General features: G+C 64.5%; 51 protein-coding genes (1 of these 51 running past the window's edge). 26 read left to right on the top strand and 25 right to left on the bottom strand.

The window, feature by feature from the left end:
- A protein-coding gene (locus tag C1H69_RS20485; RefSeq protein WP_102655244.1) for a fumarylacetoacetate hydrolase family protein crosses the window boundary here: on the top strand, positions 1–379 show its 3' end. The gene continues 473 nt to the left of window position 1, outside the view; only the last 379 of its 852 coding nucleotides appear in the window; its start codon lies beyond the left edge, outside the window; its stop codon occupies positions 377–379.
- A gap of 15 nt (positions 380–394) precedes the next feature.
- A complete protein-coding gene (locus C1H69_RS20480; RefSeq protein WP_102655243.1) occupies positions 395–2,035 on the top strand; it encodes a UxaA family hydrolase in 1,641 nt (546 codons plus the stop codon).
- A gap of 30 nt (positions 2,036–2,065) precedes the next feature.
- Here the strand turns inward: C1H69_RS20480 and nanR are convergent, their stop codons facing one another.
- From nanR to C1H69_RS20450, 6 genes are all read right to left on the bottom strand, one after another.
- The gene (nanR, locus tag C1H69_RS20475) at positions 2,066–2,791 is read right to left on the bottom strand and encodes a transcriptional regulator NanR (protein WP_102655242.1); all 726 of its coding nucleotides are present in this window, start codon (positions 2,789–2,791) and stop codon (positions 2,066–2,068) included.
- Between the two features lie 63 nt (positions 2,792–2,854).
- Positions 2,855–3,931 (bottom strand): Ldh family oxidoreductase, encoded by a 1,077-nt coding sequence (locus C1H69_RS20470; RefSeq protein ID WP_102655241.1) that lies wholly within the window; start codon positions 3,929–3,931, stop codon positions 2,855–2,857.
- A 67-nt stretch (positions 3,932–3,998) separates the two neighbouring features.
- Positions 3,999–5,378, bottom strand: a complete 1,380-nt coding sequence (locus tag C1H69_RS20465; RefSeq protein WP_102655240.1) for a TRAP transporter large permease — start codon at positions 5,376–5,378, stop codon at positions 3,999–4,001.
- Between the two features lie 11 nt (positions 5,379–5,389).
- Positions 5,390–5,932 carry a TRAP transporter small permease gene (locus C1H69_RS20460; RefSeq protein WP_102655239.1) on the bottom strand — a complete coding sequence of 181 codons (543 nt, stop codon included), beginning with the start codon at positions 5,930–5,932 and terminating at the stop codon, positions 5,390–5,392.
- 63 nt (positions 5,933–5,995) lie between these two features.
- Complete coding sequence (locus C1H69_RS20455) at positions 5,996–6,997, bottom strand: sialic acid TRAP transporter substrate-binding protein SiaP (RefSeq protein WP_102655238.1); 1,002 nt, start codon at positions 6,995–6,997, stop codon at positions 5,996–5,998.
- A gap of 304 nt (positions 6,998–7,301) precedes the next feature.
- Positions 7,302–8,066 carry an SDR family NAD(P)-dependent oxidoreductase gene (locus C1H69_RS20450; RefSeq protein WP_102655237.1) on the bottom strand — a complete coding sequence of 255 codons (765 nt, stop codon included), beginning with the start codon at positions 8,064–8,066 and terminating at the stop codon, positions 7,302–7,304.
- Between the two features lie 142 nt (positions 8,067–8,208).
- Between C1H69_RS20450 and C1H69_RS20445 the strand changes: the two genes are divergently transcribed.
- Entirely contained in the window at positions 8,209–9,369 is a 1,161-nt protein-coding gene (locus tag C1H69_RS20445; protein WP_102655236.1) for a fumarylacetoacetate hydrolase family protein, read from the top strand.
- Between the two features lie 36 nt (positions 9,370–9,405).
- Here the strand turns inward: C1H69_RS20445 and hpaI are convergent, their stop codons facing one another.
- The 5 genes from hpaI to C1H69_RS20420 are packed head-to-tail and all read right to left on the bottom strand — an operon-like array spanning position 9,406 to position 17,827.
- Positions 9,406–10,176, bottom strand: a complete 771-nt coding sequence (hpaI, locus tag C1H69_RS20440) for a 4-hydroxy-2-oxoheptanedioate aldolase (protein ID WP_102655235.1) — start codon at positions 10,174–10,176, stop codon at positions 9,406–9,408.
- A gap of 15 nt (positions 10,177–10,191) precedes the next feature.
- Positions 10,192–10,500, bottom strand: coding sequence for an MTH1187 family thiamine-binding protein (locus C1H69_RS20435; RefSeq protein WP_102655234.1), 309 nt, complete (start codon positions 10,498–10,500; stop codon positions 10,192–10,194).
- A 57-nt stretch (positions 10,501–10,557) separates the two neighbouring features.
- A complete protein-coding gene (locus C1H69_RS20430; protein ID WP_102655233.1) occupies positions 10,558–15,435 on the bottom strand; it encodes a coiled-coil domain-containing protein in 4,878 nt (1,625 codons plus the stop codon).
- Positions 15,432–16,295: a hypothetical protein gene (locus tag C1H69_RS20425; protein WP_240610031.1), complete on the bottom strand. Its 864-nt coding sequence runs from the start codon at positions 16,293–16,295 to the stop codon at positions 15,432–15,434. The genes C1H69_RS20430 and C1H69_RS20425 overlap by 4 nt, the downstream gene beginning before the upstream one ends.
- On the bottom strand, positions 16,292–17,827 hold the full coding sequence (locus tag C1H69_RS20420) for a hypothetical protein (protein ID WP_102655232.1): 1,536 nt from the start codon (positions 17,825–17,827) through the stop codon (positions 16,292–16,294). The genes C1H69_RS20425 and C1H69_RS20420 overlap by 4 nt, the downstream gene beginning before the upstream one ends.
- 223 nt (positions 17,828–18,050) lie before the next feature.
- On the opposite strand from C1H69_RS20420, the gene C1H69_RS20415 reads away from it, so the two are divergent.
- Positions 18,051–20,048, top strand: a complete 1,998-nt coding sequence (locus C1H69_RS20415; protein WP_102655231.1) for a RecQ family ATP-dependent DNA helicase — start codon at positions 18,051–18,053, stop codon at positions 20,046–20,048.
- Here C1H69_RS20415 and C1H69_RS20410 read toward each other — a convergent pair.
- On the bottom strand, positions 20,045–21,601 hold the full coding sequence (locus C1H69_RS20410) for a sigma-54-dependent transcriptional regulator (RefSeq protein WP_102655230.1): 1,557 nt from the start codon (positions 21,599–21,601) through the stop codon (positions 20,045–20,047). The two genes, C1H69_RS20415 and C1H69_RS20410, sit on opposite strands and share 4 nt — an antisense overlap.
- Before the next feature lie 305 nt (positions 21,602–21,906).
- Here C1H69_RS20410 and phhA point away from each other — a divergent pair, with 305 nt between their 5' ends.
- From phhA to C1H69_RS20395, 3 genes are all read left to right on the top strand, one after another.
- Positions 21,907–22,740, top strand: a complete 834-nt coding sequence (phhA, locus tag C1H69_RS20405; RefSeq protein ID WP_102655229.1) for a phenylalanine 4-monooxygenase — start codon at positions 21,907–21,909, stop codon at positions 22,738–22,740.
- Positions 22,741–22,804: 64 nt separating this feature from the next.
- On the top strand, positions 22,805–23,152 hold the full coding sequence (locus C1H69_RS20400) for a 4a-hydroxytetrahydrobiopterin dehydratase (protein WP_102655228.1): 348 nt from the start codon (positions 22,805–22,807) through the stop codon (positions 23,150–23,152).
- A gap of 252 nt (positions 23,153–23,404) precedes the next feature.
- Positions 23,405–23,683: a ComEA family DNA-binding protein gene (locus tag C1H69_RS20395; protein WP_102655227.1), complete on the top strand. Its 279-nt coding sequence runs from the start codon at positions 23,405–23,407 to the stop codon at positions 23,681–23,683.
- A 127-nt stretch (positions 23,684–23,810) separates the two neighbouring features.
- Here the strand turns inward: C1H69_RS20395 and C1H69_RS20390 are convergent, their stop codons facing one another.
- The gene (locus tag C1H69_RS20390; protein WP_102655226.1) at positions 23,811–24,572 is read right to left on the bottom strand and encodes an SDR family oxidoreductase; all 762 of its coding nucleotides are present in this window, start codon (positions 24,570–24,572) and stop codon (positions 23,811–23,813) included.
- Between the two features lie 243 nt (positions 24,573–24,815).
- Here C1H69_RS20390 and C1H69_RS20385 point away from each other — a divergent pair, with 243 nt between their 5' ends.
- The 4 genes from C1H69_RS20385 (at position 24,816) to C1H69_RS20370 (ending at position 28,405) form a co-directional block, all read left to right on the top strand.
- A complete protein-coding gene (locus C1H69_RS20385; RefSeq protein ID WP_102655225.1) occupies positions 24,816–25,331 on the top strand; it encodes an FxsA family protein in 516 nt (171 codons plus the stop codon).
- A gap of 229 nt (positions 25,332–25,560) precedes the next feature.
- Complete coding sequence (locus C1H69_RS20380) at positions 25,561–25,854, top strand: co-chaperone GroES (protein ID WP_102655224.1); 294 nt, start codon at positions 25,561–25,563, stop codon at positions 25,852–25,854.
- A 63-nt stretch (positions 25,855–25,917) separates the two neighbouring features.
- Entirely contained in the window at positions 25,918–27,561 is a 1,644-nt protein-coding gene (gene groL / locus C1H69_RS20375) for a chaperonin GroEL (RefSeq protein ID WP_102655223.1), read from the top strand.
- A 109-nt stretch (positions 27,562–27,670) separates the two neighbouring features.
- A complete protein-coding gene (locus C1H69_RS20370; protein WP_102655222.1) occupies positions 27,671–28,405 on the top strand; it encodes an RNA methyltransferase in 735 nt (244 codons plus the stop codon).
- Between the two features lie 223 nt (positions 28,406–28,628).
- On the opposite strand, the gene C1H69_RS20365 is transcribed toward C1H69_RS20370, so the two are convergent.
- From C1H69_RS20365 to C1H69_RS20335, 7 genes are all read right to left on the bottom strand, one after another.
- Complete coding sequence (locus C1H69_RS20365; RefSeq protein ID WP_102655221.1) at positions 28,629–29,657, bottom strand: Lnb N-terminal periplasmic domain-containing protein; 1,029 nt, start codon at positions 29,655–29,657, stop codon at positions 28,629–28,631.
- Between the two features lie 87 nt (positions 29,658–29,744).
- Complete coding sequence (locus C1H69_RS20360) at positions 29,745–30,713, bottom strand: branched-chain amino acid transaminase (protein WP_102655220.1); 969 nt, start codon at positions 30,711–30,713, stop codon at positions 29,745–29,747.
- An 18-nt stretch (positions 30,714–30,731) separates the two neighbouring features.
- Positions 30,732–31,850 (bottom strand): class II histone deacetylase, encoded by a 1,119-nt coding sequence (locus C1H69_RS20355; protein WP_102655219.1) that lies wholly within the window; start codon positions 31,848–31,850, stop codon positions 30,732–30,734.
- Complete coding sequence (lhpI, locus tag C1H69_RS20350; protein ID WP_102655218.1) at positions 31,847–32,788, bottom strand: bifunctional Delta(1)-pyrroline-2-carboxylate/Delta(1)-piperideine-2-carboxylate reductase; 942 nt, start codon at positions 32,786–32,788, stop codon at positions 31,847–31,849. The genes C1H69_RS20355 and lhpI overlap by 4 nt, the downstream gene beginning before the upstream one ends.
- Position 32,789: 1 nt before the next feature.
- The gene (locus C1H69_RS20345; RefSeq protein WP_102655217.1) at positions 32,790–33,146 is read right to left on the bottom strand and encodes a RidA family protein; all 357 of its coding nucleotides are present in this window, start codon (positions 33,144–33,146) and stop codon (positions 32,790–32,792) included.
- Positions 33,147–33,227: 81 nt separating this feature from the next.
- A complete protein-coding gene (locus C1H69_RS20340; RefSeq protein ID WP_102655216.1) occupies positions 33,228–34,262 on the bottom strand; it encodes a histone deacetylase family protein in 1,035 nt (344 codons plus the stop codon).
- Between the two features lie 135 nt (positions 34,263–34,397).
- Positions 34,398–35,210, bottom strand: a complete 813-nt coding sequence (locus C1H69_RS20335) for an AraC family transcriptional regulator (RefSeq protein WP_102655215.1) — start codon at positions 35,208–35,210, stop codon at positions 34,398–34,400.
- Positions 35,211–35,413: 203 nt separating this feature from the next.
- Between C1H69_RS20335 and C1H69_RS20330 the strand changes: the two genes are divergently transcribed.
- Genes C1H69_RS20330 through C1H69_RS20325 form a run of 3 tightly spaced genes read left to right on the top strand, consistent with a single transcriptional unit; the run spans position 35,414 to position 39,178 of the window.
- Complete coding sequence (locus C1H69_RS20330) at positions 35,414–36,622, top strand: MFS transporter (RefSeq protein ID WP_102655214.1); 1,209 nt, start codon at positions 35,414–35,416, stop codon at positions 36,620–36,622.
- The gene (locus C1H69_RS24485; RefSeq protein ID WP_276308784.1) at positions 36,619–36,750 is read left to right on the top strand and encodes a hypothetical protein; all 132 of its coding nucleotides are present in this window, start codon (positions 36,619–36,621) and stop codon (positions 36,748–36,750) included. The genes C1H69_RS20330 and C1H69_RS24485 overlap by 4 nt, the downstream gene beginning before the upstream one ends.
- 49 nt (positions 36,751–36,799) lie before the next feature.
- The gene (locus C1H69_RS20325) at positions 36,800–39,178 is read left to right on the top strand and encodes a DNA polymerase II (protein ID WP_102655213.1); all 2,379 of its coding nucleotides are present in this window, start codon (positions 36,800–36,802) and stop codon (positions 39,176–39,178) included.
- A 75-nt stretch (positions 39,179–39,253) separates the two neighbouring features.
- Here C1H69_RS20325 and C1H69_RS20320 read toward each other — a convergent pair whose 3' ends face one another.
- Positions 39,254–39,469, bottom strand: coding sequence for a hypothetical protein (locus C1H69_RS20320; protein ID WP_102655212.1), 216 nt, complete (start codon positions 39,467–39,469; stop codon positions 39,254–39,256).
- A gap of 128 nt (positions 39,470–39,597) precedes the next feature.
- On the opposite strand from C1H69_RS20320, the gene C1H69_RS20315 reads away from it, so the two are divergent.
- The 4 genes from C1H69_RS20315 (at position 39,598) to C1H69_RS20300 (ending at position 44,689) form a co-directional block, all read left to right on the top strand.
- The gene (locus tag C1H69_RS20315) at positions 39,598–41,565 is read left to right on the top strand and encodes a PAS domain-containing protein (protein WP_102655211.1); all 1,968 of its coding nucleotides are present in this window, start codon (positions 39,598–39,600) and stop codon (positions 41,563–41,565) included.
- 57 nt (positions 41,566–41,622) lie between these two features.
- Positions 41,623–42,009, top strand: coding sequence for a response regulator (locus C1H69_RS20310; protein WP_102655299.1), 387 nt, complete (start codon positions 41,623–41,625; stop codon positions 42,007–42,009).
- A gap of 149 nt (positions 42,010–42,158) precedes the next feature.
- The gene (locus C1H69_RS20305) at positions 42,159–43,244 is read left to right on the top strand and encodes a patatin-like phospholipase family protein (RefSeq protein WP_102655210.1); all 1,086 of its coding nucleotides are present in this window, start codon (positions 42,159–42,161) and stop codon (positions 43,242–43,244) included.
- Positions 43,244–44,689 (top strand): GntP family permease, encoded by a 1,446-nt coding sequence (locus C1H69_RS20300; RefSeq protein ID WP_205738570.1) that lies wholly within the window; start codon positions 43,244–43,246, stop codon positions 44,687–44,689. Before C1H69_RS20305 ends, C1H69_RS20300 begins: the two co-directional genes overlap by 1 nt.
- A 41-nt stretch (positions 44,690–44,730) precedes the next feature.
- Here C1H69_RS20300 and C1H69_RS20295 read toward each other — a convergent pair whose 3' ends face one another.
- Positions 44,731–45,510, bottom strand: a complete 780-nt coding sequence (locus tag C1H69_RS20295) for a Crp/Fnr family transcriptional regulator (protein WP_102655208.1) — start codon at positions 45,508–45,510, stop codon at positions 44,731–44,733.
- Positions 45,511–45,702: 192 nt separating this feature from the next.
- Positions 45,703–46,788: a magnesium/cobalt transporter CorA gene (corA, locus tag C1H69_RS20290; protein WP_102655207.1), complete on the bottom strand. Its 1,086-nt coding sequence runs from the start codon at positions 46,786–46,788 to the stop codon at positions 45,703–45,705.
- A 151-nt stretch (positions 46,789–46,939) separates the two neighbouring features.
- Between corA and C1H69_RS20285 the strand changes: the two genes are divergently transcribed.
- The 8 genes from C1H69_RS20285 to C1H69_RS20250 all read left to right on the top strand — a co-directional run bounded on the left by C1H69_RS20285 (position 46,940) and on the right by C1H69_RS20250 (position 56,816).
- Positions 46,940–47,644 carry an ABC transporter permease gene (locus C1H69_RS20285; protein ID WP_102655206.1) on the top strand — a complete coding sequence of 235 codons (705 nt, stop codon included), beginning with the start codon at positions 46,940–46,942 and terminating at the stop codon, positions 47,642–47,644.
- A complete protein-coding gene (locus C1H69_RS20280; RefSeq protein WP_102655205.1) occupies positions 47,641–48,402 on the top strand; it encodes an ATP-binding cassette domain-containing protein in 762 nt (253 codons plus the stop codon). Before C1H69_RS20285 ends, C1H69_RS20280 begins: the two co-directional genes overlap by 4 nt.
- Positions 48,403–48,446: 44 nt before the next feature.
- A complete protein-coding gene (locus C1H69_RS20275; protein ID WP_102655204.1) occupies positions 48,447–49,256 on the top strand; it encodes an ABC transporter substrate-binding protein in 810 nt (269 codons plus the stop codon).
- Between the two features lie 232 nt (positions 49,257–49,488).
- A complete protein-coding gene (locus C1H69_RS20270; RefSeq protein ID WP_102655203.1) occupies positions 49,489–50,658 on the top strand; it encodes an isovaleryl-CoA dehydrogenase in 1,170 nt (389 codons plus the stop codon).
- A 392-nt stretch (positions 50,659–51,050) separates the two neighbouring features.
- Entirely contained in the window at positions 51,051–52,658 is a 1,608-nt protein-coding gene (locus tag C1H69_RS20265) for a carboxyl transferase domain-containing protein (protein WP_102655202.1), read from the top strand.
- A gap of 197 nt (positions 52,659–52,855) precedes the next feature.
- Entirely contained in the window at positions 52,856–53,698 is an 843-nt protein-coding gene (locus C1H69_RS20260) for an enoyl-CoA hydratase-related protein (RefSeq protein WP_102655201.1), read from the top strand.
- The gene (locus C1H69_RS20255; protein WP_102655200.1) at positions 53,695–55,734 is read left to right on the top strand and encodes an acetyl/propionyl/methylcrotonyl-CoA carboxylase subunit alpha; all 2,040 of its coding nucleotides are present in this window, start codon (positions 53,695–53,697) and stop codon (positions 55,732–55,734) included. The genes C1H69_RS20260 and C1H69_RS20255 overlap by 4 nt, the downstream gene beginning before the upstream one ends.
- A gap of 182 nt (positions 55,735–55,916) precedes the next feature.
- The gene (locus C1H69_RS20250) at positions 55,917–56,816 is read left to right on the top strand and encodes a hydroxymethylglutaryl-CoA lyase (protein WP_102655199.1); all 900 of its coding nucleotides are present in this window, start codon (positions 55,917–55,919) and stop codon (positions 56,814–56,816) included.
- Positions 56,817–56,994: 178 nt separating this feature from the next.
- On the opposite strand, the gene C1H69_RS20245 is transcribed toward C1H69_RS20250, so the two are convergent.
- Positions 56,995–57,210, bottom strand: coding sequence for a hypothetical protein (locus C1H69_RS20245; protein ID WP_205738569.1), 216 nt, complete (start codon positions 57,208–57,210; stop codon positions 56,995–56,997).
- Complete coding sequence (locus C1H69_RS20240; RefSeq protein ID WP_205738568.1) at positions 57,207–57,626, bottom strand: hypothetical protein; 420 nt, start codon at positions 57,624–57,626, stop codon at positions 57,207–57,209. The genes C1H69_RS20245 and C1H69_RS20240 overlap by 4 nt, the downstream gene beginning before the upstream one ends.
- Positions 57,627–57,671 lie beyond the last annotated feature (45 nt).

Raw genomic sequence — 57,671 nt, 5'->3', positions numbered from 1 at the left:
ACGCGAGTTCCAGCTCGAACGCAGCGGCACCTGGGACAAGGGCAAGGGCTGCGACACCTTCGGCCCCATGGGGCCCTGGCTGGTCACCCCGGACGAGGTGCCCGATCCCCACCGGCTCGACATGTGGCTGGAAGTGGACGGTCACCGCTACCAGGACGGCAACACTCGCACCATGGTCTACCGGGTCCCCTTCCTGATCAGCTACCTGAGCCGTTTCATGAGCCTGCAGCCTGGCGACGTGATCTCCACCGGTACCCCGCCGGGGGTCGGCATGGGGCAGCAACCGCCGGTCTACCTCAAGCCCGGCCAGCGCATGCGCCTGGGTATCGAAGGTCTCGGGGAGCAGCACCAGACCGTTATCACCGACCCGCCGCACTGAATCGGAGCCCAAGCCATGAGCCAGAACATTGCCAGTGACACTGGCCACCTGGAGAGCCTTCGCGTCCATGCCGCCGACAACGTGCGCGTGGCCCTGAAGGACCTGCCCGCCGGCAGCGAGATCGACGACAATGGCCAACGCTTCATGCTTGCCGAGGCCATCCATCACAAGCACAAGTTCACCCTCGAGGCCCTTCAACCCGGCGACACCGTGATCATGTACGGCGTCACCGTGGGCCGCGCCACCCGGCCGATTGCCCGGGGAGCGGCCATCACCACCGGGAATACCGAGCACAGCACCGCCACCACCGCTCCCCAGGCCCGGCGCGGCAACTGGCAGGCACCGGATGTCTCGTGGTTTCGGAACGCCACCTTCGATGGCTACCACCGCCCGGACGGCCGGGTGGGCACCGCCAACGTGTGGCTGGTGGTGCCGCTGGTATTCTGTGAGAACCGTAATATCGAGGTGCTTCGCCAGAGCGTGGCCGATGCCCTTGGGGAAGACCCGTATCGCGACTACAAACGCATGGCCCGCGAACTACTGAACGGCGCCTCGGCAACGGAAGATCCCATACCGACCCGCGAAAGGCTGTTCCCCAATGTCGACGGCGTGCGCTTTCTCACCCATACCCTGGGCTGCGGCGGCACCGATGACGACGCCCAGGCGCTCTGCCGACTGCTCGCGGGCTATATCTGCCACCCCAACGTGGCCGGCGCCACGGTGCTGAGCCTGGGCTGCCAGAAGGCGCAGATCGAAATGCTCCGCCGTGCGGTGGCCAAGCGGGACCCTCGTGGCCTGCGCCCGGTGCACTACCTGGAACAGCAGGCCAGCACCAGCGAGGAGGCGCTGATTCGCGAGGCGTTGATCACCATCTTCGACGGCCTGGCCGAGGCCAACCGGGTAGAGCGCACGCCGGCCCCGCTCTCGGCGCTCACGATCGGCGTGGAGTGTGGTGGCTCCGACGGCTTTTCCGGCCTCTCCGCCAACCCGCTGGTCGGGGCGGTGATCGACCGACTGGTGGCGCTGGGCGGCAGCGGAATCCTCAGCGAATTCCCGGAACTGTGTGGCGTGGAGCACGAACTGATCGCCCGCTGCACCGACGATGCGGTGGCCGAGCGGTTCCGGACACTGATGACGGCCTACCAGAATCACGCCGCCAGGGTCGGAGCCGACTTCTCGATGAATCCCTCGCCGGGAAACATCCGCGACGGACTGATCACCGACGCCATGAAGTCCGCCGGCGCGGCCAAGAAAGGGGGAGACAGCCCAATCGTCGACGTGCTCGATTATACCGAGCCTCACGTCCGCAAGGGTTTGAACCTCCTCTGCACCCCGGGCAACGACGTGGAATCGACCACCGCCCTGGCAGGCTCCGGTGCCAATCTGATCCTGTTCACCACAGGGCTCGGCACACCCACCGGCAACCCGGTCGCCCCGGTACTGAAGATCGCCAGCAACAGCGAGCTGGCACAGCGTATGAGCGATGTCATCGACTTCGACGCCGGTCCGATCATTCGCGGCGAGGCATGGATCGACGAGATGGCCGACCGACTCCTGGAAATGTGCATCGACACGGCGTCGGGGCGCCATCCACCCCGTGCGGTCAGCCTGGCCCAGTACGACTTCATACCCTGGAAACGCGGTGTCTCGCTGTGAATCGCCGATGCCACGCTGTCCGGTCGACGATCACTTCGCCACGGGAGCCAGGCGTTTCTTGAGCCGCATGTAGGTGCCGTAGTGGCGGTCCAGGTGACGCCGCATGGCCGCCTCGGCGGCATCGGGATCCCGGGACTCGATGGCTTCGACGATTTCGATATGGGCCGCCAGAGCCGCCTTGTCCTCATCCTTCTGCTGAAGAACCTGCGCACGTCGGTCATCGAGCCATTCAGAGAGCGCCACATGGATGGCATCGAAGATCGGGTTGCGGCCGATGCTCGCTAGTACGCCATGGAAATCGTTGTCGGAGCGCTTGAAACGCGCCTCATCGCCGACCGCAGCGCGGTTGTCCCGAAGCGCGTCGCGCAAGTGCTGGAGGTCCTCTTCACTGGCATGGCGAGCGGCGTAGCGTGCCAGCGAGATCTCGAACATCGCGCGGGCTTCCTGGAAGTACTGCTGGCCATCGGGCTTGGAGAGCAGTTGCCGGGTCACCCCGGAGAGCCTGGCCATCACCGCCTCGGCGGTGGGGCGAATGACCCGGGCGCGGGTACCGCTGTTGATGGCGATCAGCCCGAGCTGCTGCAGATAAAACAGTGCCTCGCGCACCGCCGGCCGCCCTACGCCGAACTGTTCCATCAGTTCCCGCTCGGAAGGTAGCTGATCGTTCTCGCCGAGCCGCCCTTCGAGGATCTCCGCCTCGAGCTGTTCGGCAACCTGTTCGGATAGCGTCTTGCGCTCGACCCGGTATCTGCTCATGGCCACTTTCTCCTGGTAACCTCGAATTCGCCGCCATTTTACTGCATTTCTCGAGACTTTCGTTCAAGCGAGTGGCGATAGCCGCGCCACCCCGTAGTGCCTGGCAAGTTCGTCATAGGCGGACTGGTTCGCCGAATCGAGCGGAATGCCCTCGACGTCGCGTCTCGCCTGGCAGCGCCACTCGCGATCCCCGGGGGCGAGCACCCGGGCATTGGCAGTGGCAGGCCGGGCACGCAAGTCGGCCAGATAATCGGCGAGACAACGCGCAAACGTCCCTTCCTCGACGAAGGCGTCGGGCTTCATCGCGAGGAAGAAGTGACCGACCCCGCGCGGTGTCGACATGTCCGGCCCGCCCATAGGCAACAGCCGGAAGCCGTGCCGCATTCCCGAGAGGGTGGAACTCAAGATCTCCACCATGCCGCCTAGCCCGGCACCCTTGAAGCCGAAGTCGCTGCCACCCAGTGGAAGCAACGCCGCGACCTCGGCGGGCGTCCGCGTGACCCGCCCCGCCGCGTCGGCGGCCACCTGGTCGGGCAACTCGCGGCCAATGGCACCGAACTGCTGCACACGGTTCCACGGAATCGAACTCGTCGCCATGTCGAGCAGGTAGGGAGAACCGTCCGTCACCGGCGCCGCGAAGGCGATCGGGTTGGTGCCATGAAAAGGCGTTGCCCCCTGGTGCAGCAGCACGAAAGGGTCGGAATTGCAGAAGGCCATGCCGATGTAGCCACGCTCGGCGGCAGCCAGGGCGTAGCAGCCCGCGGCTCCGAAGTGCGAGGAGTTGCCCACCGCAACGGCTCCCAGGCCAATCTCCTCGGCCATGGTCGTGGCATGCTCCATGGCGGTGTAACCGGCAAGATGGCCGAGGCCGCCATCGGCGTCCAGAAAGCCGGTGGCGGCCAGGCGCCGGTGGAAGACCATTTGCGGAGCCCCCTTGATTCGCCCACCCTCGAGCGCCTTGAGATAATGCGGCAGCAGCCTCAGGCCATGGCTGTCGGTGCCCATGCGGGAGGCGGTGATCAGCGCCCGGATCACGGCGACCGCCGATGCCTGGTCGGCGCCGGCAGCGGTGAGCGCCTCACGCATGAAGCGGCCGAGGTCCTCGGCGGCGACGCGAAAATCCTGCTGTGTATCATGCATGGAGTGCTCTCTCCAGGGCTCGAAATCGTGCTGGCGAACGAATGGAACGCCAGCCATCGCCGCCTTGCTAGCGGTAGACCAGGGTCGGCAGCCACAATGACAGCGACGGTATGAAGGTCACCAGCATCAGACAGAGGAACAGCGGGATCAGGAACGGAATGGTCCCGCGCATGCATTGCTCGAAGCTGACGTTGGCGACCCGCGTCAGCACGTAGAGCACCATGCCCACCGGCGGTGTCAGCAGGCCGATCATCAGGTTGAGTACCATGATCACCCCGAAGTGCACCGGATCGACCCCCACGGCGATGGCCATCGGCAGCAGCACCGGTACCAGAATGGTGATGGCGGCGATGGTCTCCATGAAGCAGCCGACGATGAGCAGCACCAGATTACTGAACATCAGCACGGCCAGCTTGCTGTCGGCGAAGGGCCCCAATAGCGCCACGAGGTTCTGGGTGACCTGGTTGCTCGTCAGGATCCAGGCGAAGATCGATGCCGCCGCCACGATGAACATGATCACCGCGGTGGTCTCGATGGTCTCCATGCTGACCTTGAGCAGCTGGCGCCAGCGAAGCGTACGATAGAACACCACCCCCAGGAACAACGCATAGACCACCGCCGCCACCGCCGATTCGGTGGGCGTGAAGGCACCGGTGATGATGCCACCGATGATGATCATCGGCGTCATCAACGACAGGATGGCGCGCTTGAAGGTGTATCCCAGCACCCGCCACGAGAAGATGGCATCGGCGGTATAGCCTCGCCTGCGGGAAATGATGAAGATCATCAGCATCAGTATGAGCGCCATCAACAGCCCGGGAACCAGCCCCGCGGCGAATAGCTGCCCCACCGAGGCCGAGGCCATCACGCCATAGATCACCATCGGCAGGCTGGGGGGGATGATCGGCCCGATGGTCGACGACGCCGCGGTGATCCCCAGCGCGAACTCATCGTCATAGCCGGCATCCCTCATCGCCTTGATCTCGACGGTACCCAGGCCACCGGCATCGGCCACGGCGGCCCCGGACATGCCGGCGAATACCACGCTGGCGCCGACATTGACGTGGCCGAGACCGCCACGCATCCACCCCATCACCGCCTTGGCGAAATCGAAGATCCGCCCGGTGATACCGGCGTTGTTCATCAGGCTGCCGGCGAAGATGAAGAAGGGAATCGCCAGCAGTGGGAAGCTGTCGAGGCCATTGATCATGCGGTGGGCCACGACGATGTCGGGCACCTGGCCACTGATCAGCACGAACATGAGGCACGAGCCGGCCAGGCTGATGGCGATGGGCACCCCCAGCACCAGCATGGTGAACAGCGAGAAGAACAGAAACGAAAGGTGGTATCCGGTAAGGGCCAGGACCACACAACCGAGCAAGGCCAGTGCCGACAGCAGCGGCGTGACGACCGGGGCCCGCCAGCGCAACATCGAGAGTCGAGACATTCAAGCGCACCTCATGATTCTTGTCGTGCCAGGCGGGCGCGGATCACGATCCGCTGGATACCACGCAGCGCCATCATCACGAAGGCGGCGCAAACGATGTAGTAGACGAGACTCTTGGGCAGATCGACCGAGACCATCATGCTGGCCGTGCGGCCGGCCAGCTTATAGGTCACCCAAGCCATGGCCAGATAGAACCCCACACTGACCAGGTCCGCCAGACCGGCGAACAGCCGAGCCAGCCAATCCGGCATGTAGCGATAGAAGAACTCCACCACGATGTGAGTCCCCTTGCGCACCGCCATCGCACTGCCGACGAAGCCAATCACGATCAGCAGGTAACGGGCGACTTCCTCGGTCCAGGTGGTCGAGTCGCCAAGGACATAGCGGGTGAAGAACTGTAGGGAAACGACCAGGATCAGGGCCCAGAACACCACCAGTACCGCGTAGTCCTCGACCGCATAGTCGCCGAAGCAAAACGCCTCGCTATCGAAGGCCGCTTCGAAGTCGGCCATCGGATCGACGGCAGCGTCGAGCTTGTCGGGCTTGCGAGACATGGCAATCCTCCCGGCCTGCGCCACCCGGCGTGGAGCAGCACAGGCCTACGTGGTGCGATCTCGTCACTGACCGATGGCCTGCAGACGCTCGTAGGTTTCTTCGTCCCAGTTGGCATCGTCGCCGAGGTGGTAGGGCACGGTGATCTCACGGAATGGTTCACGGTCCACTTCATTGACGGTGTTGCCCTGCTCCTCGAACCACGCCACCAGCTCCTCTTCGGCCTGAACGATATCAGCGGTATTGTTCTCCGCGGCCTCCTGGAACACCTCACGGAATATCTCACGGTCCTCTTCGGAGAGTTGATCCCAGAGCGACCCGCTGACGATAGTGATCAGCGAGTCGGTGACGTGGCCGGTGAGGTTGATGTATTCCTGCACTTCATGGAATGCCATGGCGCGAATTGCCGGCAGCGGGTTCTCCTGGGCATCCACCACGCCCTGCTGCAGCGCCAGGTAGGTCTCATCGAAGGCAATCGGCGTCGGATTGGCCCCGGCCGCCCTCGGGAACATCATGTACAGTGGCGCCCCCGGCACGCGGATGCGCAGCCTCTCCATGTCCTCGGGCACGTTGATCGGTTCATTGGCAGTGACGTGCCGCTCCCCATAATAGTTGAGGGCGATGGGTACATTGCCGGTGGCCTCCTCGAAGCCGGCGGCGATCTCCTCGAACAGGTCGCTCTCGGCATATGCCTGCCAGTGGTCGAAGTCACGGAACATATAGGGCGCACCGGCGATGCCTATCGGCCCGTAGGCGTGGCCGGCAAACTGTGCGCCGGTGTAAATGATATCCACGGTGCCCAGCGTCAGGCCCTCGTTGATGGCCTCCTCGTTGCCCAGCGACGAGGCCGGGTGCACGTTGATCGAGTAGCGGCCGTCGGTGCGCTCGTTGATCTCCTCGGCGGCCCATAGCGCCCATTGGTGGAACGGCTCGGAGGTCTCGTAGACGTGGGCGAAACGCAGGTTCTGGGAAGCCTGCACGGTACCGGCAAAGCCGATCCCAGTGGCGATAAGGACGGCAGTCACCATGTGGCTCGGCTTGAGATGGCGTTGGCTCTTGTAACTCATCTTGTTTTCCTCACGACCTGTTGGGTGTTGTTCTTCGTGTGGGTAGGGATGGTGGTGAGATGGATATCTTGTCTTGTCGCTGACCTGCTGTGCTGTCTTGTTGTATACGTATCATACCACCTGGCTAAAACCTAGCTGCTGATCGTCTGCCATGCAACGTCGGCCAGTCTTTTTCACACAATGGCGGCCCGATCGTCCCCGCGCCGGTGTTTCGACCCATTCGGCCGTAGACAGGCGTGCAGCCTCGCCAGCGTATCGGCCGTACCAAAGCCGCCCGCCCTGTTGATGACGATGTATTACCGGTTCATGGCATCAACTGCCCGCCGTTGACCTCGATCACCTGTCCGGTCACATAGCCGCTGAGCGCATCCGTGGCCAGGAACAGGTAGGCGCCGACACACTCCTCGGCGGTGCCCAGCCTGCCCATGGGGATCGATACCCGGGCCGCCGCCAGGTGAGCTTCATTGGAATGGCGCCCATGGAAATCGGTGGCAATCGTTCCCGGCGCCACCGCATTGACGCGGATGCGCTCTCCCGCCAGTTCCTTGGCCATGTTGCGGGTCAGAGTGCTGACGAACCCCTTGGCCGCCCCGTAGAGCCCGCCTCCCAAGCCACCACCGTTGCGGGCGGCAATCGATGTGGTGTGAATGATATTGCCGGCGCCGGCCTGGCGAAAATGAGGCAACGCCGCACGACTGGCCATCACCACCGAACGGGCATTGAGGTCCATTACCCTGTCGTACTGGTCATCATGCATATCGGCCAGACTCACCCGGCCCAGCATGTCACCCGCGTTGTTGATCAACAGATCCAGCCCGCCCAGCTGCTCGGCGGACCGGTCGACGATGTCGGCCGCCTCCTTCGAGCGGCTGACGTCTCCCTTGATCGGGAAGGCGTCGCCGCCAGCCTCCCGGATCGTCCGGCATACCGCTTCCGCAGCCGATTCACTGGCGTGATAGTGGACCGCCACGCGGCAACCCAGGGTGCCGAGCCTGCCGGCCACTGCGGCACCGATGCCGCGACTCGCACCGGTCACCAGTACCCGCTTGCCTTTCAATTCATCGAACATGCCCTTTCCCCCTGGCTATCACTAGGTCGCCAACCTTAGGCTATAGTGACGATGGCATACCTGTCATACAACACGATTTCAATAGCAGGATAGGTGATTGCTGGCCGGGCGCCAGCCGCCGTTTCCGTCGCCTGGAGGCACCATGATTCCCCTTTCGCCGATCGACCTTCTCCCCGTGGACCTTCCGGATGCACTGCTGGTGGGCCGTGCCTGGCTCGACTCGCCCCGACCAGGGCCGGCTCTGGTCGGGGTACGTGACGGCGAGGTCTTCGACCTGACCCGGGCCGGCCCCACCATGGCGGACCTGCTCGAACGAGATGACCTCGCCGAGCTGATCCGCGCAGGGGGTCCCACCCTGGGCCCGGTCGAGACGCTACTGGCCAACTCGCTCGCCAGCCCGCCGACGACGCCTTACCTGCTGGCCCCCTGCGACGTTCAGGCGATCAAGGCCTGTGGCGTCACTTTCGCGGTCAGCCTGCTGGAACGGGTGATCGAGGAGCAGGCCGGTGGCGACCCCCAGCGTGCCGGTCAGTTGCGTGACGAACTGCAGGCACTGATCGGCCGGGACCTGTCGCGGATCAAACCCGGTTCCGATGATGCCGTGGCGCTGAAGGAGGCACTCCAGGCCCGCGGTGCCTGGTCCCAATACATGGAGGTGGGCATCGGCCCGGACGCGGAAGTCTTCACCAAGGCGCAGCCGCTGTCATCGGTGGGCTTCGGTGCCGATGTGGGCCTGCATCCGGCATCGCGATGGAACAACCCCGAGCCGGAGATCGTGCTGGCGGTGGACAGCCGGGGGAACGTCAAGGGCGCCACCCTCGGCAACGATGTCAACCTGCGTGACGTGGAGGGCCGGAGCGCCCTGTTGCTGGGCAAGGCCAAGGACAATAACGCCTCCTGCTCCATTGGCCCTTTCATTCGCCTGTTCGACGAGCGGTTCACACTGGACAGCGTACGGCAGTGCCAGGTATCGCTGCGTATCGAGGGAGCCGATGACGATTTCCGCCTGGAAGATGCCAGCGACATGCGCGAGATCAGCCGTGACCCGCTGGACCTGGTGGGACAAACCATCGGCGACCATCACCAGTACCCCGACGGATTCATGCTGTTTCTCGGCACCATGTTCTCGCCGATCAAGGACCGCGACGCTCGAGGCCAGGGTTTCACCCATCACCCGGGCGACCGCGTGACGATCGCCACGCCCAGCCTGGGCGCCCTGGTCAACGGTGTCGGGCGCAGCGACCGCCTGCCGCCCTGGACCTTCGGCATCCGTCAACTGATGCAGCATCTTGCCCGGTGTTGACCCCCTTCATCTACAGCCTCGACGAACACAGGGAAATCAGACCGTACGAAACCGTGTCGCCAGCCCCTGCATCGCCCGCATCAGCAGCAGGCTGTCAATGCCGACACCAACGAAGTGGCAGCCGGTCTCGAGGTATTCCCCGGCCTCCTCCTCATCCACGGTGACGATGCCGGCAGCCTTGCCGGCGGCATTGATCCGTCCGATGGCATCGCCGATGGCCGTGCGCACAGCGGGATGGCCCGGGTCGCCCAGGTGCCCCATGGCGGCGGAAAGGTCCGCCGGGCCGATGAAGACGCCGTCGACGCCCTCGGTGGCTGCGATCGCATCGAGATTGTCGAGCCCGGCCCGGGTCTCGACCTGCACCAGCAGACACATCTCCTCATCCGCTCGAGCCAGGTAGTCCTCCACCTGCCCCCAGCGGGCCGCACGGGCCAGCACATGGCCGACCCCGCGGATGCCTCGCGGCGGGTAGCGCGTCGCAGCCACCAGCTCGGCGGCCTGGGCCGCGCTCTCGACCATGGGGATCAGCAGGGTCTGCACGCCGATATCCAGATACTGCTTGATCAGCACCGGGTCGCCGGTCGGCGGCCTGACAATGGGATGGGATGCATAAGGCGCAACGGCCCGCAGCTGGGCCAACAGGCTATTCAGGTCGTTGGGTGAGTGTTCGCCATCCAGCAGCAGCCAGTCGAAGCCCGCGGTGGCGGCCATCTCGGCGGTATAGGCATTGGCCAGGCCGAGCCATAGCCCGGTCTGGCGCTCTCCGGCCAACAGCCGGCGCTTGAAACGATTGTGTGGCATCTGCATCGTGTCACCTCGTGTTCAAGGCGAGTCACGCAGCCGCGACTCGACGCTTTCCACCTTGTCGCTCATGGACTGTTCGCGATCGGTTCGGGTACCCAGCTTGATGGTGGTCGTGATGCGCGGCGCCCCCATCTCGTGCACCACCTCATGGCAGCGCTTGACCACCGCCATCACCTCGTCCCAGGAGCCCTCGATGTTGGTGCCGTAGGCGTGCATGTGATGCTCGAGACCCGACGCCTGGATCACCCGCTGGCAGGCCGCGATCTGCGGCGAGACCGACACCCCCACGCCCAGTGGCACCACACAAAGATCGATGATGACGTGCATGGATAATGCTCCTCTGCTAGTGGAATGATGCTCGATCACGTCACCACCGGTGCATGGTCAAGCCACCGGCTCCGTCACATGAATTCCGAACAGGCTCGCCTCGCCCTGGCTGCGCCCCATCGCCTCGGGCGGGGTTGCCCGCCCGTCGCGTACCATCACGTGGCCGCCCTGTCCCTGGGCTCCGCCGATGACGCTGCCCACCAGGTAGGTGGGAAATATCTCGGGGTCGTTCTCGTAGTTGGGGTTGTGGATCAGCCCGATCATCTGGAAACGCCCGCGGGTGTTGCGCAGCGACTCGAGTGAATCCTGGATCAGCCGGCGATGCGACAGCTTGGAGAATAGCCCGTCGAGCAGGATCACGCTCTCGCGGCTGCTTCGCGCGCGGCGCTTGTGATGGCCCGGCAGTTCGCGCAGCTCGCGCTCGATGGCGAATTCCGAGAGTTTGACCAGCCACATCAGCGATACCGCCTCGCGCTGCCCTTCCGACATTTCCTCGTTGAGCGAGAAGAGCCGGCCATGGGGGCGGATGGCGTCGTGCTTGAGACGGATCGAGACGTCGTGGAAGAGACCGCGATAGATGCGCCTCCGGATCTGGCGCAGCAGGTCCTCGTCGCGGCGCCGCGACTCGCCGTCGACCACGCCACCGTCACGCTCGGCGCGCCGGCGCATGGCGGCCTGATGCTCGTCGATATCGGCCAGCAGGGTGGTGATCAGCTCACGCAGCTGGTCGGGGCCGATCAACACCGCCTTGACCTCGAAGAAGGCGCCGCCCTCGCCGCTGCTCCTGGCCACCCGCTTGAGAATGTCCAGGTTACCGGCGGCGTCGCTGATGATCGAACTGAGCCGCTCCACCAGGGTGCCCTCGATCTGTTCGCGGGATGCGTGCAGCCGGTCGACCCGCTGGCGATGATCGTCCAACTGGCCACCGAGCTGCTCATGCAACGCGACCAGATCGTTCAGCGCCGCACCACTGGCGCCCTTGAGCATCGCCAGCCGGGCACGTTCGGTGTCGCTGAAGAGCCGGCTGTGGGCCGCTTCCTCGAGGGACTCCGCCAGCCGCCGTTCGCTCGCCTCCACCAGTTTGGCCTGACGCTCCCGGTTGCGTGCCCGCTCCCCCAGGTTGAGCTCGCCAAGCGCATCCAGCAGGGTCTGCTGGCAGGCTTCCAGGACAACGGCATCGAGCTCGGCCGATCCCCCCGCCATGGCACGCCAGGTCTCAAGCGCCGCATTGCGTGCCTCGTGTTCGGCATCCTCCAGCTGCCATTGACCGGCACGCTGTGGATCCTGCAGCGCCACCAGCCGACGCGCCCAGCCCTCCGGCAGTTCACGCAGCGCACGCAGCCAGTCGACGGCAAGCTGATCGACCCACTCCAGAGCACGGCGCTGTTCGCCCAGCCGCGCCTCCACCTCATCGCGCTCGACGGTCTTGGCCTTGCGCGCCTCGCGGGTCCCGCCGAGCTCACGCTTGACCCGGGCTATCTCGCGTTCGAGCTTCTGGCTGCCGCCGCCGGCGTCGCGCACCTCGAGATAGGCGCGAATCCTGGTGAAGTCGAAGTCGGCACGCCGGCTGGCGCGAGCCAAGGCCATCTCGAGTTCGGCTTGTACGTCGGTGGCAGTGGCCATGAAGGCCACGCCCCCCGCCTCCTCGAAGGCATTCAATGCGCGCAGGCGCTCGCGCTCCCCGTCGCCAAACACGCCACGCAACTGCGCCTCCACGTCGCCGTGGCGACGGGTCAGTTCCTCTTTCCGCTCGCCGGCTGTTTCCAGTCGTTCGGCGGTTTCCTCCAGGCGTTGCTCCAGCTCGGCCAGCCGTGCATCGAGGATCTGCAGCCGCTCGACACCGCCCGCATCGGCGAACTGTTCGGCAGCCAGCCAGGTGGAACCGTGGGCCTCGATCTCCCGGGCGGCCCGTTCACGCTCGGGGGTCAGCCCGGCCAGTGCCGCCTCCGCCTCGAGCCTGGCTTCGGCGGCCTCCTCCAGCGCGAGGTCACCGCCCTCCTGCAGGTAACGCTGATAGTCGTCTATCGAGGTCAGCGCGGCGTCGGTCAGTCGCGGCGCCAGTTCGGCCTGGCGCGCGCGCAACTCAACGCGAGCCGTATCGAGCGTTTCCAGGGCGGCTTCGACACCCGCCTCATCGGCAACATGGGCCTGCAACGCGAGCGCAAAGACCTCGCCGTGTGGATCGAGCCGGGCACACTCGGCCGCCAGGGCCTGCTGCCGTTCGCGGTCGGCGGCAAGACGCTTCTCGGTGGCTTCACGCAAGGCGTCCAGATAGCTCGGGTCCAGGGCGGCCTTGACCGCCAGGGTTTCGATGCCCTGCACCGCGCCCAGCGGCGGCTCACCGCTGGCCAGCAGCGAGGCGAGCCGTTCGGCTCCGAAGACCGGCACCGCCAGCCCGGCTTCGATGAGCACGGCGGCTGCATCCTGTGCCGCTTCGCCACCGGCCACCACCGGGGCGAACAGCAGCCCGGCCGCCTGGGCCAGCCATTCACGGCGGCTCTCCAGCGGTGAATCGACCCGGTTGAGTACGTCGTGCAGCGGCTGCCAGTCGATGCCGGCATCGTCGAGCCGACGGTGTGCCTCCGCCTCGGCCGCGCGCCGTTCCAGGGGATCGCCGGCCAGGCTCACCAGGTAGCGCTCCAGAGCCTCGATATCGGCTTCCAGCGTTTCCGCCTCCCGCAGCAGGCGCGGGTAGCGACGCCGGGCATCGCCCAGCCACTTGTCAGGCGCGCCATCGTATCGTTCGCCAAACGCAAGTCGCGCACGGTGCAGCTCGCGCAGACGGGTTTCCTCGGCATCCAGGCGATGCTGCTCGTCGGCCAGGGCGCGCTCACGGTCACACAGGCGCTGGCGCAAGTGCACCGGGTCATCGTCACCATGCAATTCCCGATAGCGCCGTGATGCCTGGGCCAAAGGAGCGAGCCGCGCCAGGGTTCGCTCGGCATCCTGTCGACGCTGTCCGGCCTCGCGGCAGCGGGTGTCGAGCTCGGCCAGGGCGGTCTTGCGGCGGGCCCAGAAACCGCCGACCGCCTCGTCGGGCCAGCCGTCGACGAAGGCACGCCAGGGCGCTCGTCCCCGGGCCAACAGGCCCTGCTCACCGGCCAGACGCTCGCGTTCGCCATTCAGGCGCTCGCGTTCACCGCGCGCCTGCTCGAAGGCCGCCGTGCTGTCGTCTCGCTGGTGGGTCAGGGTTTCCAGCGCCTCGGCCAGTTCGGACTCCCGCTCCTGCTTCTCCTGCAAGAGCTCACCAGGTGCGCGCCCCGGTTGCCGCTGCCGGAAGTCCTGGTGCCAGGCGGCCACCTGCTTGAGTTCACCGACACGCCCCAGGTGCGCATTCAGCGCCTGGCGGCCCGCATTGGCCTCTGCCTTGGCGGTTTCCGCAGTCGCCTCGGGCGTCTCCAGCTCCGCCTCGCTGTACAGACCTTCGGCCAGCGCCTGCGTATAGAAGCTCTGGTTGTCGACGAAATCCCGCTGCTGGGATTCAAGCCGCTCGCGCTCCTGCTCCAGGCCGTCGCGGCGCTCGTCCAGGGCCACCAGATCGCGGCCAAGCTCTTCGTGATAGAGGTCGTCGGCAATGACCTCCTCGCGGAAACGGTTGCCATCCAGGGATTCGAACGCCTCGGCCCCTTCGTCCAGCGCCGTCAGCGCCCGGTGGCGGGCACTGTCATCGCTGAAGGCGAGGCTTTCGGCGAGCCATTCCCGGGCGGCTTGAAAGGCGACATGCCCCACCTCGCGCCCCGCCGGCCACTCGGCCTCGGGGAGGTGAACCAGCCGTCGATGGGCATCGACCCGCGCGCCCCGCTCCGAGAGCGCCTGCTTCACGGCCCGCTCGGTGAGGCCCGAAAGCCGCGCCAACAGCCAGGTGGAGACCCGCGGGCGGCCGGTATCTCCCACCGCCCAGGCAAAACCGTGTTCGTTCATGTCCCCAGCGGTGACATCCGATCGGCACGGTAGACCCGGCAGTCCGGTCAGGGCCTGGCCACCCAGCAGCGCTTCGCTGGCAGCCAGTCCCTGGTCCAGTTCGGCCAGTTGATCGCGGGCGTCGCGCAGCCCCTCGCCCTGCCCCTTGAGCACACCCAGCCGCGTCACCTTGTCGCTGGTCCGGCGCTGGTCATTTTCGGCCTCCTCGAGGCGATGGCGCAGCTCGGTGATATTGGTGCCGGAATTGAGGATGACCTCCTCGATCAGTTCCTCGCTCTCGTCGGTTTCGCCGCGGGTCGCCCCGGAAAGGATCTCCGGCGCCAACACCTCGAAGAAGAACGCCTGGTCGGCCTTCTCGCCCGGCCGGGGCTTGATGGCGTTGAAGATCTGGCTCTTGTCGGCGCCGCCCTCCTTCTGGAAGGCGGCGAGTTGGGCGAGCTCGCGCCGCGAGACGTGGGCACCCACCGCCTCCAGCCACTCCTCGCGATTATGGGTCAGGCGAACGCCACGCTGGCTCATGGCCGACTTGATGTCGCTGTTGGCGTACAGGGCGAGCTTGCCATCCCGGGTCAGGTGATGCACCGGGATGTCCTCGAGCCGGCCGGCATAGTGATAGAAGGAGAGGCCGCTGCCGTCACTGTAACCATAGAAGCCGAACACGAAGGTTTCGCCGGCGACTTCCTCGCCGGCCGCGGCCAGCATGTCGTCCTGGCGGGCACCGCCGCTGCGCGAACGGAACTCCACCCGCAGGTGGCTCCAGCTGCGCCCTTCGCCCGACACCGCCGCGGGAGAGCACTTGCGCCGGGTACGGGCCAGCAGGCTGCGGTCACGGGAGAGCAGGCCGATCAATGCTTCGGCCAGGGTGGTCTTGCCGAAGCCGTTCTCCATGCTGATGGCGCTTGACTGGCCGCGCAGATCGAGCAGCAGATGGCGCATCTTGGCGTCCCAGGGCGAGGCGACGTCACCGTGCTTGTTGAGCAGGTTGGCGATCTCGATACGGTTGATCACGCTCATGCCGTTGTCTCCTCGCCGTGACTCTCGCTCTCGATTCCATTCTCTTGCCCGGCACTCTCCCCGCCGTCACCCTGCTCTCCCGCCAGCCCCCTGGCCAGGGCCTGCAGATGGCCCAGTTGATGGATACCGATCTGCTCGCTTTCCAGCGCTCCGAGCAGGGTCTGCTGCCAGACGTCGCCGACGCTTTCGACATCGGGGTCCACGGCCCGCGAATCGCCCGTGTCACGCGGGGTTTCGAGCAGGCCGGCCTGGGCATGGAGTTCGATGAAGGCCCGCACCCGGCGGGTGATGTCCTCGCCGCGCTCCTCGAGCAGCCCGCGGCTCGCCTCCGGGGCCGCTTCACCAAGGGCACGCAGCGACTCGAGTTGCTCACGCATCAGCTCGACCAGTTCGGCACCGCTGAAGGTCGCCTCCTGGTAACGGCTGACGTCGGAGAGCGCCCTGTTGTATCGGGTGTAGAGCAGGGTATGCATCAGCAGCCACAGCTGCAGGTACCACTGGGCCAGTTCGGCGCGGCTCTCCTGGCGCAGCTTGAGCGCCTCGAATACCGGCTCGCGGGTATAGAGCGGTGGCTGTTCCAGCTCCGGGTCAGGCAGCAGGGCGTAATAGCGCGAACCCGGGGCGATGCCAGGGTAGTCACCGGTCTCGAAGACCTTGAGCCGCAGCCCCTGGCCGGCGAGGAAGTCGCGCAACCCTTCGCGTTCGAGGTCGCTGGCATCGTCGATCAGTGCACAGACGTCGCGCTCGGAGAGCTGCCCCTCGCGGGCGGCACGACGCTTGCGGCCGCCACCGGGCAGTCGCTCGGCGCTACGGTAGCGAAGCAGGTAGGCGACCACCTCGCCCATTTCGGTCATGTTCATACGGGCTCGTCCTGATCGATTCGAGTGGTAGCGCTGTGTTCATCGCCGGGCGCATTGGGGGGCAACGTCGGCGCGGCTTCGGGCGCCATGGAGAGCGGTGTGCCTAGCGCGGCTTCGGGCGCCATGGAGAGCGGCGCCTGGAAATAGCCAAGCGAGGGGGTCACGGCACCGTCGATACGCCGGCCATCGGCCAGCAGCAGCTCGAAGGGCCTCCCCTCGATGCCCACCGTGAGACGGCGATCGAGCAATTCGGTGTCGACGAAGGTATTGAGCAGCTGGGCCAGGCAATCGCCCTCCTCGAAGCGGTGCCAGCCCTCTTCCAGCGCCTCGGGCAACGACAGCGGTGCCGCCTGGATACGCTCGCGCAGCGCCGGCCCCCGGGCCTCGAGAAAGCGCGCCAGCAGCGGATCCTCCGGGGCGGCGTCCTGCTGCTCATCGAACACCAGGGCGACATGGCTGGTCTCGGCACGGCGGCTTTCCAATAGCGGCACCAGCGGGGCCGGCCGCGGGAAGACGGCCTGGGTGTGCAGCGGCATCATCCGCTTCACCATGGCACCCTGCAGGCGTGGCGCCGAAGGTGCCGTCAGCAACTCGCGGGCCAGGTCCTGGAAGTCGATCACCCCCATGGACTGGATGCGCCCCTCGGCGATGTCGGCAAGCAGTTCCGAGAGGCGCCGCGACAGGTTCTCGATGGCGGTGAGCACCCGGCCGATGGCGCTGGAGAGCACGCGCAGGTCCCACTCCTCCGCATGCTTCTCGCACCAGCCATCGAAGCGCTCCATGAGCTTGGGGGTCGTCAGTTGGGTACGTGCATCGAGCAGGGTCTGCTGGATGCTGGAAAGCGCATTGTGATAGTGGCGTTCATTGTCGAGCAGCGCGCTGAGCTTGCCCTCCCGGGTGGGGTTCTCGCGCACCCGGCGCAGTTCCTGGGTCAGGGCGCGAATCGCCAGCAGGATCTGGTTGGTGATGTCGGGAATCCGCGCGAAGTCGCCGCGGGCCAGCGCCGCCAGCACCTTGGCGGCATCGTACTCGGAATAGAGCAGGTCCTCGACCTGGCTCGCCAGCGTCACCGCCTGTCGGCCACTGGGGGTCAGACGCACCTGGCCTGTCTGGCCCTGTTTCTCGATCAGCGCGGTACGCTTGGTACTGCGCCGGGAGCGCAACCCGCCATCGCCGCCCGGCGCAAGCGCCTCTCCCGCACCCGGGTCCGGGAACGGCTGCCTGACGTGAAGCTCGCTGGGGGTCGAGAGCAAGTTGATGACGAACGTCAGGTCATCGTGGGGCATCCCGGGGTAGGTATCGCGCAGGTGGTCGAGGCAGCGCGTCTGGGAGACGAAGGCGCTGTTGGTGGCGAAATCCACGTCGAGCAGATAGTCGAGCAGCAGGCAGCCGAGGTCTAGCCAGTAGCCGTCACGCAGGCCGCGACGCTGTTCCTGGCTGACCTGAACGAAGGGCGATCCTGGCTCGTGGGCGCTGTCATGCAGGTCGATCAGCCGCGTAGTCGCGACAAGCAGCTTGCTCCAGGCGGTCATGTGTCTTTCCTGCGGGCAAAAGGGGCATTATGCCAAGCCAGGCCGGCCGGGTCATGACATGCCTCGTCACATCTCGTTTCACGCGGTGGTTTCGACGCACATGCCGTGCGCGAAGGGACAGCCGTCGACGCCGACGATATGCGAGAATGTCCGGGGTCGCCTGGCCATCATCGTCAGCGCATCCGACACAAGCCACCGCCGTTACCGGGAAGGAGTGCCGTGCATGATCGAGAAGACGTTACAGCAGGTCTTCGGCTATGACGACTTTCGACCCGGCCAGCGTCCGGTGATCGAGGCGGTGACGGCTGGCCGTTCGGCGGCGGCGATCTTCCCTACCGGCTCCGGCAAGTCGCTCTGTTATCAGTTGCCCGCCCTGCACCTGCCCCATCTGACGCTGGTGATCTCGCCCCTGCTGGCACTGATGCAGGACCAACTGGCGTTCCTCGAGCGCCATGGGATCGCCGCCGCCAGCATCGACTCGGGCCAGAGCCGCGAAGAAACGGCAGCCGTCATGGAGGGGGTCAAGCGCGGCGAGATCCGTATCCTGATGATCTCGGTGGAGCGACTCAAGAACGAGCGCTTCCGCGCCTTCATTCGCCGGGTGCCGATCTCGCTGATGGTGGTGGACGAGGCCCACTGTATCTCCGAGTGGGGCCACAATTTCCGGCCCGACTATCTCAAGCTGCCCAGCTATCGCCATGAGTTCGGCATCCCCCAGGCACTGCTCCTGACCGCCACGGCAACGCCCCGGGTGATCGCCGACATGCGCTCGCGCTTCGACATCGCCGAAGGTGACGTGACCGCTACCGGCTTCTACCGCCCCAATCTGCATCTGGAGGTGGCCCCGGTGCCGGACCAGGACCGCCCCCGCCGCCTGGTCGAGTGGCTGCGGTCGCGGCATCCGACCCAACCTTCGGCGCCCACCATCGTCTACGTCACGCTGCAACAGACCGCCGAACGCCTGGCCGCCTACCTGAGCAAGGCGGGGATCGTTGCCACCGCCTATCATGCCGGGCTGGAGGGCGAGGTGCGTGAGCGCATCCAGCGCGACTTCATGGCCGGGCAGACGCCCTGCATCGTCGCCACCATTGCCTTCGGCATGGGCATCGACAAGGCCGATATCCGCAACGTGGTGCACTTCGATCTGCCCAAGTCCATCGAGAACTACAGCCAGGAGATCGGCCGGGCCGGCCGCGACGGACATCCTTCCGACTGCCTGATGCTGGCCGGGCGCGACCACCTCAACGTGCTCGAGAATTTCGTCTATGGCGATACGCCGGAACACTACGGCATCCGCCTGGTGATCGATGAAGCGCTCGGGGCCGCCATGGGGAGTGGCGTCGGCCAGTGGGAGTTGATGCTCAACGTCCTCTCGCAGCACAGCAACATCCGCCCCCTGCCGCTCAAGACCCTGCTGGTTCAACTGGAACTGCGCGGCATCATCGCACCACGCTACAGCTACTTCGCCGAGTACCGCTTCCGCCTGCACGACGGGCCGGAAGTGCTGGCGGCACGTTTCGAGGGTGAGCGGCGCGCCTTCGTGCAGGCCATCCTGGATGCCTCACGGCGCGCCCGCACCTGGCACACCCTGGACTTCGAGACGCTCGCCCGCCTGGGTGCCGAGCGTGGCCTGAACACCGACCGCACCCGGGTCATCACCGCCCTGGACTACTTCGTCGCCCAGGGCTGGATGATCCTCGAGAGCAAGCAGATGACCGAAGTCTATGACGTGCTGCGCCAGGACATCGACCCGGCGGACCTGACCGACGAGCTACACGGCTACTTTCGCGACAAGGAGCAGGCCGAGATCGAGCGGCTACACGCCATGCTGGCGTTGTTCGAGAGCGGGAGCTGCCTGAGCCGGCGCCTCGCCGACTGGTTCGGTGACGACCGGGCTCCCGCCCGCTGCGGCCACTGCTCGGCCTGTCATGGGAGACCGGCCCGGCTGCCGGCGCCCGAGCCCCCGAAGCCGCTGGAGCTTCACGTCATCGAGCGGTTGGGCGGTGAACTGGTCCAGCGGCTGGACGCCAGCGGCAACGGCCACCCCGTCACGCCCGATGTGATCACGCGTTTCCTGTGCGGCCTCACCGGCCCCCTGCTCACCCGATCAAAGGCGCGACGGCTGGCTGGCTTCGCCGCTCTGGAGGCCCACCGCTACGCCGACGTGCGCGAGCGGGTTGCCCGTTCAGGGCTCGCCGACGCCCCTGCAACCCGGCGCTAGCCATTGCCGATGCCGTGTCGCCTCAGCTTGTTGGCGATGGTGGTGTGGGATACCCCAAGGCGCTTGGCCAACTGACGACTGGAGGGATGGTGGGGGTAGAGTGTCGCCAGCACCCGGCGCTCCACTTCACCAAGGATATCGGCCAGGGTGCCGTCCACATCGACTCCGGTAAACCCCGGCGCTTCGCCCACGTCCGGCAGGCGCAGGTGCGAGGGCTCGACGCTGTCGCCCTCGCACAACGACACCGCCTGGAACAGCACGTTTTCCAGTTGGCGAACGTTTCCCGGCCAGTGGTAGGCGGAAAGCCGTGCCAGAGCCGCCGGCGACAGAGACGGCACGTGACAGCCGATCTGCCGGGCGGCCCGGTCAATGAAATGTTCGGCCATCGCCTCGATGCCGTCCAGGCAGTCGCGTAACGGTGGCACCGCCAGGGAGAGTACGTTGAGCCGGTGATACAGATCCTGGCGGAAGTGGCCATCGGCGCAGAGCCGCGGCAGGTCCTGCTGGGTGGCGCAGACCACCCGCACGTTCAGGTAGGTCTCCTCGTCGCTACCCACCCGGCGAAAACCGCCATCCTGCAGGAAGCGCAACAGCTTGACCTGCAGCCGCGGGCTCATCTCACCCACTTCATCGAGAAAGATGGTCCCTCCGGCCGTCAGTTCCAGCAATCCCAGCTTGCCTTCGGGTCGCGCACCCTCGAAGGCGCCGGGGGCGTAACCGAACAGCTCGGTCTCGGCCATGGATTCGGGCAGGCCGGCACAGTTGAGCGCCATGAAGGGAGACTGCCCGCGGGAACTGGCCAGATGACAGGCACGAGCCAGCAGTTCCTTGCCGGTGCCGGTCTCGCCCTGGATCAGCAGTGGCGCCTCCAATGGAGCCATGCGCCGGGCCTCGCGAATCAGCGACGCCAGTCGGGGGCTGGCCTGGAACAGCGCATCGAAACCACGCAGCTCCTGACGCTGCACCTGGTAGATGCGCTCGCCGATACGGTCGGCGCTGTGCAGGGTCACCACCGCCCCGGCCAGCGAGGCGACGTCGTCGAGGTGCTCACGGTGCAACGGTGCGATATCGGCCAGGAAAGTGGCATCGCGCAGCTTGATGCGCAGGCCGTTGACTCGTGCATTGTTGCGCCGGACGAGCGCCGGCAGGTCGAGATCGGGTAGATAGCGATTCAGCGACAGGCCGGGCACCTCGTCGATACGAACCCCGAGCAGTTGCCCGGCGGCGCGGTTGGCCGCCACGATGTGTCCCTCCATGTCGATGGACATCACCGGATCGGAGAGCGACGACAACAACGCATCGAGTTCCAGATGACGGCGCTCGCTGGGCATCAGGCTGACCCGGCGTACCCCGAAGACGCCGGGAACCGCTTCCAGCGCCGGCTTGAGCGTGGTCAGCTGGGCATGGAGCAGATTGGGCACATGCAGGTAGATGGCGTTGCCGTGTTCGCCGCCCACCTCGCCCCGCGCCACGTTGAGACCGTAATCGACGAAGTGAGAGACGATATCGCGCAGGATGCCGATGCGATTCTGGCAGTGGAACCTCAATCTCATCAGGGGTACTCGGTCGGGTAATCGATCAAGGAGGCCGAAAAGGACGCGTCGGTAAAAAATCACGTCACGCCGTCGTGACTGTGGTGTCAAGATAACGTGACACTCGGGCAGCGACAATGCGGTCAGCCGCTGGATTTCCTTTTACGGCCCTGGCCGAACCACGAGTCGTAACGTTTGGTTTACGCCCCATTGGCTCCCCCACCCCTTCTGCCGGCTGCGAAGCGGCCCCTTCCCACCCATGGGAGTCCTAGACTCGGGACAACTCCAAGGTTCACCTCACAACCACAACCGACCCGGGAGACCCCATGACATCCAACGCCCATCTCAGTGATGTCGCCAGCAAGACCGGCTACCGCGCCCGCCTGCCCGACGACTGCGGCTGCATCACCTGGTCGGATCAGGACAATGCCACCTGGCAGACCTTGATGCAGCGCCAGCTCGGCATGATGGAAGGACGCGTCTGCCAGGAGTACCTGGATGGCCTCGAACGGCTGGCTCTGCCGGAGGACAGGGTTCCTCAACTCGCCGATATCGATCGGGTGCTGAAGGCCACCACCGGCTGGCAGACCGCCCAGGTTCCGGCGCTGATCCCCTTCGATACCTTCTTTGCCCTGCTGGCCAGCCGGCGCTTTCCGGTCGCTACCTTCATCCGCACGCCGGAAGAACTGGATTACCTGAAAGAGCCGGACATCTTTCACGAGATCTTCGGCCATTGCCCCATGCTCACCAACCCCGCCTTCGCCGAGTTCACCGCCACCTATGGACGGCTCGGCCTGGCGGCCTCACCCAGGGAGCGGGTCTACCTGGCACGGCTCTACTGGATGACCGTCGAGTTCGGGCTGGTGGATACGCCCGAGGGGCGTCGCATCTACGGTGGGGGCATCATTTCCTCGCCCAGGGAAACCCTGCACGCCCTGTCCGACACGCCGATACACGTGCCATTCGACCCGGTCGAGGCGCTGCGCACGCCCTATCGGATCGACATCCTGCAGCCGCTCTACTACGTGCTTGACGATCTCTCGAGCCTGCACGACCTTTCCCGGCAGGACATCATGGGCATGATGCGGCAGGCCGCGGAAAGGGGGCTTCGCGACCCGCTTTTCGAACCGGTACCCGGGAGCGCCAGGGCGAAGGCCTGACCGACGCCTGTCGCGCCGGAACACAACCCCTGTCACAAGACCCCAAGACAACGAGGAGAATTCCATGAGCCGACTTTCCGAACAGCAGTGCGAAGCCTGTCGCTGGGATGCCCCCCATGTGACCGAGCAGGAACTCACCACCTTCCATCGGGATATCCCGGAATGGAAGATCGCCGAGCGCGATGGCATCAGGCAGCTCGAGCGGGTCTTCACGTTCCGTAATTTTCGCCAGGCGCTGGCATTCACCAACCGCGTTGGCGAAATCGCCGAAGAGGCGGGGCATCACCCCGCCCTGTTGACCGAGTGGGGCAAGGTCACCGTGACCTGGTGGTCCCATGAAATGAAGGGATTGCACAAGAACGACTTCATACTGGCCGCACGCACCGATGACGTAGCCACTATCCCACTCTAGCCCGCACGCCCACTCTAGCCCGCACGCTCAGTGCCGGCACCTCCCCTGCCGCCCGATCATGGCACCGCCACCTGGCCGGCGTCATGGCGGGCAGCTCTCGTCTCACACCTCGATGAGGAAATATCTCCCTCTATAATCGGTTTTTTCTTACGTAGAAAAAAGGCATATGACTATCCCGGAGACCTCTCGAGGCCATTAGCTTTGTACGGGTCACCAGTTGGGTGTCAACGAGAACAGCGAGGAGCAAATCGCATGAAGGGAAATATTCAAGGGGCTGCGGTGGGTCTGATTCTGTGCATCCTGCTGGCCATGTCCTCGGCGGCCATGGCCCAGGAACTGGCTCCGATCAACGTCAACAGCGCCGATGCGGAACTGCTGGCGGAGCTGCCGGGCATCGGGCCCAGCCGTGCACAGGCGATCATCGAAGAGCGTGAAGCCAACGGTCATTTCGAAAACCTCGATGACCTCACCCGGGTCAGCGGCATCGGGCCGGCTACCGTCGAGGCCTTCCGCGACCAGGTGGAATTCTGAATGGTCGATGGCTTGAGCGACTGGCAAGCATCGATTGCCATCGATTGCCGAGGACCACGAAACGTAGAAGCCGGCGGCACCGCCGGCTTTATCCACTGCAACCTGATGCCCGGCCGGGGCGCTTGCCCTACAGGCGCAGGCCACCGTCACACTCGATAACGCGGCCGGTGAAGTAGTTGTTCTCGAAGATGAACGACACGCTCTGGGCAATGTGGTCCGGGTCACCCAATCGCTTCAGCGGGACGCCCGCCGTCAGCTTGTCGAGCATATCCTGGCGCATGGAGGCGGTCATGTCCGTCTCGATGAACCCCGGTGCCACGGCACCGACCCGGATGTCGTAGCGCGCCAGCTCCTTCGCCCAGGTAGTGGTCAACGATACCACCGCTGCCTTGGCCGCCGCATAGTTGCTTTGTCCCATGTTACCGGCCCGGGAAATGCTCGAAATATTGACGATCACACCCCCATGACCCGCCTCGACCATTTGCGCCGCCGCCTCACGACCGCACAGGAACACCCCGGTCAGGTTCACATCGATGACCTGCTGCCAGCTCTCCAGCGACATGGTTTTCTCGACCTTGCCGTCCCTGGCCTTGACCAGGAGAGCGTCACGCAGGATGCCGGCATTGTTGACGAGGCCGCTGACCGGCCCCTGCGAGGCAGCGATATCGCCGAAGGCCTGCTTCACCGAGTTCTCGTCGGCCACATTCACCACGAAGGCGCCAGCCTTGACGCCATCCGTGTACAGGGCCGAAACCGCCTGATCCAGCGTGTCGGCGTCCCTGTCCATCAAAGCCAGGGTCGCGCCCTGCTTGCCCAGACGGCGCGCCATGGCGAAGCCAAGGCCGCGGGCCCCACCGGTAATGGCAATAACGGTCTTGTCCAGTTTCATTGGCTTTCCCCAGAAAACAGTCGTTGCAACGGCCACTGCACCGTCATCGATCACATCTCTCACTGATGTTGTCGGCAGAAACAGCGGATATCTTGAGTTCAGCTTCCCTGACCAGTCTACCCGCATTGTGCGATGCAGCATAGAAGGGGTTGCCCCCGCGTTGCCAAACCGACTCTCCCAGTGGCTTGAATTCCGTCATTTCCGCCCCCATCACTGACGGCACTCGATACGCCCGGAGCCCCCATGCCCTTTCTGCTCTTCCTGATTCTCTTTATCCTGCTCGACGCCATCACCCTCTTTTCCGTCGGCAGTCGCATCGGGCTGCTGCCCAGCCTGGTACTGGTCCTGGCCACGGGGTTCGTCGGGCTTTATCTCATCCGACGGGAGGGCACGGCCGCCCTGGCCCGCGCACGACGGCGCATGGAGCAAGGCGAGATGCCCTCCAATGAACTGTTGACCGGGGCAGCCATGATCTTCGGCGGCATACTGTTGCTCGCGCCTGGCTTTCTTTCCGATGTACTGGGCGTCATGTGTGTGATTCCCGGAGCACGACGCGTGCTGGCCAGACTCATGGCCTTGGCCAATCTACGCATTCAGGGCATGGCGTATCGTGCCGGCACCACCCGGCACACCCGTGACGACTGGCAGCAGGCTAGTGGAGAACACCCTGGCGAGGGCGGCGCAAGCCAGCAGGGGCGACGCGGCGAGGATCGCCCGCTGGAGGGAGACTTCATCAGTCGCGATGAGCCGAGACGCTAACCTGCTGAGTTGGCATGGCTCGTTCACGCAAAAAATTTTCGCGCTGCCCCTTGAAAGGGATTTGCCCGGCCCCATTTCACGTCCAGCATCAGGTTTCGGTGTCGAGCGACGCTCGGCACCTTCGACAAGGAAGGCGTCCCTCGCCTCCGCCTTCCAGGATTCTGGAAGGATGAAGATGAACCGCCATGGCCGAGTCATGGCACAACAAACCATCAGGAGAACGTGAGCAATGAACATCCGTCCCTTGCACGATCGCGTCGTCATCCGTCGCGTTGAAGAAGAGCAGAAAACCGCTGGCGGCATCGTGCTTCCGGGCAATGCCCAGGAAAAGCCGACTCGTGGCGAAATACTCGCCGTCGGTAACGGCCGGATTCTCGACAGCGGTGACGTGCGCCCGCTGGACGTCAAGGTCGGCGATACCGTGATCTTCAAAGAGGGCTTCGGTGTCGAGAAGCAAAAGATCGAAGGTGAGGAAGTTCTGATCATGAGCGAATCCGACATTCTTGCCGTGGTCGAGGGCTGAGCCGCTCCGCTCTTACCCTCCGTTCCCATACGACGTTCACGAATTCACAGGAAGTAGCGAAAAATGACAGCGAAACAAGTCAAGTTCTCTGATGACGCCCGCAAGCGCATGGCCCGTGGCGTTGACGTCCTGGCCAATGCCGTAAAAGCCACCCTGGGTCCGAAGGGCCGCAACGTGGTCCTGGAAAAATCCTTCGGCTCGCCCACCGTGACCAAGGACGGCGTTTCCGTGGCCAAGGAAATCGAACTCAAGGACAAGTTCGAGAACATGGGTGCGCAGATGGTCAAGGAAGTCGCCTCCAAGACTTCCGATGTGGCCGGTGACGGAACCACCACCGCCACCGTGCTGGCCCAGTCCATCGTGACCGAGGGCATGAAAGGCGTGACCGCGGGCATGAACCCAATGGACCTCAAGCGCGGCATCGACCAGGCCGTGATCGCCGCGGTCAAGGAAATCGAAGCCCTGGCCGTGCCCTGCACCGACTCCAAGGCCATTGCCCAGGTCGGCACCATCTCCGCCAACGGCGACGCGCGTATCGGTGAGATCATCGCCGAAGCCATGGAGAAGGTCGGCAAGGAAGGCGTCATCACCGTCGATGAAGGCCGCGGCTTCGAAGACGAGCTGGAAGTCGTCGAAGGCATGCAGTTCGACCGTGGCTACCTGTCGCCCTACTTCGTGACCAACCAGGACACCATGACGGTGGAACTGGAAGATCCGTACCTGCTGCTGGTCGACAAGAAGATCTCCAACATCCGCGAACTGCTGCCGGTGCTGGAGTCCGTCGCCAAGGCCGGCAAGCCGCTGGCGATCATCGCCGAGGACATCGAAGGCGAGGCACTGGCCACCCTGGTGGTCAACACCATGCGCGGCATCGTCAAGGTCGCCGCCGCCAAGGCGCCGGGCTTCGGAGATCGTCGCAAGGCCATGCTGCAGGATATCGCGATCCTGACCAACGGCACCGTGATCTCCGAGGAAGTCGGTCTGACCCTCGAACAGGCCAACCTGGATCACCTGGGCAGCGCCAAGCGCATCACCATGTCCAAGGAAAACACCACCATCATCGATGGTGCCGGTAACGAGGGTGACATCGAAGCACGCGTCAACCAGATCCGTGCCCAGATCGAAGACACCTCTTCCGACTACGATCGTGAGAAGCTTCAGGAACGTGTCGCCAAGCTGGCTGGCGGTGTCGCCGTCATCCGCGTCGGTGCCGCAACCGAAGTCGAAATGAAGGAGAAGAAGGCCCGCGTCGAGGACGCCCTGCACTCCACTCGCGCCGCTGTCGAGGAAGGCGTCGTCCCTGGCGGTGGCACCGCTCTGGTCCGCGTTCTGACCAAGATCAAGGACCTCAAGGGCGATAACGAAGACCAGACCCACGGTATCGCCATCGCCTTGCGTGCCATGGAGTCGCCGCTGCGTCAGATCGTGACCAACGCCGGCCAGGAAGCCTCCGTGATCCTCAACGAGGTCAAGGCAGGCGAAGGCAATTTCGGCTACAACGCCCAGACCGGCGAGTACGGCGACCTGTTCGAGATGGGTGTGCTGGACCCGGCCAAGGTGACCCGTACTGCCCTGCAGTCCGCCGGTTCCGTGGCTGGCCTGATGATCACCACCGAGTGCATGATCGCCGACGATCCGGAAGAGAAGGATTCCGGTCCGGACATGGGCGGCATGGGTGGAATGGGCGGCATGGGTGGAATGATGTAAGCCAGTCCCCCCTTCAGGCCTTTCCGGTCTGCAAGACTGAGCAAGCCCCGCCATCGTGCGGGGCTTGTTTTTGGTACCATCGCGCTTTTCCGAACCGCGTGACCCGCCCATGCTCGCCAATATCCGTATCGTCCTCGTCCAGACTTTCCACCCCGGCAACATCGGAGCCTCGGCACGGGCCATGAAGACCATGGGCCTGTCCGACCTGGTGCTGGTCAACCCCCGCTGCTTTCCCGACCCGGAAGCCTCCCGACTGGCGGCAGGCGCCGAGGATCTGATCGACAATGCCAGAGTGGCGACGTCGCTGGCCGAGGCGGTTGAAGACTGCGTACAGGTGGTGGGCGCCAGCGCACGGCTACGCAGCCTTCCTTTGCCCCACTACGATGAACCCGATGCATTGGCCCGGGAACTGGTACAGAACGCGACCACGGATCCCGTGGCGCTGGTTTTCGGTCGCGAGCGCTTCGGGCTGACCAACGACGAGATCCGTTGCTGCAGCCATCAGGTCAGCATTCCCGCCAATCCCGACTATGGCATCCTCAACCTTTCCCAGGCGGTGCAGGTGTTGGCCTACGAAACCTTCAGGGCCTGGCGACGGCTTCCCGAGAACCATTTCCAGCAGCCTCGTCCTGCCGGGGAGCGACAACCCACCCGGGAACAGCTCGGCCACTTCCATGATCATTTGAGTCGGGTCATGCGGCAAAGCGGCTTCCTGACCCAACCCCATGCCCGCACCGAAGCCCAGTTGCAGGCGCTGTTTGCCCGTGCCCGGCCGAGCCGCAAGGAGCTGTCACTGCTGCGTGGCCTGCTCAGTGCACTGGAACCCTCGTCACCTGACGACTAGTCTTGTGGGAGGCCAATGTCACGAGCCCTTTACGTCATCGTCGCGCAGTTGTCATCCGGGTAGGTGATAAAGGCTGTGTCCCCTCGGGGGCGACAGACAAGGGACACTGTCGAGCCATGCGACACGGATGCGTGAGGGCAGGATGCCTGACAGGGAGAGCACGGCATCGAGACGATGCCCAAGGAGGCCATGCGCCACGGGATGATACCCGTGGCGTTTCTTTTCATATGGGCGGGGTCGGGCCCGACGACGCGCCCCTCTCCTCCCAGCCGGGCACGCCTTGGCGAATGCGCCGCGAGAAGCCCGGGACATCATGGGCGTCACGGGCCTGCTGGTCGATGCGTCCCTGGATCTCCAGTTCAGCAAGGGAGTACCCCGGCCACAGCCCACCCACCTTGAACGCATAGCTGGGCAGGCGGCCGGTGACCAGCAAGCGGTAATCGAGCGGCAGGCCGGCCCCGATACCGCGTACCATGGCGAAGACCAGAGTGGTGCAGTTGGCGGTGATCGTATTGTAGAAGCGGGGGGCCTTGGCCAACTGGTTGGCCTCCTCCACATAGGCCAGCAGCAGCGAGCGCATGCTCTGTCGCGGCATGGCAATGCGGAACAGCGATACCTGCTCGCCGCGGACATTGCTGCGAAGGCGCACCGCATCACGCTCGTCCGTGGCGACGATCGCCAATTCATACTGGCGAAAGAAGCCGCCGATCTCGGAGAACCGTTCTCCCCTGAGGCGTCGCACCTCCACCGAGAAAACCACGAAGTCTTCTCCACCAAAGCCGAAGGAGACCATGACGTGCGCCACGCCGGGCCGCCCCCAGCTCGACACGATCATGTCGACGGAATCGAGCCGGTCGAGGTCGTAGGAACGCGTCTCCCACCGTACCGTGGCATCGTCTCGGGTGCGCCAGTCGAAATCGCGCACATGGTGCAGGGTCAATCGGCTGCCCGTGACTTCCCCGGTGGCCAGATAGTTCACATCGTCGGCCCAGGGGCGATCATGGGTCGGCGTGAGACGAAACCACCAGGTCAGCAGTACGAGCAACGCCAGCGACTGCCCGGCCAGTGCCGCCCCTCGAAACCCCTGCAGCGCCAGCGTCACCAGGCCCAGGATCAACACTCCCCATAGGCCCACGACAAGCTGACGCCACGGCGACGCAAGGCCCAGCCGATACCAGAGTGCGGCCGTTCCCCAGGCCATGACCACCGTCAGTAAGGTAAAAAACGAGTTCCATGCGATCGCCAATGCCATGTCGGTCCATCTTGTCCAGGTTGTGGCAAGGCTAGCATGTCGGGCATGGAAATCCGTCAACGCCTTGTGGTTTCGTTCCGCCTCGGTTCAGGCGGGGGTCAGCCAGGCGCTCAGGTCGCCAAGGTCATCGCCCAGGTCCGCACGGGTCACCCGCCGGTACAGAGCCTGCAGCGCAGCCGTCACGGAGTCTTCGTGGATGGGCCGGTCCGGTCTCGGCGCACCGGCTCGCCCACCGATATGCCGGCCATCCAGCTCCCGCAGCGGCAGGATCTCGGCGGCGGTACCGGTCACGAAGGCTTCGTCGGCGGTATAGAGTTCATCGCGGGTAATGCGCCGCTCACGAACCTCGATGCCCAGCACCTCCCTGGCCAGGCGAATCACGCTGTCGCGGGTGATCCCCTGCAGGCAGGAGGTGATCTCCGGCGTGTGGAGCACGCCATCGCGCAGCAGGAAGACATTGGCCGCCGAGGCTTCGGCGACATAGCCTTCCGGGTCGAGCATGATCGTTTCGTCGAATCCCGCCTTCACCGCGGTGTTGAGTGCCAGCATGGAGTTGACGTAGTGACCGTTGGTCTTGGCGCGGCACAGGCTGATGTTGACGTGGTGCCGCGACCAGGACGAGGTCAATGCCCGCAATCCGATCGAGGCGGCTTCCGGGGAGACGTAGTCGCCCAGGTCCCAGGCGGCGATCATGACATGGGTAGTGAGCCCTTTGGCCCGCAATCCAAGCCCTTCGGCACCGAAGTAGACCGTCGGCTTCAGATAGGCATTGCTCAGGTCATTGCGCGTCAGGCACTGGCGCTGCGCCTCGATCAGTTCCCCTGCGTCAAACGGCACGTCCATGTCCAATGCATGAACGCTGTCCAACAAGCGACGCGTGTGTTCGGCCACACGAAACAGGTGAGTCCCCCGGGCCCCGTGGTAGGCACGCACGCCCTCGAAGCAACCCATCCCGTAGTGCAACGTGTGGGTCAGCAGGTGGGTGCGGGCCTCTCTCCAGGGTAGCCACTCGCCGTCATGCCAGATCCAGCCGTCGCGATCATAAAGCGGAGTCATGCGATGTTTCCTTGGGAGTCAGAGCGGTGCCGCGCGAAGCCAGCCTTCCCGCCAGCCGTCGATCAAGGTGCGCTGATGCGGCTGCAGGGACTGGTAGGCCCAGCCGGCGATTTCGTCATTCTGGGGGTCGGGCACCGAGATGCGGCTGCCAGACAGCGCCTGTATGACGGCATGGCCACACAGGGGCGCGTAGCCCTCCGAGTACCCTCCTTCATGGATCATCACCAGCCGTCCCTGGCTGATACGGTCGGCCAGGGCGCGCAACTGCTGGGTCATGGCGGCGAAGGCCGCGCTATTGAGCATCATCTTGCCCAGTGGGTCCTTGCCGCAGGCGTCGTAGCCACAGGCCACCACGATCAGGTCCGGGGCAAAGGCCCCCATGGCGGGCACCACCAGTTCCTGCATCGCGTAACGGTAGGCGCCAATGCCACACCCCGGCGGCATCGGCAGGTTGAGATTGGCGCCGTGCCCCGCCCCTTCTCCCAGTTCCTCGAAATAACCGCTGTCGAGGGGGTAGTTTCCGGCCTGATGAATCGAGACCGTCAGGACGTCCGGGTCATCGTAGAAGGCCGACTGCTGGCCGTTGCCGTGATGCACGTCCCAGTCGAGAATGGCCACGCGCTTGGCCTGGCCCAAGGCACGCGCACGCATGACGGCCACGGGAATGTTGCCCAGCAGGCAGAAACCCCGGCCGCGGTCAGCCTCGGCGTGATGCCCCGGAGGGCGACACAGGGCATAGGCGTTGGCCAGCTCACCGGTCGCCACCGCCCCCACCGCCGCAATGGCCAGGCCAGCCGACTGCCGCGCCGCGGCCAGGCTTCCCGGCAGGTAGGGCGCGCAGTCGCCGCCGTCGCCGCCACGAACGCGGTCACCCTCTTCCAGTTCATCGAGATAGCGGCCGGTATGAAAACGGGCCAGGTCCTCGCGACTGGCTGGCGGCGGCTTGCGCACGTCGAGTTCGTCAATCAGGCCAGAGACTTCCAACAGGTTCTTCAGCCGCCGCTTGCTCTCGGGGCTCTCCGAAGCCGGCTGCGGCTGCAGGAACTCCCCAAGCGCCGAAAACACCCCGATGGCTCCCGGGTCGTGCCAGAAGCAGCGCTCGTGCCAGAAGAAGCCGGTGCCCTTTCCCGCGGTCATGAGCGAGACTCCAACTGCTCCCATACTTCGATGGCGGCGCCGAGATCTTCCAGCGACGCCCCCACCGACTTGAACACTGTAATGGCCTCGGCCGAGGAGCGTCCGTGCTTCTCGCCTGTCATCAGTTCCCCCAGCTCGGCGCGGATGTCGTCGAAGGCGAACGCCCCTTCGTCGATGGCCTGCAGCAGGTCACCCGCCTCGCCCCTTGCTCCGGCGTAGGTATCGACGAACACTTCGCCACGACGCAGGCATTCCCCATCGCTTTCCCGCATGGTCGGGCGAAAGGCGCCGACAAGATCCAGGTGTGTGCCCGGTGTCAGCCATTCGCCACGAATCAGCGGCTCACTGGAAAGGGTCACACAGCTGATCAGGTCGGCTTCGCGAGCGGCCTGCTCCAGGTCCGTTACCGCCAGCGTGTCGAAACGATCCGCGTATTCCCTCGCGAGACGCTGCGCCTTCTCGGCGTTGCGGCCCCAGATACGCACGTGCTTGATGGGACGCACGGCGGCATGAGCCTCGATCACCATGGGCGCCAGCTTGCCGGTTCCCACCACCAGTAGCGTTTCGCTGTCTTCCCGAGCCAGCTCGCGGGCCGCCAGCGCGGAGGCGGCGGCCGTGCGTCGACGGGTCAGCTCGCTGCCATCCAGGCAGGCAAGCGGTCGGCCGTGGGCGCCTTCGCTGAGAAGGTAGACGCCCGCAATCGCGGGCAGGCCGTGAGCGGCGTTCTGGGGAAAGACATTGACCATCTTCACGCCGATGTAGCCGGCCCGTTCCCAGGCAGGCATCAGCAGCATGGTGGCTTCACCATCCGGTCGATGCATGGCGTGATGGTGGCGTGGCGGCGACTCCACCCCTTCGCGAAACGTGATCGCCAGCCGCTCCACCAATGCCGGCCAGGGCAGCGCAGCGGCCACTTCGTCAGCGGAGATCATGCGCATGTCAGGCCCCCGGCAGTGCCGCCACCACCATGATCTCGACCTTCCACTCCGGCTTGGCCAGCTTGGCTTCCAGGGCGGCCCTCGCGGGCGGACGGCCAGGCACGACCCAGGCATCCCAGGCGGCATTCATCTGGGCGAATTCATCCATGCTGGTGACCCAGATCTGGGCGGAGAGCAGGTTCTCCTTGGAGGTGCCGGCCCGGGTCAGCAGCTCATCGATACGCGCCAGCACCTGCTCGGTCTGGCCTTTCATGTCGGCGCTGGTATCGGCGGGCACCTGGCCGGCCAGGTAGACGGTGCCGTTGTGAATGGTGATCTGGCTCATTCGTTCATTGCTTTCGTGATGGCTGATGGTCATGGCTAGGTCTCTGTCGTCTGAGGTTTGATGTCAAATGTTTGATATTTACGTCGTAGGGTGATGGGGCATCGGGCCGACAGGTCAGCCCGCCGTAAAGCCATCCATGAAGGCCGTCAGGTTGGCGCCGAGATGCTCGGTGGGATAGCCGCCCTCCTGCACCAGCACCGTGGGCAGCGAGAGCCGGGCCAGTCGCCTGCCGATGACCGTGAAATCCGAGGTTTCCAGGGCCATGCCGGCCAGTGGGTCGTCGCGGTGGGCATCCAGCCCCAGCGCCACCACCACCGCCTGGGGGGAAAAGTCGTCCAGCCTTTCAAGCAATTCATCCAGGGCACCATGGAAGGCGGCACCATCGCTGCCAAGCGGCAGGGGCAGGTTGACGTTGGTGCCCAGGCCTTCGCCCATGCCCTCTTCGCCGGCTCCTCCCCAGAAGAACGGATAGAAGTCGCCGGGATCGACATGCAGCGAACCGGTCCAGACGTCGCCGCGGTAGTAGAAGATGTCCTGGGTACCGTTGCCGTGATGCAGGTCGACATCGATGATGGCGACCCGTGCGAAGTATTCTCGCAGGACGGTGGCGGCAAGCGCCGAGTTGTTCAGGAAACAGAAGCCGCCCGCCCGGTCCGGCCCGGCATGGTGGCCGGGGGGGCGGCAGAGTGCATAGGCAGTGCCATGACCGCCCAGCACCGCTTCCGCGGCGGCTTGGGCCGTCGCGGCGCTGGCAAGGATCCCACGGAAGCTCTCCGCGCCGATGGGGCAAGCCATGTCGTGCAGGTGCCACCCGGCCTGTCCCACCGGATGACGCGGGTAATGGTGGCCGCCTCCGGTGGGGTGAACGTTCGGTGATACCAGCTCGGCGGCCCCCGGCAGCTCGCGCCAGCGACCATGGATGGTCTCGAGGAACTCCAGGTAGCGGTGAGTGTGCACCTTGGCCAGCCGACTGCGCAGCAAGGGGCTGTCGACGACGTCGGGTTCACTCAACGAGAAGCCCGACGCCACTACTCCCTGGCTCAGCAGCTCGGCACGCACCGGCCCCTCCGGCGACGGTGCCGGCCGGCCCCGCAACAGAAAAGTTCCGGGGGCATGACGCTCCTGGTCAGGATGGTAGAAGAGCTTCATCGGCCAGTTTTCCTTGGACTCAGCAGGTTCAATCGTTGGAACACGGCAATTACCCCCCGAGACTGATGGCAGGTCGGCGGCAATTACCCTACCCATCAGACTAGAACGTGACGAGGTGGGCTGCTTGCCCGTCACTCAGGAAGACTTGCCCGCAACTCGGCATATGGCCAGAGCACGTTGCCGCTCCATGGAGGGCGCCAGGTCGAAATGGCGCCGGTAGGCCCTGGAAAAGCTGCCCTGGTCGCGAAACCCTATCAGCGCTGCGATATGCCCCAGGCTCAGGCTGCCATGACGGATCAGGGCCCTGGCATGGTCGAGCCGACGGCCCTGGACATGGGCCAGCGGTGTCGTCCCGGTCAGTTCACGAAAGCAGGCGTGGAAATGGCCAGGACTCAGGGCACACAGGGCGGCCAGCTGCTCGACGCGGATGTCATCGGCGAGATGCCGGTCGATCCAGGCGTTCAGGCGGGCCAGGTCGAGCCGCTCATTGGCGCGGCGCGCGAATGGAAAGCCGGGATCGGCTGCCGCTGTCCGGTCCTCGAGGTGAAGATAGAGGGCCCTCAGCAATAGTGCCGCAATCTCGCTATGCAGTGCCGGATACTGTTCCAGTTGCACCATCAGCGTGCCGGCCAGCTGATTCAGGCGGGCGGGTACGGGGAAGAAGCGGGGGCGATCGAACAGTCGCTCCATGTCCTCGCCGTCACGTAATGTGCCCAGGGCGCCGAGAGGGAGGTTCAGGACCAGCGTCCGATTCTCGCCATCCCCTTCGTATTCGTGATGATGGGCATAGGGGATCAGGCAGCCACGGCCACCCGTGACACGGTCCCCATGGCCCTCGATCTCCAGCTCGGTGACACCGCAGGTCGCCAGGATCAGCTGATGATGCGCATGGGCGTGTGCAATATGTTCATGCCCGAGAGTGCAGGCACGCAGATCGAAAAGGGACATGACGGTTTCTTGTGGTCCGTTTCATCAGGGCAGCCTCCTAGATTACTCCGCCGCGAAACAATGCGAAACCGTGCGCCTGGCCGGGAGCCCAGCAGCCGACCGGCACGATGAACAGGGGCCGGTAATGGGGGGAGAAACTGGCAAGGAACGACAAGAAGCGCGATAGTGCTGTTTCATTAGTTTGCAAACAGGTAGCCCTCCCCATGGACGCCCTACGTCGCCACTCTCTGCTGATCATTCTGCTCGGCAGCCTGGTCATCTCCCTGGCCATGGGCCTGCGCCATGGCTTCGGGCTTTTCCTGGAACCGATGAGCACCGACCTTGGCTGGGGGCGCGAGGTATTTGCCTTCGCCCTGGCGCTGCAGAATCTGATCTGGGGCCTCGCGCAACCTTTCACCGGGGCGCTGGCTGACCGCTTCGGTGCCGCGCGGGTCGTGGCGATCGGGGGCCTTCTCTACGCGCTGGGCCTGACCTTCATGGGGCTCTCGGAATCGGCACTCGGCATGTCGCTTTCCGCCGGGCTGCTGATCGGACTGGGGCTGTCCGGCACCACCTTCTCGGTGATCCTTGGCGCCGTGGGCCGTGCCGTCGCGCCGGAAAAGCGCAGCATGGCCATGGGCATCGTCAGCGCCGCCGGCTCCTTCGGCCAGTTCGCCATGCTGCCGGGCACCCTCGGCCTGTTGGGCTGGCTGGGCTGGTCGGCGGCGCTGCTGGCCATGGGTGCGCTGGCCGCCCTGATGGTGCCCTTGGGAGGCATGCTGCGAGACAGGCCCTCCGCGCGCCTGAGCAGCGACCTATCCCTTGGCGCGGCGCTCGATGAGGCCGCCGGCCACCGCGGCTTCTGGCTGCTCTGCCTGGGCTTCTTCGTCTGCGGTTTCCAGGTGGTCTTCATCGGCGTGCACCTGCCGGGCTACCTGTTCGACAACGGGCTGGCCGTGCAGGTGGGCAGCACCGTGCTGGCGCTGGTCGGGCTGTTCAACATCTTCGGCACCTACGCCGCCGGCTGGCTCGGCGGCCTCTACTCCAAGCCGCGGCTGTTGAGCTGGCTCTACCTCACCCGCGGCGCGGTGATCACCGCCTTCGTCTTCCTGCCCCTGAGCCCCGCCAGCGCCTACCTGTTCGGCATCGCCATGGGGCTGCTGTGGCTATCCACCGTGCCGCTGACCAACGGCATCGTCGCCTCGGTATTCGGTGTGCGCCATCTTTCCATGCTCGGTGGCATCGTCTTCCTGTTCCATCAGCTCGGTTCGTTCATGGGCGTCTGGATGGGCGGCTACCTCTACGACCTCACCGGCCACTATGATGTGGTATGGAAGATCGCCATCCTGCTCTCGGTGATCGCCGCGCTGCTGCACTGGTTCATCAGCGAGGCCCCGGTCAACCGCCCCGCCCCGAAGGAGGTCCAGGCATGAGCCACGTCCAGAGACGCCTGTTCAAGCTGACCGCCGCCGCGCTCGTCGCCGGTGCCTTGTCCCTCGTCTGGTGGGGCTGGCAGATGGCCGATGCCAGCATGCTGCTTCTGGGCATGCGGCTCTGCTGATGCCAAACAGCCGCGCGTGGGCCCTGGACCTGGTAATTGAGGTATAGCGGTGGCTTCACGGCAAGGATTCGTGCTCACTCGCCATTGGCGCGACACCCCCATGGGCACCCAGGTCGAGTTCTGGCTGGCGACCGACGAGGGCCCTCGGCTCGTCCGACTGCCGGCTCAGCCATCGGTGGCATTCGTACCAGCGGAGCAACGGGCCCAGGTCGAGGCACTGCTGCAAGATGAGCGTCATGTTTCCCTGCGTGAGCTCGCGCTATGCGATTTTCATCACCGCCCGGTCCTCGGGCTCTACTGTCGGCAACATCGTCAGTTGATGCAGTACGACAGGCGCCTGCGTGAGTCGGGGGTGGAAGTCTACGAATCGGACATCCGCCCGCCCGAGCGCTATCTGATGGAGCGCTACATCACGGCTCCGGTCTGGTACCAGGGCACGCCCGATGCAAGCGGCATGCTGATCGAGGCGCAGCTGAAGCCGGCGCCGGACTATCGCCCCCGTCTCAGGCTGGTCTCCCTGGATATCGAGACCAGCGGACGAGGCGAACTCTACTCCATCGCCCTGGAAGGCTGCGGACAGCGTCAGGTCTACATGTTGGGGCCACCGAACGGCTCGGACGACCAGCCGCTCGATTTTCGGCTCGACTACTGCGATTCACGTGCCCAGTTGCTGGAACGGTTGAATCAGTGGCTCGCCGAGCACGATCCGGACGTCATCATCGGCTGGAACCTGGTGCAGTTCGACCTGCGCCTGTTGCACGAACATGCCCAGCGCCTTCAGGTGCCGCTGCGGCTGGGACGCGGTGGCAGTGAAATGGAGTGGCGCGCCCATGGGTACAAGAACAACCACTACTTCGCCGCCGCGGCCGGAAGACTGCTCATCGACGGAATCGAGGCACTGCGCTCGGCGACCTGGAGCTTCCCCTCATTCAGCCTCGAAAACGTCGCCCAGACACTGCTTGGCGAAGGCAAGGCCATCGACAACCCCTATCAGCGCCTGGATGGCATCCTCCGCATGTTCGCCGAGGACAAACCGGCACTGGCACGCTACAACCTCAAGGACTGCGAACTGGTGACGCGCATCTTCGCCAGTACCGACCTGCTGGCGTTCCTGCTGGAACGAGCTGCCGTCACTGGACTACCCGTCGACCGCAGCGGCGGCTCGGTTGCCGCCTTCACCCATCTCTACCTGCCAAGGATGCACCGCCTGGGGTTCGTCGCGCCCAACCTGGGCGAGGGTCGGCCGGACGAGAGCCCTGGCGGTTTCGTGATGGATTCCCGACCCGGCCTCTACGACTCGGTTCTGGTACTCGATTACAAGAGCCTCTACCCCTCGATCATTCGCACCTTCCTGATCGACCCGGTGGGGCTGGTGGAAGGCCTGGATGAGGGGAAGGGCAACCCGGACAATGCAGGCACGGTACCAGGATTCAACGGGGCTCACTTCTCGCGTACCCGGCATGCGCTGCCGGCCATCGTGGCGCAGGTGTGGGAAGGACGCGAGGCAGCCAAACGCATCGGGAATCAGCCACTCTCCCAGGCGCTGAAGATCATCATGAATGCCTTCTACGGTGTGCTGGGCTCCAGGGGCTGCCGCTTCTTCGATTCGCGCCTGGCATCGTCGATTACCCGTCGTGGCCACGAGATCATGCGTCGTACCCGCGAGCTGATCGAGACCGAAGGCCATACGGTCATCTATGGCGATACCGACTCGATCTTCGTGTGGCTGGGCCGTGCCCATGACGAGCAGGAGGCGGCACGCATCGGACGACGGCTGGCGAAACACGTCAACCACTGGTGGCGTGAATACCTGAAGAGTGAATTCGGCCTGGAAAGCCTGTTGGAGCTGCAGTTCGAGACCCACTACCGCCGCTTTCTCATGCCCACCATTCGCGGCGCCGAGGCCGGCAGCAAGAAGCGTTACGCCGGCCTGGTGTCGAATGCGGATGGCAGCGATCGGATGGTGTTCAAGGGACTCGAGACGGTGCGTACCGACTGGACGCCCCTGGCGAAGGACTTCCAGCAGGAACTCTATCGGCGCATATTCACCGGCCAGCCCCATCGTGAGTATGTGCGCGACTATGTGCGCCGCACCCTGGCCGGCGAATTCGACGAGAAGCTGGTCTACCGCAAGCGATTGCGCCGCCGGCTGGAGGACTACCGCAGGAACGTGCCGCCCCATGTGCGCGCCGCCAGGCTCGCCGACGACTACAACGCCAGGATGGGCAGGCAGCGCCAATACCAGAACGGTGGGTGGATCCGCTACGTGATGACGGTAGCGGGACCGGAGCCACTGGAGGCACAGCGCTCGACGATCGACACCGACCACTACCTCACCCGTCAGCTCCAGCCTGTTGCGGACGCCATCCTGCCTTTCGTGGGGGATGACTTCGCTGGCCTCATCGACCGCCAGCTCGGGCTATTCTAGGCTTGGCTATCCGCCATCCATGCGTTCGATGCCGCACGGCTGCCGGACAGGACCTTGCGCCAGTCAAGATCTAGTCTAGATATAGAAGGCAGGCAGGCGCCTGGCGGATCGCTTGCGCTTGGTGCTTTCGACGGCGGGAGCGGGGTCGTCCCAGATGGTCAGGAAGCGCTCTGTCGTGAGCGGCTCTGTCGCCCTGGCCTTGGCCTGGATACGCGGCAGGGGGTGGTCCCAGATCGTGGCGAAGCGTAATGTCATCATGGCATTGGGTGGCGGCTTGCCGAGGCAAGTCACGCTCTCTCGTGTGGGTGAATTACGACTATTGTCTAACATCTTAGACTTTAGTCCAATCCTGGCCGCCTTGCCAGGCCGGCTGCCCGCATGCCACCCGGGTGAAGAAGAAAACCAAAAACGGAGCCCCCGTGTCCCTCTCGTATGAAACGCTTCATCTAAGAAGGGTCGAGCGCTACGCACCACCCAGCATCCTGGTGTCCCCCGAGCACAAGGTCGTGCACTTCTCCAAGCATGCCGGCCGCTTCCTGGGGCACCCGGGCGAGGGGGCTGCTGCCAGCGTTTTCAAGCTGGTTCGTGAGGAGCTTCGCCTCGGGCTGCGTGCGGTCCTGGTCGCTGCCGAGCAGGAAGCCCGACCGATTCGCTCGACGCCCATTGCCATCGACCTCGAGGGAGAACCATGCAATATCGTCATCCATGCACGCCCTCCCGAGGAATGGGAGGACCAGGGTCTCACCCTGGTGATCTTCGAAGAACACGAGTCGAGCCAGGAGGCGATGAGAGCGGCAAACGAGGAATTGCAGTCGGCCAATGAAGCGCTACGCTCGACAATGGCAGAGCTCCAATCAATGAACGAAGGGTTTGCCACCGCCAGTCGGGAGAATCGCCACAGGATCGAGGAGCTCGATCAGTTCTCGAGCGATATGCAGAACCTCCTTGCCGCCACCGAGATCACCACTATCTGTCTCGATGTCGACCTTCGCATCCTGCGCTTCACGCCACTGGTCGGGGCACTATTCAACATCCGTCCGGCGGACCGGGGCCGCCCCCTCTCGGAGCTCGCCCACCGCCTTGGCTACGATCAGTTGACCAGCGACGCGCGGCGCGTCCTCGAGAAACCGAGCCCGCTCGACCGGGAAGTGCAGGATATCGAAGGCAACTGGTTCCTCACCCGGGTGCGCCCGTATCGAAACTCCACCGATCACATCGACGGCGTCGTCATCACCTTTATCGATATCACCGAGCACAAGCGCTTCGAGGTCGAGCTGCGCGAAAGCGAGGAGCGTTTCAGGGTACTCGTCGACGCATCGGCGCAGATCGTCTGGCAAACCGATGCCAAGGGAGAGTTCACCAAACATTGCTCTTCCTGGCAGGCCTACACGGGACAAACCTACGAACAACTGAAAGGCCACGGCTGGGCCAACGCCGTGAGCCCAGACTCCCGAGCGGAAGCCTTGGCAACCTGGCAGCAAGCGGTCGACACGGGAAGGCCCCTTCAGATCAAACTCCAGATCTATCATGCCAAGAGCGGACAGTACCGATGGACGGCGGTACGAGCCAACGCACTGCGCAACACGGATGACACCATCCGCGGCTGGGTGGGCATGAATATCGACATCAACGAGCAGAAGCTTGCTGAACAGGCACTGACGGAACTCAACGAGACGCTGGAAGCGCGCGTCCGTGAACGCACCGCACAGGTCAGCGACCTGGCGTGGAAATTGACCATGGCCGAGCAGGAGGAGCGACGCAGGGTGTCCCAGGTGCTGCATGACGACCTGCAACAGCTGCTCTACGGCCTGCAGATAAAGCTGTGCTTGATTCAGGAGAGGCTGGCGGCAACCGGGCAGCACGAGTTGACGGATGTCGTTGAAGGCACGCGCCTCTGGATCAAGCAGGCCATCGAGACGACTCGCCAGCTCACCGTCGATCTCAGCCCTCCCATCCTGAAGACGGAGGGTTTGGCCGAGGCGCTCGAGTGGCTCCAGCGCCAGATGCAGCAAATGCATGAGCTGGATGTGGGCATGACGATTCATCACCCTCCGCACATGCCCGACGAGGATCTGCGCGTTCTTCTGTTTCAGATCGTGCGGGAACTGCTCTTCAACGTGAAGAAACACTCCCACGTGGACAAGGCCGCCGTTGAGCTGGACCAGACGGAAGAGGAGATCATCATCCAGGTGAGCGATGCGGGAGAAGGTTTCGACCTGGCTCTCATGGAGGCTGGCCAGGATGAACACCCGGGCTTCGGACTCGTCAGCAGCCGTGAACGTCTACGCTTGCTGGGAGGTTCCATGGAAATCGATACGGTGCCGCGCTCGGGAACCTCTATAGTCATTAGAGTTCCCGCTCGACCGGAATGGTTGCGGAAGCATTGAGCGGTTCCCGCATCGCGCATTCACTTCAGTTCACTTTAGAGAGAGGGCATGGACGCCATGGCCAAGGTATTTGTGGTTGAAGATCACGCCTTCATGCGTGAAATGCTACGCGAGTACATCAATCAGGAAGAGGATCTGGAAGTCTGCGAAACCGCCGAGTCGGGAGAAGTCGCGCTCGAAAGACTCGAGCAGATCACACCGGATCTTGTGCTCATAGACCTGTCCTTGACGGGGATCACTGGCCTGGATCTCATCTCCCGGTTGAAGGAGCGCCACCCGGGCCTGCAGTGCGCCATCCTTTCCGGCCATGGCGAACGGCGCTATGTCGATCAGGCACTCGCCGCCGGTGCGCAGGGCTATATCCTCAAGGGCGACCCGGATGAACTGCCTGGTGCCATCCGGCAGATGATCCAGGGCCAGCGATACATCAGCAATACCCTGTAACGAAGCCTGGCAGAGTTCGGTTCATGGTGAGTTCCCCCACGTCGACCCGTTCCCGGCAGGCGCACGCTTGCCTGCAGAATCGGGAGATCGAGACTGACAGTTAAGCTATACTGCGTTGCAGCATTCATGGTTCTACCCAAGGAGACCGTATGGCAAAGGGCGAAAGGAAGCGCATCGATCTGGCACTACAGGGCGGAGGCTCCCACGGAGCCTTGACCTGGGGCGTGCTGGATCGGCTGCTGGAAGAGGACAGGCTGGAAATCGATGGTGTTAGCGGCACCAGTGCGGGCGCCATGAATGCCGTGGTAATGGCCGATGGACTTCACAAGGGTGGGCGCGACGGGGCCCGCGAGGCATTGGCTACCTTCTGGAAGGCGGTCAGCGATGCGGCCCGCTTTTCTCCCATTCAGCGTAGCCCCTGGGATCGGCTGATCGGTAACGACAGCCTGGACAACTCGCCGGCCTATCTGTTCTATGAGAGCCTCACCCAACTGATCGCACCGGCGAAGCTCAATCCACTCGCCATCAATCCATTGCGCGACCTGGTTCTCAAGCTCGTCGACTTCGAGCGGGTCAATGCCTGCCGCAAGGCCAAGGTGTTCGTCACGGCGACCAATGTGCGAACCGGGCAAGCGAAGATCTTTCGCCAACCGGAGTTGAGCGTCGATACCGTCATGGCCTCGGCCTGCCTGCCCTTCATGTTTCCCGCCGTGGAAATCGACGGGGAAGCCTACTGGGATGGCGGCTACAGCGGTAACCCGGCGCTCTACCCTCTGGTCGATGACCAGGGCTGCCGGGATCTGGTCGTGGTACAGGTCAACCCGCTCATCCGTCGCAAATTGCCCGACAGCGCGCGGGATATCATCAACCGTATCAACGAAATCACCTTCAACTCGAGTTTGATCAAGGAGCTGCGCAGCATCCACCTGCTGCATCAGCTGATCGCGGCGGAGGGGCTCGAGCTGGAAAGCTATCGCTCCATGCGCCTGCACCTGATTCATGCCGAGCAGGAGGTCGAAGAGCTGAGCGCCTCCAGCAAGCTGAATGCCGAGTGGGATTTCGTTTCCCGACTGCACCAACGGGGTCGTGCCTGGGCCAATTTTTGGCTGGAGGAGAACTTCGACGCCATTGGCGAGTGTTCCACGTTCGACCTGAATACGGTCTTTCAGGACACGTTCAGGCCGATCTCGATGCCGGACGAGACATCGGGACGTCGCGGTGACGAGGGCTCCTGATGGGCATCCTGGCCATTGCCGTTGCACTCGGTCTCTTGATGTACCTGGCCTACCGCGGCTTCAGCCTGTTGATCCTTGCCCCGGTCCTGGCCGCGCTGGTGGTCCTCGTCTCCGTCGATACCCCCCTGCTGGCCAGCTATACCCAGGTGTTCATGGGTGCGGCCGGTGACTTCATCGTGCGCTACTTCCCGCTGTTCCTGCTGGGAGCGGTCTTCGGCAAATTGATGGAGGACTCCGGCAGCGCGGAGGTGCTGGCCAGCGCCATCGTCGAGCGGCTGGGCGATGCGCGCGCCATCCTGGCGGTGGTGCTCTCCTGCGCGGTGATGACCTACGGCGGCGTCTCGTTGTTCGTGGTGGCCTTCGCCGTCTATCCCATCGCCGCCGCGCTGTTTCGCAAGGCAAGCCTGCCCAAGCGTCTCATTCCCGGCACCATCGCACTGGGAGCCTTCACGTTCACCATGACGGCACTACCCGGCACGCCGGCGATCCAGAACGCCATTCCCATGCCCTTCTTCGGCACCTCGTCGTTCGCCGCCCCCGGGCTGGGTATCCTGACCAGCCTGGTCATGCTGGGGCTGGGGCAAGCCTGGTTGAGCTATCGGACAGGCAAGGCGCGCGCCGCGGGCGAAGGCTACGGTGAACACGACGAGGAGGCGCCAGCCGCACCGCATCTTCGCGAACACGCAGCGGGAGAAGGGTTTGACCTGGCCGAGGTCGCCCCCCACCAGCCCGACAAGGGACTGCCTTCCTTACCGCTGGCACTGTTGCCAATCGTACTGGTGATCGCCCTCAACCTGCTGTTCACCGCCGTCGTCATTCCGGCCATGGACACGGACTATCTTGCCGAATCGCAATATGGCGCAACCACCATCGAGTCGGTACGCGGGGTGTGGTCTGTCATTGCGGCGCTCGTGAGTTCCATCATGGTCCTCATACTCACCAACCGCAGCCGTCTGATGGCTCTCACCAGTACCTTGGACAGCGGCGCCAACGCCTCACTGTTACCGATCTTCAATACCGCCAGCCTGGTCGGTTTCGGTTCGGTCATCGCCTCGCTGGCGGCCTTCGATGCCATCAGTGTGTGGGTGACGTCGATCGGCGGCGACAACCCCCTGATCTCGCTGGCCGTGGCAGTCAACCTGCTGGCGGGCATAACGGGCTCGGCCTCGGGCGGCATGAGTATCGCCCTGGCCACCCTGGGTGACACCTACCTGGCCATGGGGCAAGCGGCCGGCGTATCGCCGGAACTGCTGCACCGGGTCACGGCGGTCGCCACCGGCGGGCTGGACGCCCTGCCCCACAATGGCGCGGTGATTACGCTACTTTCCATCTGTGGCCTGACGCATCGCCAAGCCTACCTGGATATCGCGGTGGTAGCCGTGCTGATACCCATCATCTCGCTGGTGCTGTTGATTACCGCGGGCACCCTGTTCGGCTCGTTCTGAGCGGGTTTCGAAAGGCACCTGCATGGGAGCGGTATAAAAGGTCATTTGTTCCGCTCCGCACGGCAGGTGGGCTTGCCATGGCGGGAGTTTGGCACCACATCCCCAACATAACGTTCCAGATGCAGATAGCCGGGGTCGAACTGGGCCAACTGGACGAGCTTTTCCCAGTCCAGAATAGTGAGGCGTTTATTGCGGAAAGAGATGAGACCATCATTTCGTAGTTTCTTGAGGACCCGGTTGACATGAACTGGCGACCTACCCTGCGCATCGCTCAACTCAGCCTGGCTCAACGGTAAACAGAAACTGTTGTCCTGCGTGAGGCCGGCGGCACGCGAACGTGTCAGCAGTTCGCAAAACAAGTGTGCAAGACTCGCCTCGGCAGAACGGCTACCCAAATTGACCAGCCACTCTCTTAAAATCCCTTCATCCACCAACATCGACCAGAACAACGCCCGCGCAATACGCGGGTAGTGGTCAATGATGTCGTTGATCTGCTCATGGGTAATACTGGCTACCGTCGCCTCGGTCATGGTGCGAATGGAATGGTCCATCTGCTTTAGCAGGGTAGTATGAACATTACACATATCGCCGGGCATGAGATATGCCATGATATGTTCCGAGCCGTCTTCCAATAGTTTGTAACGACACGCCCAACCCTTTAGCATGAGATGAACGCCCAGCGGCCGCTCCCCTATGCTTATTATATCCACACCCTTCTTTTCGTAATGCCTCACACTTTTTACCGTATCCTTTAATACCTGACGCTCATTCTCGGTAAAGTCGATATAATTGCTCAGCTTTTCAAGAAAAGAGGCAAGCATGCCACGATCCCTGCCTTTTGAGTGAAGCACCATTGTGTACCTCTAGCACGAGGGTAGCTAAATAATATATAATTATGGCAGTCTGTCCCGACCCGGCATCGACCCTGAGCTTTTAATATAAAGAAAAAAGACCTCGTGTAAAGTCTAGCTGGCCACGGCATCACCCGGAACATGGGCCGACGCCATGGCTGGCTAGAACCACTTCATGCGCCGGAACATCGCTATCATGCCCAGTGCGATCAGTACCATCACACCCCACACCAGCGGATATCCCCAATACCAGTGGAGCTCCGGCATGGCGAAGGGGCTGTGGGGGTGGGAAAAGTTCATGCCATAGACCCCGGCGATAAAGGTCAGAGGCATGAAGATGGTGGCGATGATCGTCAGCGTGCGCATGCTGGCATTGAGCCGATGGCTCATGCTGGAGAGATAGATATCCAGCAGGCTCGCCGTCATGTCGCGATAGCTCTCGACCAGATCCATGATCTGTACGGTATGGTCATAGACGTCTCGCATCCAGACCCGTGTATCGGGTGTGAAGAGATCATTGTGATCACGCAGCAGCTGATTGATCACTTCACGAGTCGGCCATAGGTGGCGACGCAGCAGAATCAGCTCACGCTTGAGGCCATGCAGACGTTCCAGGGTCTGGCTGTCCGGGTGATCGAGTATGTCGAATTCCGCCGCTTCGATGCGCTCTCCCACTTGGTCCAGGACGGGAAAGGCGTGGTCCACCGCGGCGTCCAGCAAGCCATAAAGCAAGTCGTCCGGCTCACCCAGCGCCTTGCCGCCCCGCTCCTTCAACCTGCAGCGAACCTCAGCGAAGGGATCCGGGCCATCCGGCATGAAGCTGACCACATAGTGCCCGGCCATGAACAGCGTGAGCTGATACAGATGCAGGCTTCTCTCGGCATCCTCGAACGGCACACCCAGCATGACGACCAGCGTATCGCCGAAACGCTCCACCTTGGGTCGCTGCCCTCCATTGAGCACGTCTTCCTGTACCAGGGGATGCAGTCCGAGCCGATCCCCGAGCCGTTCAAGCTCTTCCGCCGTGGGCATGCCCTGCACGTGCAACCAATGCAGTTGATCTGCCGACTCGACTGCGGGAACGTCCAGGGCAGACACGTCCCGGACCACCCCCCAGCGCCCTGCCTCACGACTCGCCAGGAGAAAGCTCGCCGGCGTAATCAGTGCCGCCTGTTCGAGCGTCAGTTCGCGTAGTGTACCGGGGGCCGTTCCAGCCGGGTGGTAATGCTTGCGAAACAGACGAGTCATGATGGATTCCTCAACGGGTCGGAGGCCATGCCCCGGGAGCGGGCAGGTTTCATCGATCCATACTGGCATGTGCGAGTCGTTTCGCGAATGCTGTAAGACCTGACTTGGCTTAACTTAACATGACCCTTCGCCACGTTCGCCGGAGACGCGAATGCCGGAAAACGACAATGCCTTTCAGGCGGCCCTGTCCCTGATCCTGAGCCTGGATCCCGTGCTGCTGGGTATCGTGACCCTGTCGCTGCAGGTGTCGCTCTCCGCCGTGCTGGTCGGGGCGCTGATCGGCCTGCCGCTGGGCGCCGCGCTGGCGCTGTGGCACTTTCCCGGCCGTGGCCTGGCGGTCACCCTGCTCAACGCGTTCATGGGCCTGCCGCCGGTCGTGGCGGGGCTGATGATCTACCTGCTGCTCTCCCGCGCCGGCCCGCTGGGCAGCCTGGGCCTGCTGTTCACCCCCACCGCCATGATCATCGCCCAAACCCTGCTGGTACTGCCGATCATCGCCGCCCTCACCCGCGACCATATCGGTGCGTTGTGGGAAGAATACCGCGAACAGCTTCATTCCTTGCGCATCGGCCGGGTCCGGGCCATGCCGGGACTGCTGTGGGACGCCCGCTTCGCCCTGATGACGGTGATCCTGGCCGGTTTCGGCCGCGCCAGCGCCGAAGTGGGCGCCGTACTGATCGTCGGCGGCAACATCGATGGGGTGACCCGGGTGATGACCACCGCCATTGCCCTGGAAACCAGCAAGGGCAATCTGGCGCTGGCCCTGGGCCTCGGGCTGGTACTGCTGGGGTTGGTCGCTCTGGTCAACGGCACCGCCTATGTGATCGGCGAGCGTGCCAGGAGGCGACTGGGATGACGGACCTTTACCACCCGGGCGTACCGTCAGGCCAGCCGATATGGTCACCGAGCGCCCCGCTGCTGAAACTGAAGGGTCTGACGTATGTCCATCAGGATACGGTGCTGCTGCACGAAATCGACCTTCAGCTCGCCCGCCACGGAATAACCCTGCTGCTCGGCCCCAACGGCGCCGGCAAGAGCCTGCTGATGCGCCTTGCCCACGGCCTGATCGCGCCCACCAGCGGTGACGTCATCTGGCACACGCAGCCGGACATGCCGCCTCTTCTCCAGGCGATGGTATTCCAGCACCCGGTGATGCTGCGCCGCACGGCGCTGGCCAATCTCACCTATGCCCTGGCTGCCCGCCGTGTGCCCTGGCGACGGCGGCGAGCGCTGGCCATGGAAACCCTGGAGCGATTCGGCCTGATATCGCTGGCCCAGCGCCAGGCGCGGGTGCTGTCCGGCGGCGAACAGCAGCGCCTCGCCCTGGCTCGCGCCTGGGTGCTGAAGCCCGAGGTGCTGTTCCTGGATGAGCCCACGTCGGCGCTGGACCCAGCCTCGATGCGCGCCGTGGAAGAGGCGGTTCATGCCTTCCACGCCGAAGGCACGCGCATCGTGATGTCCAGCCACGACCTGAACCAGGCCCGCCGCCTGGCTGACGACGTGGTGCTGCTCTGCGGCGGGCGGCTGGTCGAACACACCCCGGCCGAGCGCTTCTTCCAGGGCCCACGGACCCCCGAGGCGCGTGCCTTTATTCGGGGCGAACTGATCTGGTAGCGAGCAGCCACTCCCACTCGATGATCAACAACAAGGAAAATCGCATGAAAAGATCTCCGACCCTGCCCGTCATCGGCCTGATCGGTCTAGGGCTGGTGGCCACGGCAAAGGCCAGCGACGACCATATCGTCCTGGCATCCACCACCTCCACGGAGAACTCCGGGCTCTTCGGTGCCATCCTGCCAACCTTCACCGAAGCGACCGGCATCCAGGTCAGGGTGGTGGCCGTCGGCACCGGCCAGGCCTTCGAGATCGCCCGCCGAGGGGACGCGGACAGCCTGCTGGTACACGACAGGGCCGGAGAGGACCAGTTCGTGGCCGAGGGTTACGCAACGGAGCGAGCCGATGTCATGTACAACGACTTCGTGATCGTCGGCCCCGGCGACGACCCGGCCGCCGTTGGCGAAGCGGAAGCCATCGATGACGCCCTGCAGCGCATTGCCACGGCCGAGGCCCCCTTCGCCTCCCGCGGCGACGACAGCGGCACCCACCGCGCCGAGTTGCGCCTGTGGCAGGCGGCGGACATCACGCCCCAGGGCGCCTGGTACCGCGAACTCGGCAGCGGTATGGGACCGACGCTCAACACCGCCGCCGCCATGGACGCCTATGCGATGTCCGACCGCGCCACCTGGGCGGCCTTCGACAACCGCCAGAACCTCGAACTGCTTTTCGAGGGAGACGACGCACTGTTCAATCCCTATGGCAGCCTGCTGCTTTCCGCCGAGCGGCACCCCCACATCAAGCACGACCTGGCCGATCAATGGCATCGGTGGCTGCTCTCCGACGAGGGCCAACAGGCCATCGCCGACTTCGAGATCAACGGCGAGCAGCTCTTCTTCCCCAACGCCGAATGAGGCATCGGAGGCGCCTCTAATGCATGCGCAGGAAGCCCGCGCGTCGAGCCCCCTTGGCAAGGCTCGACAGACACGGCCCTCTTCGACATTCGTCGCAGCCGCAAAACCTCCACTTTACGTTAACGTCAACCTAGCCTAATCTTGTACCATCGAAGCGCTGCGAGAGTGCCCCGTGTGCCTCGCAAACACCCCGACAGCCGCTATATACCCGATAGTAAAAGGGAGTTACGCCATGTTCACGCCCTACAAGCCCCTCGAGTTCGGCCTCGACGAGGAGCTCAACATGCTGCGCGACCAGGTCAACGCCTTCGCCCGTGACGAGATCGCACCGCGTGCCGCCGAGATCGACGAGACGAACGAATTCCCCAACGACTTGTGGAAGAAGTTCGGCGATATGGGGCTGCTGGGCATTACCGTTCCGGAAGAAGATGGCGGTACCGGCATGGGTTACCTGGCGCACTGTATTGCCATGGAAGAGATCTCCCGGGCCAGCGCCTCGGTGGGCCTCTCCTACGGCGCCCACTCCAACCTGTGCGTCAACCAGCTGAAGATCAACGGCAATGCCGAGCAGAAGGCGAACTACCTGTCCAAGCTGATGAGTGGCGACCATATCGGCGCCCTGGCCATGTCCGAACCCGGTGCCGGCTCCGACGTGGTTTCCATGAAGCTGCGGGCCCGCAAGGAAGGCGACCACTACGTCCTCAACGGCAACAAGATGTGGATCACCAACGGCCCCGACGCCGACGTGCTGGTGGTCTACGCCAAGACCGACCCGGACGCCGGCTCCAAGGGCATCACCGCCTTCATCATCGAGAAGGACATGGCCGGTTTCTCCACCGCCCAGAAACTCGACAAGCTGGGCATGCGCGGCTCCAACACCTGCGAGCTGGTCTTCCAGGACTGTGAGGTACCGATCGAGAACGTGCTGGGCGAGGCCAACAAGGGCGTCAAGGTGCTGATGAGCGGCCTGGACTATGAACGCACCGTGCTCGCCGCCGGTCCCATCGGCATCATGCAGGCGGCCCTCGATATCGTAGTGCCCTACATCCACGAGCGTAAGCAGTTCGACCAGTCCATCGGCGAATTCCAGCTGGTGCAGGGCAAGATCGCCGACATGTACACCACCCTGAACGCCTGCCGCGCCTATCTCTATGCCGTGGCGGCGGGCTGCGACCGCGGCCAGACGTCCCGCAAGGACGCCGCCGGCGTGATCCTGTACTGCGCGGAAAAGGCCACCCAGGTAGCGCTCGATGCCATTCAACTGCTCGGCGGCAACGGTTACATCAACGAGTACCCGACCGGACGCCTGCTGCGTGACGCCAAGCTGTACGAGATCGGCGCCGGCACCAGCGAGATTCGTCGGATGCTGATCGGCCGCGAGATCTTCAACGAATCCAGGTAATGTCGGCGGCTTCCACCGAGGCGCCTGGCGGCGCCGGTCGCGATGGGAACCAGCGCTCCTACAGCGATTTTTTCTAATGTTGGAGCGGCTTCAGCTCGCGACTGGAGGCCGAAGGACTCCCGGCGCGGTGTTACCAGGGCAGGCGACACCGCCAACGTTGGAGCCTCCGCCGAGGCGCCTGGCGGCACCAGACGCGATGGGAGCCAGCGCTCCTACAGAGATTTTTTCTAATGTTGGAGCAGCTTCAGCTCGCGACTGAAGGCCGAAGGACTCCCGGCGGTGTTACCAGGGTTGACAACACCGCCAACGTGGCAGATTCAGCAACAGAACCACCAAAGACGCAACGCCCGCGAAGCACCACCTGCTTCGAAGACGAACACCAAGGATCTTCCATGAGCATCCTGAACACTCAAGCCAATCCACGCAGCGACGCCTTCCAGGCCAACGAGGCGTCCATGCGCCACGAGGTCATGAAGCTGCGCGAGCTGACCGCCGCCATCAGCCAGGGCGGTGGCGAGAAGGCCCGTACCCGTCATGAATCCCGTGGCAAGCTGTTCGTGCGCGACCGCATCGACCACCTGCTCGACGAGGGCTCGCCCTTCCTCGAGTTCTCGGCGCTGGCCGCCCACGACACCTATGACAGCCCGATTCCCGCCGCCGGCGTGGTCACCGGCATCGGTCGCGTCTCCGGCGTGGAGTGCGTGATCGTCGCCAACGACGCCACGGTCAAGGGCGGCACCTACTTCCCGATGACGGTGAAGAAGCACATCCGCGCCCAGGAGATCGCCCGCAAGCACCGCCTGCCGTGCATCTACCTGGTCGACTCCGGCGGCGCTCACCTGCCCAGCCAGGACGAGGTCTTCCCCGACCGCGACCACTTCGGGCGCATCTTCTACAACCAGGCCACGCTGTCCGCGGAAGGCATCCCGCAGATCGCCGTGGTCATGGGTTCCTGTACCGCCGGCGGCGCCTACGTGCCGGCCATGGCCGACGAGTCGATCATCGTCAAGCAGCAGGGCACCATCTTCCTGGGCGGCCCGCCCCTGGTGAAGGCCGCCACCGGCGAGAGCATCAGCGCCGAGGACCTGGGCGGTGCCGACGTGCACTGCAAGGTCAGCGGCGTGGCCGACCACTACGCCGAGAACGATGCCCATGCCCTGCAACTGGCGCGTGGCTGCGTGTCACGCCTCAACTGGCAGAAGCGCGGCAAGCTCGCCATGCAGCCGCCCAAGCCACCGCGCCTGGACCCGTCCGAGCTCTACGGCATCGTCGGCACCGATCTCAAGAAACCCTATGACGTACGCGAGGTGATCGGGCGCATCGTCGACGATTCCGACTTCGACGAGTTCAAGCGCTACTACGGCGACACCCTGGTCACCGGCTTCGCCCATATCCACGGCTATCCGGTGGGCATCCTCGCCAACAACGGCGTGCTGTTCTCCGAATCCGCCGTCAAGGGTGCGCACTTCATCGAGCTGTGTGCGCAGAGGAAAATACCGCTGATCTTCCTGCAGAACATCACCGGCTTCATGGTCGGCTCGAAGTACGAGCACGAAGGCATCGCCAAGCACGGCGCCAAGTTGGTCACCGCCGTGGCCTGCGCCAAGGTGCCCAAGTTCACCGTGCTGATCGGCGGCAGCTTCGGCGCCGGCAACTACGGCATGTGCGGCCGCGCCTACGACCCCAATCTTTTGTTCATGTGGCCCAACGCCCGCATCTCGGTGATGGGTGGCGAGCAGGCCGCCGGGGTGCTGGCCCAGGTCAAGCGCGACCAGCACGAGCGCGAGGGCCGCGAGTGGTCGGCCGAGGACGAGGAAGCCTTCAAGGCCCCCACCCGCGACCAGTACGAGCACCAGGGCCACCCCTATTACGCCAGCGCACGCCTGTGGGATGACGGCGTCATCGACCCGATGCAGACCCGCGACGTACTGGGACTCTCGCTCGCTGCCGCCATGAACGCGGAAGTGCAAGAGACCAGGTTCGGCGTGTTCAGAATGTAACCGACCTTCGCGGCCCGAAAGGCAGCCAGCGCGAGCGGCACCGGGGGCAGGAACAAGCGAAGCTCCCTGTTCAGGATGAAAAAAGCTCAGGGATAGAAAAATGGAGCGTCCAGGGATGGATTCACAGCGTCTTCGCGTTTCCTGTCGACGGAGAGCCGCGGGCAGCCTAACCAGACCCGAATTCATGAGGCAGTAACATGGCAACTTCCTATTCCCAGCTGACCATCGACGAGCGCGGCGTCGCCCGGCTGACACTGAATCGCCCCGAGGTACACAACGCCTTCGACGACAGCCTGATCGCCGAGCTCAACGCCCACCTGGAACGGCTACACGACGCCGCCCACCACGGCGACGTGCGCGTGGTGGTGCTGGGCTCCGAGGGCAAGAGCTTCTCCGCCGGGGCCGACCTGGGCTGGATGAAGCGCATGGTCGAGTACGACGTCGAGAGCAACCTGGCGGATTCGCGCAAGCTCTCGCAGCTGATGCACGACCTGGACACGCTGCCCTGCCCCACCCTCTGCCGCGTGCAGGGCTCGGCGTTTGGCGGTGCCGTGGGCCTGGCCGCCTGCTGCGATATCGTGATCGCCTCCGAGAAGGCCAGGTTCTGCCTCTCCGAGGTCAAGATCGGCCTCTCCCCCGCCGTGATCAGCCCCTACGTACAGCGCGCCATCGGCTCGCGCCAGATGCGCCGTTTCGCCCTTTCCGCCGAAGTGGTGGATGCCGCCACCAGCCTGACCCTTGGCCTGAGCCATCAGGTCGTCGGCCATGACGACCTGGACGAGGCCGTCGACGACATGATCGGCATACTGCTCGCCGGCTCGCCCCAGGCCCAGCGCGCCACCAAGGCGCTGCTGGCCGACGTGGCCCGCGAACCCGACAGCAAGGCCACCCGCGAGCATACCTGCCGCGTCATTTCCGAGCTGCGCGTCAGCGCCGAAGGCCAGGACGGCCTGGCCAGCTTCTTCGAGAAGCGCCGCCCCGCTTGGACGCTCCCCGACCCGAACGCCCCCGACAAGACCGCCATGGAGCGAGACTCATGAGCCGCCAACCGCACACGTTCGACACCCTGCTGGTCGCCAACCGCGGCGAGATCGCCTGCCGGGTCATGCGCACGGCTCGCGCCATGGGCCTGCGCACCATCGCCGTCTACTCCGATGCCGACGCCAGCGCCCGCCACGTGCGGGAAGCCGACGAGGCCGTGCGCCTGGGCCCCGCCGCCGCCCGCGACAGCTACCTCAAGGTCGAAGCCGTGGTGGAAGCCGCCAAGCGCACCGGCGCCGGTGCCATTCACCCCGGCTACGGCTTCCTCTCCGAGAACGGCGCCTTCGTCGAAGCGCTGGACCAGGCCGGCATCGTCTTCGTCGGCCCGCCCGCCTCGGCCATTGCCGCCATGGGCGACAAGTCCGCAGCCAAGGCGCGCATGGCCAACGCCGGCGTGCCACTGGTGCCCGGCTACCACGGTGACGACCAGGACGACGCCCTGCTGCGCAGCGAGGCCGACAAGATCGGCTACCCGGTGCTGCTCAAGGCCAGCGCCGGCGGCGGCGGCAAGGGCATGCGCGTGGTCGAATCCGGCGAGGGCTTCCAGGCCGCGCTGGACGGCTGCCGCCGCGAGTCCCAGGCCGCCTTCGGCGATCAGCGCATGCTGATCGAGAAGTACCTGACCCAGCCGCGCCACGTCGAGGTGCAGGTGTTCTGCGACAGCCACGGCAACGGTGTCTACCTGTTCGAGCGCGACTGCTCCGTGCAGCGCCGCCACCAGAAGGTGCTGGAAGAAGCCCCCGCCCCCGGCATGACCGCCGAACTGCGCCGCGAAATGGGCGACGCCGCCGTACGCGCCGCCAAGGAGATCGGCTACGTGGGTGCCGGCACCGTCGAGTTTCTTTTAGACAAAGACGGCTCCTTCTACTTCATGGAGATGAACACCCGCCTGCAGGTGGAGCACCCGGTCACCGAGATGATCACCGGCCAGGACCTGGTCGAGTGGCAGCTGCACGTGGCCATGGGCGAAGCCCTGCCCTGCACCCAGGACGAACTGACCATCACCGGCCACAGCTTCGAGGCACGGCTCTACGCCGAGGACCCCGAGCAGGACTTCCTGCCCGCCACCGGCCTGCTGACCCAGTTCGCCATGGACCTGGAAGGCGCCGGCCTGGACCCGACCCGCGTGCGGCTCGACAGCGGCGTGGAGACCGGCGATGCCGTGTCGATGCACTACGACCCGATGCTGGCCAAGCTGATCGTCCACGGTGACGACCGCGACCAGGCCCTGGCCACCCTCAACCGGGCGCTGGCCGCGCTGGACGTGCAGGGCGTGGTCACCAACCGCGCCTTCCTGCAGCGGCTGGCGACCCATCCGGCCTTCAAGGCCTGTGATCTCGATACGCGCTTTATCGAGCGCTTCGATGCCACCCTGTTCGCACCCAAGCAGTACAGCATCGAAGCGTACGCCGGCGCCGCCCTAGTCGGCCTCAACCAATTGGCCCGCGAGTGCGAAAGCGACTCCCCCTGGGACCGTCACGACGGCTTCCGCCTGAACGCCCCGCACAGCATTCGCATTGCGCTGTGTGATCCAGCGCATGCCCAGGACAGCGAAGACGCCGACGCCGTGGTGGTGGTCGACGGCACCCGCGAGAGCGGCGAGGCGCTGTGGACCCTGACCATCCGCGGCGAGACCCTCACCGCCTCACTGCAGCCGCTGGCCGGCGACGCCGTGGCGGTGACCCTCAACGGCCACCGCCGCCGCCTGCAGGCACGGCGCGACGGCAACGTGGTCGTCATGGTCGACCCGCGCGGCGAGACCCGGCTGTTCTGGCGCCGTATCGACGCCATCGACCACGGCCACCACGAGGCCGAATCGACCCTGACCGCCCCCATGCACGGCACCGTGGTCGCGCTGCTGGTGGAAGCCGGTCAGAGGGTGGAGAAAGGCATGCCGCTGATGGTCATGGAAGCCATGAAGATGGAACACACCATGACCGCCCCGGCCGATGGCCACGTGGCCAGCTTCCACTTCAAGGGTGGCGACACCGTCGGCCAAGGCGACGTGCTGCTGGAATTCGCTCCCGCAGAGTAAGCTGGAAGCAAAGCTGAGAGCGCCAAGGTGAGCGGCGCCGGGGACAGGGCGAAGCGGAGGTCATTTGCCAGGGATGGCAAATGTAGCGTCCAGGGAAGGATTCACAGCGCCTCCGCATAGCCCTGTCGACGGAGAAGCCGCGCTAACAGGATCAGTTGAGCGGAAACGAGTGGAGAGAGAACATGGCATTTCCCAAGCAAGTGCGCCTGGTCGAGGTCGGCCCCCGCGACGGGCTGCAGAACGAACCCAACCTGATCGACACGGCCACCAAGCTGGAACTGATCGACCGCCTGGGCGCCGCCGGCATCGGCTATATCGAAGCGGCCAGCTTCGTCTCGCCCAAGTGGGTGCCGCAGATGGCCGACCATCGCGACGTGATGACCGGCCTCAAGCGCCGCCAAGGCGTCACCTACGCCGCCCTCACCCCCAACCTCAAGGGGCTGGAAGCGGCGCTGGAATGCGGCGTCGAGGAAGTGGCGGTATTCGGCGCGGCTAGCGAAGCCTTCTCGCAGAAGAACATCAACTGCTCCGTGGCCGAATCCCTGGAGCGCTTCGCCCCGGTGCTGGAACGCGCCAAACAGGCCAACGTGCGCGTGCGCGGCTACGTCTCCTGCGTACTGGGCTGCCCCTACGAGGGCGAGATCGCCCCCGCCAAGGTCGCGGAAGTCTCCAAGGCGCTGTACGAGATGGGCTGCTACGAAGTGTCGCTGGGCGACACCATCGGCGTCGGCACCCCACTCAAGGCCAAGCGCATGATCGACGCCGTGAGGCGTGAGATCCCCATCGACAAGCTCGCTGCCCACTTCCACGACACCTATGGCCAGGCACTCGCCAACCTCTACGCCGTGCTCGAGGAAGGCATCGGCGTCGTCGACAGCTCCGTCGCCGGCCTCGGTGGCTGCCCCTACGCCAAAGGCGCCTCCGGCAACGTGGCCAGTGAAGACGTCGTCTACCTGCTCAACGGCCTCGGCATCGACACCGGTATCGAGCTCGACAGGCTGGCAGAAACCGGCACCTGGATCACACAGACCATCGGCCGACCGAATCGGTCGAAGGTGGGGGTGGCGTTGGCGGCGAAGTGATCACGCGGCCAAAATGAAAGCTACGAGTCAGGTGACTGGCTCGGGGGCTTTGTGTCGGGTGGGTACCGTCACTGTAATCAGCCATTGAATCCAGGTGGAATATCCCAAAGCTGCACCTCGATATAAGGCTTGTCGTCTCGGGTGAGCGCAATAAAGCCATCCGGATAGGTCAAGGACGTCACTTCAGGTAAAAGTTCGGCTCCTCCCAGTCACGATGTTGTACAAACTCAGCATCCTCGCAGAGTTGCTGGTAGGAGTCGATACCGGCGTAGTCGCCGAAGGGCAGCAGCTCCTCACCCATCCGTTCACGTTTTCTTGGCGGTGCGGGTAGTGGCGGGATGGCATTGCCCCGGTAGGCACCGGGACCATAGTGGGGGGAGCTTGCTTCACTCATGCTGCCGCCTCCTGCCGCTCACGGTAGGCAGCCATCTCCACCTTGCCGAGCTGCGGGGTAAGTTGGCAGCGCTGCCGGGACCAGGGGTACTCTATCTGCGCTTTGCGCAAAGCGGCACCCTCTCCTTGCTTCCATGCCTCTACATCCAGGTCGCGCCAGTAGCGCGGGTTGCGACCGGTTTGCCGGTCGTGCTCGGCAGTGGTGGGGTCGAGATGGCGAAACGGCTCCAGGCGCGGGATATCTGGCATGGGTTGGGTGACATCCATATAGCGCTGCAGCATATCCCACAGGGCATGCACTTCATGCTTGTGATCGACGATGGTGCCGAGGGAGGTCTGGCTGAACTGCTTACCGGTATAGCGGTGCACGAACATCAGCCGATAGAAGATACCGCCCCGTTGTAAGTACCTGATCAAAAATTTTCGTGTAGAATCCATGCTAGGATCTCTAACACGGATGGA

This window comes from Billgrantia endophytica, from assembly GCF_002879615.1.
In the GTDB taxonomy this organism is placed as follows: Bacteria; Pseudomonadota; Gammaproteobacteria; order Pseudomonadales; family Halomonadaceae; genus Halomonas; species Halomonas endophytica.
The sequence above is the reverse complement of the archived record's forward strand: the minus strand, read 5'-3'. Positions and strand labels throughout refer to the sequence as shown.

Coding starts and splice junctions, on each gene's coding strand:
- C1H69_RS20395 (WP_102655227.1), top strand. CDS start 23,405: ATGAAGGGAAATATTCAAGGGGCTGCGGTGGGTCTGATTCTGTGCATC.
- C1H69_RS20295 (WP_102655208.1), bottom strand. CDS start 45,510: ATGCTTGCCTCTTTTCTTGAAAAGCTGAGCAATTATATCGACTTTACC.
- C1H69_RS20355 (WP_102655219.1), bottom strand. CDS start 31,850: ATGACCGCGGGAAAGGGCACCGGCTTCTTCTGGCACGAGCGCTGCTTC.
- C1H69_RS20470 (WP_102655241.1), bottom strand. CDS start 3,931: ATGCATGATACACAGCAGGATTTTCGCGTCGCCGCCGAGGACCTCGGC.
- C1H69_RS20430 (WP_102655233.1), bottom strand. CDS start 15,435: ATGAGCGTGATCAACCGTATCGAGATCGCCAACCTGCTCAACAAGCAC.
- C1H69_RS20480 (WP_102655243.1), top strand. CDS start 395: ATGAGCCAGAACATTGCCAGTGACACTGGCCACCTGGAGAGCCTTCGC.
- C1H69_RS20300 (WP_205738570.1), top strand. CDS start 43,244: ATGGGCATCCTGGCCATTGCCGTTGCACTCGGTCTCTTGATGTACCTG.
- C1H69_RS20250 (WP_102655199.1), top strand. CDS start 55,917: ATGGCATTTCCCAAGCAAGTGCGCCTGGTCGAGGTCGGCCCCCGCGAC.
- C1H69_RS20400 (WP_102655228.1), top strand. CDS start 22,805: ATGAGCCGACTTTCCGAACAGCAGTGCGAAGCCTGTCGCTGGGATGCC.
- C1H69_RS20255 (WP_102655200.1), top strand. CDS start 53,695: ATGAGCCGCCAACCGCACACGTTCGACACCCTGCTGGTCGCCAACCGC.
- C1H69_RS24485 (WP_276308784.1), top strand. CDS start 36,619: ATGAGCCACGTCCAGAGACGCCTGTTCAAGCTGACCGCCGCCGCGCTC.
- C1H69_RS20380 (WP_102655224.1), top strand. CDS start 25,561: ATGAACATCCGTCCCTTGCACGATCGCGTCGTCATCCGTCGCGTTGAA.
- C1H69_RS20365 (WP_102655221.1), bottom strand. CDS start 29,657: ATGGCATTGGCGATCGCATGGAACTCGTTTTTTACCTTACTGACGGTG.
- C1H69_RS20330 (WP_102655214.1), top strand. CDS start 35,414: ATGGACGCCCTACGTCGCCACTCTCTGCTGATCATTCTGCTCGGCAGC.
- C1H69_RS20415 (WP_102655231.1), top strand. CDS start 18,051: ATGATCGAGAAGACGTTACAGCAGGTCTTCGGCTATGACGACTTTCGA.
- C1H69_RS20285 (WP_102655206.1), top strand. CDS start 46,940: ATGCCGGAAAACGACAATGCCTTTCAGGCGGCCCTGTCCCTGATCCTG.
- C1H69_RS20435 (WP_102655234.1), bottom strand. CDS start 10,500: ATGCACGTCATCATCGATCTTTGTGTGGTGCCACTGGGCGTGGGGGTG.
- corA (WP_102655207.1), bottom strand. CDS start 46,788: ATGACTCGTCTGTTTCGCAAGCATTACCACCCGGCTGGAACGGCCCCC.
- C1H69_RS20335 (WP_102655215.1), bottom strand. CDS start 35,210: ATGTCCCTTTTCGATCTGCGTGCCTGCACTCTCGGGCATGAACATATT.
- C1H69_RS20310 (WP_102655299.1), top strand. CDS start 41,623: ATGGCCAAGGTATTTGTGGTTGAAGATCACGCCTTCATGCGTGAAATG.
- lhpI (WP_102655218.1), bottom strand. CDS start 32,788: ATGCGCATGATCTCCGCTGACGAAGTGGCCGCTGCGCTGCCCTGGCCG.
- C1H69_RS20305 (WP_102655210.1), top strand. CDS start 42,159: ATGGCAAAGGGCGAAAGGAAGCGCATCGATCTGGCACTACAGGGCGGA.
- C1H69_RS20270 (WP_102655203.1), top strand. CDS start 49,489: ATGTTCACGCCCTACAAGCCCCTCGAGTTCGGCCTCGACGAGGAGCTC.
- C1H69_RS20450 (WP_102655237.1), bottom strand. CDS start 8,066: ATGTTCGATGAATTGAAAGGCAAGCGGGTACTGGTGACCGGTGCGAGT.
- groL (WP_102655223.1), top strand. CDS start 25,918: ATGACAGCGAAACAAGTCAAGTTCTCTGATGACGCCCGCAAGCGCATG.
- C1H69_RS20245 (WP_205738569.1), bottom strand. CDS start 57,210: ATGAGTGAAGCAAGCTCCCCCCACTATGGTCCCGGTGCCTACCGGGGC.
- C1H69_RS20345 (WP_102655217.1), bottom strand. CDS start 33,146: ATGACCATCAGCCATCACGAAAGCAATGAACGAATGAGCCAGATCACC.
- C1H69_RS20360 (WP_102655220.1), bottom strand. CDS start 30,713: ATGACTCCGCTTTATGATCGCGACGGCTGGATCTGGCATGACGGCGAG.
- C1H69_RS20340 (WP_102655216.1), bottom strand. CDS start 34,262: ATGAAGCTCTTCTACCATCCTGACCAGGAGCGTCATGCCCCCGGAACT.
- C1H69_RS20460 (WP_102655239.1), bottom strand. CDS start 5,932: ATGTCTCGCAAGCCCGACAAGCTCGACGCTGCCGTCGATCCGATGGCC.
- C1H69_RS20280 (WP_102655205.1), top strand. CDS start 47,641: ATGACGGACCTTTACCACCCGGGCGTACCGTCAGGCCAGCCGATATGG.
- C1H69_RS20420 (WP_102655232.1), bottom strand. CDS start 17,827: ATGACCGCCTGGAGCAAGCTGCTTGTCGCGACTACGCGGCTGATCGAC.
- C1H69_RS20390 (WP_102655226.1), bottom strand. CDS start 24,572: ATGAAACTGGACAAGACCGTTATTGCCATTACCGGTGGGGCCCGCGGC.
- C1H69_RS20265 (WP_102655202.1), top strand. CDS start 51,051: ATGAGCATCCTGAACACTCAAGCCAATCCACGCAGCGACGCCTTCCAG.
- C1H69_RS20455 (WP_102655238.1), bottom strand. CDS start 6,997: ATGAGTTACAAGAGCCAACGCCATCTCAAGCCGAGCCACATGGTGACT.
- C1H69_RS20260 (WP_102655201.1), top strand. CDS start 52,856: ATGGCAACTTCCTATTCCCAGCTGACCATCGACGAGCGCGGCGTCGCC.
- nanR (WP_102655242.1), bottom strand. CDS start 2,791: ATGAGCAGATACCGGGTCGAGCGCAAGACGCTATCCGAACAGGTTGCC.
- C1H69_RS20410 (WP_102655230.1), bottom strand. CDS start 21,601: ATGAGATTGAGGTTCCACTGCCAGAATCGCATCGGCATCCTGCGCGAT.
- C1H69_RS20370 (WP_102655222.1), top strand. CDS start 27,671: ATGCTCGCCAATATCCGTATCGTCCTCGTCCAGACTTTCCACCCCGGC.
- phhA (WP_102655229.1), top strand. CDS start 21,907: ATGACATCCAACGCCCATCTCAGTGATGTCGCCAGCAAGACCGGCTAC.
- C1H69_RS20385 (WP_102655225.1), top strand. CDS start 24,816: ATGCCCTTTCTGCTCTTCCTGATTCTCTTTATCCTGCTCGACGCCATC.
- hpaI (WP_102655235.1), bottom strand. CDS start 10,176: ATGCAGATGCCACACAATCGTTTCAAGCGCCGGCTGTTGGCCGGAGAG.
- C1H69_RS20465 (WP_102655240.1), bottom strand. CDS start 5,378: ATGTCTCGACTCTCGATGTTGCGCTGGCGGGCCCCGGTCGTCACGCCG.
- C1H69_RS20445 (WP_102655236.1), top strand. CDS start 8,209: ATGATTCCCCTTTCGCCGATCGACCTTCTCCCCGTGGACCTTCCGGAT.
- C1H69_RS20275 (WP_102655204.1), top strand. CDS start 48,447: ATGAAAAGATCTCCGACCCTGCCCGTCATCGGCCTGATCGGTCTAGGG.
- C1H69_RS20425 (WP_240610031.1), bottom strand. CDS start 16,295: ATGAACATGACCGAAATGGGCGAGGTGGTCGCCTACCTGCTTCGCTAC.